We start from the raw sequence: 55,239 nt of genomic DNA on the forward strand, positions 1-55,239 counted from the left end.
GTTGCCGCCGCGCGCCACCCGCACGCATCGCGGCGGCTGTGCGCCTCCATAACAACAGGAGAAACACGTGTCCGTCGAAGTTGACCGTCAAGTTCCCGATTTCACCGCACCGGCCACGGGCGGCGACATTTCGCTGTCCGACCTGAAGGGCAAGAAGCTCGTGCTGTACTTCTATCCGAAGGACAACACGCCGGGCTGCACGACCGAAGGGCTGCAGTTCCGCGATCTCTATCCGAAGTTCAAGAAAGCCGGTGCGGAAGTCATCGGCGTGTCGCGCGACAGCCTGCGCTCGCATGACAATTTCAAGGCAAAGCTCGAACTGCCGTTCCCGCTGATTTCCGATGCCGACGAAGCGCTGTGCGCGCTGTTCGATGTCATCAAGATGAAGAAAATGTATGGCAAGGAAGTACGCGGAATCGAGCGTTCCACGTTCCTGATCGACGCCGACGGCGTGCTTCGCCAGGCATGGCGCGGCATCAAGGTACCGGGTCATGTGGACGACGTGCTAAGTGCTGTACAAGCGCTTTGAGGCGCGTTATATTGGGCCGCAATGAATGCCAGTTCGCCCCATATTTCTCGTAGCTGCGCCGGTGCTCGTTGCGATGCTTGCCGGCACCTGACGCGCATTACGACGGTATCAGCCGAGCCGCATGCCTCTTTCGACGAGGCAGCGGCTTTTTTTATGGATCGCGCGCCGGCCCCCGGTCCGGCCCTCACCGCGTCAAGGAGCTGACCGACACCTAGGCGAACCGGCTAGACGAACTTCCTGTGCGCCACCGCGCGCAAACTGCATGCGTCTACGTCACGCAGGATGCGATCAGCGGCGCACGCCATGCGACACGATTCCTCCCGAGGGACACCATGCCTTTGCCTACTCCCCCCAGCAAGCTCGGCAGCCTGCTGCCGCCCGACGAATACAAGGCGAAAGCGCGGCCCGCGAAAGCCGCGAAGAAATCCGCCGAAGGGGACGCATCCACAGCCGGTGACTTTGGTCCGGCTAGCGTGGCCCAACCGATGACCGAAGCCGCAAACACGGCCGCGCCGCTGCGCGCCGTCGCGTCTTCGGCGCAAGATGCCGCGAGCGCACCCGCACGCGGCCGCAAGACCAAACAGACGGCTGCCCTGCTGCAGCCGATGCCGGCGCCCGCCGAACCCGCGGCACCGGTCGTTGCACGCAACGACAAACCGGCTGCCGACAAACCGGCCGCCGCCCCCGCGCGCGATACCGGCGCCGCGACGAAGTCGCGCAGCCGCAAGCCCGCCGAAGCCGAACTGCAGAAACTGTTCGTGCTCGACACCAACGTGCTGATGCACGACCCGAGCAGCCTCTTCCGCTTCGAGGAACACGACGTCTATCTGCCGATGATGACGCTCGAGGAACTCGACAACCACAAGAAGGGGATGTCCGAAGTCGCGCGCAACGCACGCCAGGTCAGCCGCACGCTCGACGCGCTCGTCGCCGATGCCGGCCCGATCACGGCCGGCATCCCGCTGTCGCGCCTCGGCAGCCGCGAGGCGCTCGGCCGCCTGTACTTCCAGACGAAGCTTGCGGACATCGCGCCCGTCGAAGGCTTGCCCGAAGGCAAGGCCGACAACCAGATCCTCGGCGTCGTGCGCGCGCTGCAGCGCGACCGGCCCGATCGCCAGGTCGTGCTGGTGTCGAAAGACATCAACATGCGGATCAAGGCGCACGCGCTCAGCCTGCCCGCGGAAGACTACTTCAACGACCAGGTGCTCGAGGATAAAGACCTCCTGTACAACGGCGTGCGCGAACTGCCGCAGGACTTCTGGACCAAGCATGCGAAGGGCATGGAGAGCTGGCAGGACACGAAGACGGGCACCACGTACTACCGCGTGACGGGCCCGCTCGTCGCGTCGATGCTCGTCAACGAGTTCGTCTATCTCGAGCCGCAGAACGGCGAGCCGACGTTCCATGCGATCGTCCGCGAACTGAACGGCAAGACGGCGCTGCTGCAGACGCTGCGCGACTACAGCCACCACAAGAACAACGTGTGGGGCATCACCGCGCGCAACCGCGAGCAGAACTTCGCGCTGAACCTGCTGATGAACCCCGAGATCGACTTCGTCACGCTGCTCGGCCAGGCCGGCACCGGCAAGACGCTCGTCGCGCTCGCGGCCGGCCTCGCGCAGGTGCTCGACGACAAGCGCTACAACGAGATCATCGTGACGCGCGCGACCGTGCCCGTCGGCGAGGACATCGGTTTCCTGCCGGGCACCGAGGAAGAGAAGATGCAGCCGTGGATGGGCGCATTCGACGACAACCTCGAAGTGCTGCAGAAGACCGACGACGCTGCCGGCGAATGGGGGCGCGCGGCGACGCAGGAACTGATCCGTTCGCGCCTGAAGGTCAAGAGCATGAACTTCATGCGCGGCCGCACGTTCGTCGACAAGTACCTGATCATCGACGAAGCGCAGAACCTGACGCCGAAGCAGATGAAGACGCTCGTCACGCGCGCGGGCCCCGGCACGAAGATCGTGTGCCTCGGCAACATCGCGCAGATCGATACGCCTTACCTGACCGAAGGCAGCTCGGGCCTCACGTACGTGGTCGACCGCTTCAAGGGCTGGGGCCACAGCGGCCACGTGACGCTCGCGCGCGGCGAACGCTCGCGGCTCGCCGACTACGCGTCGGACATCCTGTAATCACGCGTTGTGCCGGCCCGTCGGCCGGCACCCGACGCCTCGCGGCGCTCCGTTTCCGGAGCGCCGTTTTTATTTGGGGTCGAAATCACAAGTAATACATCGTCACGCAACACCCCGGTTTACGCGCGAAACTTCAAGTAAATTCTCAAGAATGGTTGCTTAAGCCCCGCCGGAGCGTCTACCATCGGGTCTGTCTGTTGTCATACGATTCGCGAGCGTGTCGCGCTCGCCCGCCTTGCCATGCTTCGAATCTGGGTTCCCGTTGCTGTCGTTTCACTGCTTGCGGCCTGCTCCAGCGTGCCGCCGCAGTCGGCATCGCGTCCCGCCTCGGGCATGAAGATCACGACGCCGCGCGCATTCCCCGCCCCCGCCAATTTCCCGAAGTTCGTCGATCACAGCGTCGGCCAGGAAGAAATCTCGATCCAGGCGATGAGCCTCGTCGGCGTCCCGTATCGCTGGGGCGGCAACACGCCGACGAGCGGCTTCGACTGCAGCGGGCTCGTGCGCTACGTGATCGGCCGCGCGGCCGACGTGAACCTGCCGCGCACGACCGCCGACATGAGCGGCCGCGGCGTGTCGATCGATCCCGACCAGGTCGCACCAGGCGACCTGATCTTCTTCAATACGACCGGACGGCCGCATTCGCACGTCGGCATCTATGTCGGCAAGCTGCGCTTCGTCAACGCGCCGTCGACGGGCGGTACCGTACGGCTCGACTACTTGACGAACCCGTACTGGGCCAAGCGATTCGACGGCATTCGCCGGGTCGCGCCGCCGCGCGGGGCGCCTACGCCGTTCGATGCGCCGACCTACGAGGCGAAGCGTGACGAGCCGCGCAGCGCGCCGGCGGTCGCACCTGCCCCGGTGGTCGTGACTGCCGCCGCGCCGCGGCAACCGGCCTATGCACCGCCGCAACCTGCCGCGGCCCAGGCACCCGCACCGGTCATGCCGGCCACGCAGGTCGCGTCGACCACCGCGGCCGCCCCTGCAGCCGCGTCGGCCGACCCGTATGAACCGCCGCCGCCGCGCATGCAGGCCGCTCAACAGCAGGCAACGTCCGTGAATGACGGCACGGGCACCGCCGCCGTGGCGGCGAATACCGCGCCGGCCGGCCCAGCCGAGGTCGGCACACGGATTCCGACGACGGCCCTGACGGCGGCCCAGGCTGCCGCCTTCGATGCGGAGCCGCCGCCCGCCGTCGCAGCGACGTCACCGCGCAACGCCGAACCCGCCCCTGTCCAGGTATTGCGCGCGTCGACGCAATCCGCCCCCGCCAGCCCGCGCACTGCCACCGCAGACGATCCGATTGCACGGTTCGCGAACGGAAGTTACTGACCCGCTTCGCCAGCCACGCCGGCCACCTCGGCCCGCATCCGTCGCTCATCGTCCGCCACGAACACCCCGTTCCAAAAGAAAATGCGCCGCAGCCTTTCGGCTTGCGGCGCATTTCATGTCGATCCGTCCGCGTCGGTGATCAGAAGATCTGGTGGCCAAGCCACCATCCGCCCGCCGCGAACAGTGCGGACGCGGGCAGTGTCAGCACCCATGCCCACACGATGTTGCCGGCGACGCCCCAGCGCACGGCCGACAACTTCTGCGTCGCGCCGACACCGACGATCGCGCCGGTGATCGTGTGCGTGGTCGACACCGGAATGCCGAGGAACGATGCGAGGAACAGCGTCATCGCACCGCCGGTTTCCGCACAGAAACCGCCGACCGGCTTGAGCTTCGTGATCTTCTGGCCCATCGTGCGCACGATGCGCCAGCCGCCGAACAGCGTGCCGAGGCCCATCGACAGGTAGCACGCGCCGATCACCCACGCGGGCGGCGCATCGGCGGTCGCCGACGCATAGCCCGTCGCGATCAGCAGCATCCAGATGATGCCGATCGTCTTCTGCGCGTCGTTGCCGCCGTGGCCGAGGCTGTACAGCCCGGCCGACAGCAGTTGCAGCCGGCGGAAGCGCCGGTCGACCTTGCTGGGCGCGGTACGGAAATACAGCCACGACACGCCGAGCATGAACAGCGAGCCGAGGATGAAACCGAGCAGCGGCGAAATGAAGATGAACGCGATGGTCTTCAGCAGCCCGTCGATGTTCAGCGAACTCCAGCCGGACTTCGCGAGCGCCGCGCCGACCAGGCCGCCGATCAGCGCATGCGACGAGCTCGACGGAATCCCGTAGTACCACGTGATCACGTTCCAGCCGATCGCACCGATCAGCGCACCGAACACGACGTAGTGGTCGACGATCTCGGGATCGATCGTGCCTTTACCGACGGTCTGCGCGACTTTCAGGTGGAAGATGAAATACGCGATGACGTTGAACGCCGCCGCGAACACGACGGCCTGCTGGGGTTTCAGCACCCCGGTGGACACGACGGTGGCGATCGAGTTCGCCGCGTCGTGAAAGCCGTTCATGAAGTCGAATACGAGCGCGACGAGCACCAGCGTCGCGACCATCCATAGGGCGAGTTGTATCGAATGCATCGTGGTCCGCTCAGGCGTTTTCCAGCACGATGCCTTCGATGATGTTCGCGACGTCCTCGCACTTGTCGGTGATCTCTTCGAGCAGCTCGTAGATCGCCTTCAGCTTGATGAGCGTCTTCACGTCGTCTTCCTCGCGGAACAGCTTCGACATTGCCGCGCGCAGCACCCGATCGGCCTCCGACTCCCAGCGGTCGATTTCCTCGCACGCCTTGAGGATCTGCGCCGACTGCTTCATGTCGGACAGCATGCCGACGGCCTGCTGCACGTGCTGCGCCGACTGCGTGACGATGTGCGCGAGCTGGCTCGCTTCCGACGTAACGGCACGCACGTCGTACAGCGACACAGCCGTCGCGACGTCCTCCATCAGGTCGAGGATGTCGTCCATCGTCGTGATCAGCTTGTGGATCTCGTCGCGATCGAGCGGCGTGATGAAGGTCTTGTGCAGCAGATCGATCGTTTCGTGCGTGAGCTTGTCTGCGGCCTTTTCGGCCGTCTGCACGTTTTGCTTGTGAATCTCGGCATCGGCGAGATTGTCGATCAGCAGTTCGAGCTCGCGGCCACCGGAAACGATGTACTTCGCGTGCGCATTGAAAAGTTCAAAGAACTTGCCCTCGGTGGGCATGAATCGACCGAACATGGGATTCCTGAGAGATTGTCAAACTACTGTCACGAAAACGGGCGACATTGTACCGTTTTCGGTCGCGACGCGACGCGCGCACATGCGCGCGCCGGGATTGGATACAACGCTTGGCGATTTAGGACTTTACAAACCGGCGTTACTCGCCGTAGAAGGTCTGCGCCCCTGCAAAGTTGTCGAACTTCGTGTATTGCCCCAGGAACGTGAGTCGAACGGGGCCGATCGGACCGTTACGCTGCTTGCCGATGATGATCTCGGCCGTGCCCTTGTCGGGGCTGTCCGGGTTGTAAACTTCGTCACGGTAAATGAACAGGATCACGTCCGCATCCTGTTCGATTGCGCCAGATTCACGCAAGTCCGACATAACCGGGCGCTTGTTCGGGCGTTGTTCGAGGCCGCGGTTCAGCTGCGACAGCGCGATCACCGGCACGTCGAGTTCCTTCGCGAGGCTCTTCAGCGATCGCGAGATTTCCGAAATTTCGGTCGCGCGGTTCTCGCCCTGCGACGAACCCGACATCAGCTGCAGGTAGTCGACGATGATCAGGCCGAGCTTGCCGCATTGCCGCGCAAGACGCCGCGCCCGCGAGCGCAATTCCATCGGGTTCAGGCCGCCCGTTTCGTCGATGAAAAGCTGCGCCTCGCTCATCTTCTGCACCGCGTGCGTCAGCTTCGGCCAATCTTCGTCCGTCAGGCGGCCCGTCCGCATCCGGTGCTGGTCGAGCCGGCCGATCGAGCCGAGCATACGCATCACGAGCTGGGTGCCCGGCATTTCCATCGAGAACACCGCCACCGGCAGCCCGTACTCGACCGCGACGTATTCGCCGATGTTCATCGAGAAGGCCGTCTTACCCATCGATGGGCGCCCCGCGACGATGATCAGTTCGCCGCCATGCATCCCGGACGTCATCCGGTCGAGGTCGACGAAGCCCGTCGGCGTGCCCGTGACGTCGCTCGGGTTCGCGGTGTGGTACAGCGTGTCGATGCGCTCGACGACCTGGGTCAGCAGCGGGCCGATCTCGAGGAAGCCCTGGTTGCCACGCGCGCCATCTTCGGCGATCGAGAACACCTTCGACTCGGCTTCGTCGAGCAGCTGGCGGACTTCCTTGCCCTGCGGGTTGAACGCATCGGCCGAGATTTCGTCGGCGACCGACACGAGCCGGCGCAGCACCGCGCGGTCGCGCACGATTTCCGCATAGCGGCGGATGTTCGCGGCGCTCGGCGTGTTCTGTGCGAGGGCGTTCAGGTACGCGAGCCCGCCGACGTCATCGGCCTTGCCGGACGTGGTCAGCGCTTCGTACACGGTCACGACGTCGGCCGGGCGTGTCGACGCGATCAGGCGGCCGATGTGCTCGTAGATGATCCGGTGGTCGTAGCGGTAGAAATCGCCCTGCGACAGGAAGTCGGCAATCCGGTCCCAGGCCGCGTTGTCGAGCAACAGGCCCCCGAGCACCGATTGTTCGGCTTCGACCGAGTGCGGCGGGACTTTCAGCGATTCGATTTGAGGATCTTGCGGCGCGTTCATGGGTTGGGATTATCGCGAATAACCTACGACGACGCCAGCGAGAGGCAGTCGCCGGCGAGCGGGCAATAAAAAAGGCAGGCCCCGGTTTCCCGGGCGCCTGCCCTTGTCCGGACGGCGGAAGCCGCCCGGAAAGCTTGCGTACGCTTACGCGTGGTCGCCGATCACGTTGATCGTGACGTCGACGACGACGTCCGTGTGCAGCGCGACCTGGACGCTGTGCTCGCCGATCATCTTCAGCGGGCCTTCCGGCATGCGAACTTGCAGCTTCTCGACTTCGAAACCTGCCTTCTTCAGCAGTTCCGCGACGTCGCCGTTCGTGACCGAGCCGAACAGACGGCCGTCAACGCCCGACTTCTGCGTGATTTCGAACGACTGGCCGTTCAGCTTCTCGCCGACTGCCTGCGATGCTGCCAGCTTTTCAGCGGCGATCTTTTCGAGTTCAGCGCGGCGAACTTCGAATTCAGCGATCGCTTCCTTCGTTGCACGGCGAGCCTTGCGGTTCGGGATCAGGAAGTTGCGAGCGTAACCGTCCTTGACCTTGACGATATCGCCGAGGTTGCCCAGATTGGCGACTTTTTCCAACAGAATGATTTGCATTCGAATTCTCCTTATTGCGTCGCCTGATTACGCCTTGTGCTGATCGGTGTACGGCAGCAGCGCGAGGAAACGCGCACGCTTGATTGCCGTGTCCAGCTGACGCTGATAGTGCGCCTTCGTACCCGTCAGACGAGCCGGCGTGATCTTGCCGTTTTCGCCGATGAAGTCCTTCAGCGTTTCCGTGTCCTTGTAGTCGATCTGCTCGACGCCGGCTGCCGTGAAGCGGCAGAACTTCTTGCGCTTGAAGAGCGGGTTTTGTTGCTGACGACGCTTGTCGAATTTCTTACCAGTGGGGCGGGCCATGTTCAGTCCTTTCCAATGTCCTGCAATGCTGTGATGTGAAACACCAAGGTTCTCGCGTTGCGGCTTTTCTTTGCCAGGAAGCCCGTGAACAGCGTCTCGACGCCCATTTCACGGCTTTCCAGCTTGCCGCTCGCCTCACCGGCCGCCACCGCCTCGATCGTCATTTCGACCTGACGGGGAATGCCTGCTTCGACGACTTCCGTGCGGTGATGCAACGTGGCGCTTGCGATCGGAACACCTGCCGGCGTATATCGCACCGGTGCACGTTCGACGACGCTTGCCGTCAATTGCAACCTGTTCACGTGAGTGGCGCGCTCCTTGATGGCTTAAATAACGACGAACTTAAGCCTGCGCTTCGGTCGGCTGAGCTGCAGCCGCCTTCTTGGCTTCTTCGCGCTGAACTTCCTTCATCATCGGCGACGGGCCGGTTTCGGCCTTCTTCATCTTGACGATGAGGTGACGCAGCACGGCGTCGTTGAACTTGAACGCGTGTTCGAGTTCGTCGAGCGTCGTCTGGTCGCACTCGATGTTCATGCAGACGTAGTGAGCCTTCGCGAGTTTCTCGATCATGTAGGCCAGCTGGCGACGGCCCCAGTCTTCGACACGGTGGATCTGGCCGCCGTGCGACGTGATCGTGGTCTTGTAACGCTCGATCATCGCGGGCACTTGCTCGCTCTGATCGGGGTGCACGATGAATACGATTTCGTAATGACGCATACACACTCCTTATGGATTAAAGCCACCCGGGCGTCTGAACCGGTGTGGCAAGTGAGAAGCCGAAGATTCTAACCCGGATACGGGGCATACGCAAGGTCGATCGATGATTTCCCGCCGGATTCGGCCGTGTTTTCAACGACTTGAGCCGTGTGCGGCGCCGAAACGGCCAGCGGGCGGTCGTTTCACGTTCGGGGTCGGATCGTTTGCCGGTGCGATCCGCGCCGGCTGCCCGCCCTCCGGCGGGCCCGACGCAGGCGCCCTTGCCCGCGCCTCGCCCCCTTCAGCGATGCGGGCGGCCCCGCCGCTATTCGCTGCGCGCCCCCGCGAGCCGCGCGTCGAGCGCGGTCCTGAACGCGGTCAGTGCCGGCGCTTCGGCGTCGGTCACGGCCCACCACGTCATCCCCGCAGCGTCCCAGCGGTCGAGCGCGTAGCCCTGCGACACGGTCGCGTACGGCGCCTGCGCGTTGCCTTCGCCGGCCGGCCGCACATAGACGTCGATCACGTGCTGCCGATAGCGGTACACGAGCACCGCGACGCGGCGATGCCCGACGTAATCGAGCCGGCCGCCGACCAGCGCGAAGCCGCTCGCGGCGAGATCCTCGACCGGCGGCGCATAGTCGAGCCGGCCGTTGAACCACGGCTTCACCGTGTGCCGGTCGGTCGAAATCACGTCGATGTCGCGCGCCGACAGGCCCGCCCGCACGTGGCTCGCCACGAGTTCGTCGACCGTGCGATCGGTTTCGGCGTGGTGTGCAGTGAGCGCCATCCCGGCCGCCGCGGCCAGCGCGACCATCAGCGCCACGCCCCAGCCGAGCCCCGGCAGCGCCGCCACGCGCGGCCCCGGGCCGGCGGGTGCCGGCCGCGTCGACATGCCGCGCCCGCCCGGCCAGGCGAACCAGCGGCGGCCGCGCGGCTGCGGCTGCGGCTGCGGCTGCGGCTGCGGCTGCGGCTGCGGTCGGGCTTCGGGCCGGGGTGCCGGTTCCGGGCGGGACAGCACCCCGACAGCCGCCTCGTCCGCCACCGGCAGGCTTGCCAGAATGCGCGCCCGCAGTTCGTCCGGCGCCCGATGGTAGTCGGCCTGCCGCACGGCCCGCCCCAGCGCGACGATTCGCGCGCGCTCGCGGCGGCACGCTTCGCACCCTTCGACATGCTGCTGGACCCGCAACGCATCGGGCGCCGACAGCTCGCGGTCGACGTCCGCGTCCAGCAACGCTCGCACTTCGTTACAGTCCATCGATCGCCTCCGATGCGGTTCCGCCAGCCGGCGTACGGCCCGGCCTGCCTTCGGCCGCCGATGCCGGCGCGCCGCCCAGCAACGCGGCGAGCTTGCGCCGGCCACGCGCCAGCCGCGACATCACCGTGCCGACCGGCACGTCCGCGATCGCCGCAATCTCGCGGTAGCTCAGGTCCTCCATCTCGCGCAGCACCAGCACCTCGCGATATTCAGGCGGCAGCTTCGCGAGCGCCTCGTTCACGAGCCGCACGTTCTCGCCACGCAGCAGGTGCGCAAGCGGATCGTCGGTGGCCGGTTGCCAGTCGTCGGGTACGTCGGTGTCGTCGAGCGTGTCGGGCAGCGCGACCTCGTGCGCATGCGTGCGGCGACGCCATTCCGTGTACCAGGTGTGGCGCACGATCGTCAGCAGCCACGGCCGCGCGTTGTCGCCGCGGCACGAATCGACGAAGCGCAGCGCGCGCATGCACGCATCCTGGACGACGTCGTCCGCATCGCCGGCGCTGCCGCTCAGCCAGCGCGCGAGGTTGTACGCGGCGTCGAGATGCGGCAGCACGAGCGCGCGAAACCGCTCGCCGCGCGCAACCGCGTCGTCCGCCGACCGCTCATCGACCGCCTGTCCGGCTTGCCCCACATGGCCTCCCTGGTCCCGGCGGCCGACGCCGCGCCCGTTCCGCGCACGGCGCCCGGACAGACCGGCAACGTGCGCGCTCGATGACCTTACCGCCGTTGCGTCGAGTTTATTCCCGCGCCGTGCGCCGGACGCGTAAAAAATCGTCGGGCGATCCGGTGGCCGGGCCGTCCGCGCCGGTTACGGCGTGGTGCTCCAGTAACCGGGGCTGGCGTAAGCGGCACGCAGGTAGTCGATGAAGTAGCGCACGCGCGCCGGCACGTAGCGCTGCTGCGGGTAGACCGCGAGGATGTCGTAGTCGGGCAGCGCATACTCGTCGAGTACGGTCTCGAGTTCGCCCGTCTCGAGCTGCGCGGCGATTTCCCACGTCGAGCGCCAGCCGAGCCCGAGGCCTTCGGCCACCCAGCGGTGCAGCAGCTCGCCGTCGTTGCAGTCGAGATTGCCCGCCACGCGCATCGTCGCGATCTTGCCGTGGCGCTGGAAATACCAGCCGCGGTTCTGCCCGCCCTGCAGGTTGAACGCGAGGCAGTTGTGCTTGAGCAGGTCGTCGAGCGACTTCGGCCGGCCATGCCGGCGGAAATACTCGGGCGTGCCGCACACGACGCGCCGGTTCGACGCGAGCTTCACCGCGACGAAGTTCGGATCGACGGCGCCGCCGATCCGGATCGACAGGTCATAGCCCTCGCGCACCAGATCGACGACGCGGTCGGTCAGGTTGAACGACAGCTGCATCTCGGGCTTGTCGACCAGAAAACCGGGTGCGTGCGGCGCGACGTGCTTGCGCCCGAACGCGGCGGGCGCGGACACGATCAGGTGCCCGCTGACCGCGCGCCGTCCGGCGGCCAGCTCGTTCTCGGCCTGGTCCCATTCGGACAGGAGGCCGCGGCAGCGCTCGAGGAACGCGGCGCCCTCCTCGCTGACCACCAGCCGCCGCGTCGAGCGGTACATCAGCTTCACGCCGAGACGCTTTTCGAGCGCGTCGATGCGCCGCCCGAGCACGACCGGCGACACCCCCTCCTCGAGCGCCGCCGCCGCGAGGCTGCCGGCATCGGCCACCCGCACGAACGTCTCGATCTGCTTGAAGCGATCCATCTCCCGTCTCCGTTCCGACACCGGCGGAAAGCCCCGTCCGGCCGTCATTCCATACTTTTAGTTTCGAAAAAAGCGACTCCGGCTGATCTTATCAAACCTTTCCTGCGTCCCTAAAGTGTTCCCAACAGACCGATTCGCAAGATCCATCACATTCAAGGAGACATTCATGGCCAAGATGAGAGCCGTCGACGCAGCTGTGCTCGTGCTCGAGAAGGAAGGCATCCAGACCGCGTTCGGCGTGCCGGGCGCAGCGATCAACCCGTTCTATTCCGCGATGCGCAAGTCAGGCGGCATCAGCCACGTGCTGGCCCGCCACGTCGAAGGCGCGTCGCACATGGCCGAAGGTTTCACGCGTGCGGCCCCGGGCAACATCGGCGTGTGCATCGGCACGTCGGGCCCCGCCGGCACCGACATGATCACCGGCCTCTACTCCGCATCGGCGGACTCGATTCCGATCCTCGCGATCACGGGCCAGGCGCCGCGCGCCCGCCTCTACAAGGAAGACTTCCAGGCCGTCGACATCGAATCGATCGCGAAGCCCGTCACGAAGTGGGCCGTCACCGTGCGCGAGCCCGCGCTCGTGCCGCGCGTGTTCCAGCAGGCTTTCCACCTGATGCGCTCGGGCCGTCCGGGCCCGGTGCTGGTCGACCTGCCGATCGACGTGCAGCTCGCCGAAATCGAATTCGACATCGACACGTATGAACCGCTGCCGGTCTACAAGCCCGCGGCTACCCGCGCGCAGATCGAGAAGGCGCTCACGATGCTCAACGACGCGGACAAGCCGCTGATCGTGTCGGGCGGCGGCGTGCTCAACGCGGCGGCGGAAGACCTGCTCGTGCAGTTCGCCGAAACGATCGGCGTGCCGGTGATCCCGACGCTGATGTCGTGGGGCGCGATTCCGGACGACCACCCGCTGATGGCCGGCATGGTCGGCCTGCAGACGTCGCACCGCTACGGTAACGCCACGATGCTCGCGTCCGACTTCGTGCTCGGCATCGGCAACCGCTGGGCGAACCGCCACACGGGCAGCGTCGAGGTCTATACGAAGGGCCGCAAGTTCGTGCACGTCGACATCGAGCCGACGCAGATCGGCCGCGTGTTCGGCCCGGATCTCGGCATCGTGTCCGACGCGAAGGCGGCACTGGAACTGTTCGTCGCCGTCGCACAGGAATGGAAGGCGGCCGGCAAGCTGAAGGACCGCAGCGCATGGGTCGCCGACTGCCAGGCACGCAAGCGCACGCTGCAACGCAAGACGCACTTCGACAACGTGCCGGTCAAGCCGCAGCGCGTGTACGAAGAGATGAACAAGGTGTTCGGCCGCGATACCTGCTACGTCAGCACGATCGGCCTGTCGCAGATCGCCGCCGCGCAGTTCCTGCACGTGTTCAAGGCACGCAACTGGATCAACTGCGGCCAGGCCGGCCCGCTCGGCTGGACGATCCCCGCCGCGCTCGGCGTGCGTGCAGCAGACCCGAGCCGCCCGATCGTCGCGCTGTCCGGCGACTACGACTTCCAGTTCATGATCGAGGAACTGGCAGCCGGCGCGCAATTCAAGCTGCCGTACGTGCACGTCGTCGTGAACAACTCGTATCTCGGGCTGATCCGCCAGGCACAGCGCGCGTTCGACATGGACTACTGCGTGCAGCTCGCGTTCGACAACGTCAATGCGCCGGAACTGAACGGCTATGGCGTCGACCACGTGGCGGTCGCGGAAGGCCTCGGCTGCAAGGCGCTGCGCGTGTTCAAGCCGGAAGAGATCGAGCCGGCGCTGCGCCAGGCGCAAACGCTCGCGGAAGAGTTCAGCGTGCCGGTGGTCGTGGAAGTGATCCTCGAGCGCGTGACGAACATCTCGATGGGCACCGAAATCGACGCGATCAACGAATTCGAGGATCTCGCCGAAAAGGCCGAGCACGCCCCGACCGCGATCTCGATGCTCGACTGAAGCGCACGACATTTTTGACTGACTGACCGACCGAAGAGGCTTAGCTCATGCCGAAGTTTGCTGCAAACCTGACCATGCTGTTCAACGAAGTGCCGTTCCTCGACCGCTTCAAGGCGGCCGCCGATGCGGGCTTCGACGCCGTCGAGTTCCTGTTCCCGTATCCGTACGCGAAAGAGGAACTCGCCGAGCGGCTCGAGACGCATCGCCTGCGCCTCGTGCTGCACAACCTGCCGGCCGGCAACTGGGACCAGGGCGAGCGCGGCATCGCGTGCCTGCCCGATCGCGTCGGCGAATTCCAGGAAGGGGTCGGCCGTGCGATCGAGTACGCGAAAGCGCTGAAGGTGCCGCAGCTGAACTGCCTCGTCGGCATCCCGTCGGCGAGCACCGCGCGCGACAAGACGTTCGTCACGATCGTCGACAACCTGCGCTTTGCGGCCGATGCGCTCAAGCGCGAAGGCATCCGCCTGCTCGTCGAGCCGTGCAACAGCTTCGACATCCCGGGCTTCGCGCTGAACCGCTCGTCGGAAGGGCTCGACGTGATCCGCGCGGTCGGCTCGGACAACCTGTTCCTGCAGTACGACATCTATCACATGCAGCGCATGGAAGGCGAACTGGCCGCGACGATCGAACGCAACCTCGCCTCGATCGGCCACGTCCAGCTCGCGGACAACCCGGGCCGCAACGAGCCGGGCACGGGCGAGATCAACTACGCGTTCCTGTTCGCGCTGCTCGACCGGCTCGGCTACGCCGGCTACGTCGGCTGCGAATACAAGCCCCGCACCACCACGACGGAAGGCCTCGGCTGGCTGCAAAGCGTCGCCGGCTGCGCAGCCGGTTCGGCGCGCCGCGCCGCCTGAGCACCGCCCTTCCCGCATACGCCCCTATAGGAGACTTTCACATGGCAACCATCGGTTTCATCGGCCTCGGCATCATGGGCGCGCACATGGCGCGCAACCTGCTCAAGGGCGACCACCAGCTCGTCGTGAACGGCGCATTCCCGATCCCGGACGACCTGCGCGCCAGCGCGAAGGTCGTCGCGAACTCGACCGAAGTCGCACAGAACGCGGACATCATCATCGCGATGGTGCCGGATACGCCGGACGTGCGTAACGTGCTGTTCGCCGACGACGGCGTCGCGAAGGGTCTCTCGGCCGGCAAGCTCGTGATCGACATGAGCTCGATCTCGCCGCTCGACACGCAGGAATTCGCGAAGCAGATCAACGCGCTCGGTTGCGACTACCTCGACGCGCCGGTGTCCGGCGGCGAAGTCGGCGCACGCGAAGCGACGCTGACGATCATGGTCGGCGGCCCGGAACAGGCATTCGAGCGCGCGAAGCCGCTGTTCGAGAAGATGGGCAAGAACATCACGCTCGTCGGCGACAACGGCGCGGGCCAGACCTGCAAGGTCGCGAACCAGATCATCGTCGCGCTGAACATCGAAGCGGTCGGCGAAGCGCTGCTGTTCGCCGCCCGCTCGGGCGCGGATCCTGAGCGCGTGCGCCAGGCGCTGATGGGCGGCTTCGCCGCATCGCGCATCCTCGAAGTGCACGGCGCGCGGATGACGAAGCGCACGTTCGATCCGGGCTTCCGCATCGAGCTGCACCAGAAGGACCTGAACCTCGCGCTCGACGGCGCACGCAAGCTCGGCCTCGCATTGCCGCACACGGCCAGCGCGCAGCAGCTGTTCAGCGTGTGTGCAGCGCACGGCGGCAAGGCATGGGACCACTCGGCACTCGTGCGTGCGCTCGAGATCATGTCGAACTTCGAGATCGAGAAGACGGCAGGCTGAACGCGGGCCGCCTCGCCCGGCCGCCTTCTGTAGACGCAGCAACGCGTGGTCCGTCGCGATGACGGACACGCGAATGACACACGTGACCGGCACGGCCGGTCGCATCGATGCGCGACGCACTCGCGCATCACGGTGGGGCGCCCCGCCCTGCACTGCCGTCGGCATGCGGGACGGGGCGAAAAACGCCGCTCTGGGCTGAGAGCGGCGTGGTGGGGTCCGCAGCGGCACCCGGCGGCGCCGGGGAAGCCTTGGTCGGTCAGACGTCGTCGTCGGGTGTCCGCCTGTCGGATTTCGCGTATTACATTTCTTTACGTTCAAGCGTGCGATTTTTCATGCAATCGTCGCGCTGAACGCCTACACTTTCGCCACGCCTTTCGAGAAAACCGCCGCGCTTGCGTTCACCTCCGGTGACCGCGCCCAGCGCGGTGTTTTTTTCGCCACTTCACGGCGCGTTTTCTTTTCAACCACCTAAGGAGTGCAACGATGGGTCTTCTTTCGTTTATCAAAGAGGCGGGTGAAAAACTGCTGGGTCATGCCGACGCACAAGCAGCGGAAGATCCGAATGCCGCAAACCAGACTGCGGCCGATGCCATCAAGAACTACATCAACACGCAGGGTCTCGATACGTCGAACCTGACCGTGGCGTTCGACGGCGCGTCGCGCACCGTGACGCTGACGGGCAGCGTCGCCGACCTCGACACGAAGGCCAAGGTCAAGGTCGCGGCCGGCAACGTGCAGGGCGTCGCAGGTGTCAACGACGACGATCTGCAACCGGACGATCCGGAAGTGCAGTACCACGACGTGAAGTCGGGCGACACGCTGTCGGCGATCGCCAAGGAAGTCTATGGCGACGCGAACAAGTACCCGGTGATCTTCGAGGCGAACAAGCCGATGCTGTCGAGCCCGGACCGGATCTACCCGGGCCAGAAGCTCGTGATTCCGCCGCAGTCCTGAGCATTCCTGCCGGACTGACGGACGCAAAAAAGGCAGGCCGATGGCCTGCCTTTTTTCATGGTGACGCGCGCGGCCCGAGCCGCGCGTCTCGGTCAGCCGGTCACAGCGTATCGAACCGGCGTTGCAGTTCGTCGCGGCCGTGAATGCCGTTCGCGAGCGCGAGCATCAGCAGCACGCGTGCCTTGAACGGGTTCAGCGACCCTGCGCTCACGAAGCCGAGCGCATCGTCGTTCGCGGCGCCGTTGCGCATCACGTGCCCCGACCCGACGCGCGACGCGCGCACCACCGCAACGCCCGCGTTCACCGCATCGGCCAGCGCTGCCTGCAGCGTCGCATGGATCGACCCGTTGCCCGTGCCCGCGACGACGAGACCACGCACGCCGGCGGCGACAAGCGCGTCCACTGTCGTACGCGTCACGCCCGCATAGCTGGCGACGACTTCGACGGGCGGCCAGGTTGCGGCGATCGCCAGCTGCGTGTCGCGCGAACGCGTGACGCGGCGTGCGAATTCGACCCGGCCGTCCTGCACCCAGCCGAGTGCACCGAGTTCCGGCGACTGGAACGCGTCGACTGCATAGGTGCTCGTCTTCACGACATCGCGCGCGCCGTGGATCCGGTTGTTGAACGCGACCAGCACGCCCTGCCCGCGCGCGGACGGATGCGCGGCCACCGTCACCGCGTTCAGCAGGTTCAGCGGGCCGTCGGACGACAGCGCGGTCGCCGGGCGCATCGCGGCCGTCAGCACGACCGGCTTGTCGCCGGTGACGACCAGGTGCAGCGCATACGCGGTTTCCTCGAGCGTGTCGGTGCCGTGGGTGATCACGATGCCGTCGATCGCCGGATCGGCCATCAGCGCGTCGATCCGTGCGGCGAGCGTGTTCCACAGCGGCAGCGCGAGATCCTTGCTGTCGATGCTGGCGATCTGCTCGGCGTCGATGCGCGCGACGGACGCGAGCGCCGGCACCGCGTCGACCAGGAAATTGACGCCGAGCGCACCGGCCTGATAGCCGGCCGTGCTGGCCGCGTCAGGCGCGGCGCCGGCGATCGTGCCGCCGGTGGCGAGCACGGCGATGCGCGGCAGGGCCGCCGCGGACGAAGGGGATACGGAATTCGGAGTATTCATGGCCGCGATTGTAAAGGCTTGCGGCCGGGATCCGGCAGGTTCCGGCGCGATGGTCGAGGCCGGCCGGCGCACCTCATGGTTTGTCCCGATCGTCCGGCCGGGCGCGCCGTCAACGGCCGTGGTATCCGCAACGTTATAGGAAGTGCCGTTTTGGTGTTTTCACATTGATTTGCCATAATCGGTGCGCGCGGCGCGATGCGGCCCTATCCCCATCGCGCGGTGCTTCGTGACGGCGTCGATAACACGCAATTCACCCCATGGGAGTGTCGAAATGAAAATTCAATCGCTCGTAGCCGCAGTGCTTCTCGGCGGCATGCTGGCTTCCCCCGCGTTCGCGGCGAACAGCCAGCAGGACAAGATGAAGGCCTGTAACACGCAGGCAGCCGGCAAGACGGGCGACGAACGCAAGGCGTTCATGAAGGACTGCCTGTCGGCGAAGCCCGCGAAAGCAATGTCGCAGCAGGAAAAGATGAAGGCGTGCAACACGCAGGCCACCGGCAAGAAGGGCGACGACCGCAAGGCGTTCATGAAGAGCTGCCTGAGCAGCCAGCCGGCCGCCTGAGTCCCGGCGCTCCCGTCTCGAATGCCGCGCACCGCTTCGGCGGGCGCGGCATTTTTGTTTTCGTTGCACGCGCATCGACGCACCCCGCCCCCGCGCTTTTGTCACGCGTCCCGCCCCGCTTTCCCGGCCCGCCGGACCGGCACCGCCACGTGGTGCGGCAATTCGCCGCGTTTTCTTCTATGATGGCTGCAACGCGGCCCATCCAAGTACAAGAAGCGCCATCGGGCCGCCCTCGAGACAGACGCGTACGCGCGTCAAACGGAGGCATGGATGGCATGGAGACAACACCGCTGGTTCCGCCGCTGGCTGATCGTGATCGTATTCTGGGCCGTGCCCGTTGCGATCGTCGCCGTGCGCGAGATCCGCGAGGAAATGGCGTACAACAAGGCGGACCTGCAGCTCGCGCTGACCACCTGGCAGCTCACCGACGCGCAGCAGGCAGCCGGCGCCGCCGCGAAGTGCCACGGGGATCCTGACGAGGCGCGCGCGGCCGGCTGCCCGGCCGACGTGCTCGCCGCCAATGCGCCGCGCCAGCAGGCGGCCCGCGACGAATACGTGGTGCGCCGCAGCACGCTCGCGAGCTACCTGTGGCATGCGTTCGTCGGCTACTGGGTCGTGCCGGCCGCGTTCCTGTTCGCCTGCGGCGTCGTGATCGCGCTGATCCGCCGCGCGCTGCGCCGTCCCCCGATCAAGCCGCCTGTTCCGCCCGTCACGCACTGATGCGCGCGGCAGGCGCCGCCGTCCGATCGACCGCCGTGTTTCCCGCATGCCGACCCGACCTCGGCGCGCGGGCGCCGCTTCGTCCGTTGGCGCGCCGCGACATCCCCGCGCGATTTGACGCTTTTTCACGTCGCAACGAAAAGAGGCTGTAATCCGCTGTGATATAACTGCCGACGTGATCCGCTCCCTGAGCGAGACTCACTCCGAACATCATCCGATGGAGAAGAACGATGCAAAAACGGAATCTTGTGCTGAAAGCCGCCGCTGCGCTCATCGTCGGTAGCCTCGCGCTCACCGGTTGCACCACCACCCCGGACAAGCCGGACAACGCCGCAACCAACGCGTCGAAGCGCCAGGCAATCGACTCGAGCGTCGACGCCACGTTGTCGCGCATGTACTCCACGGTCAAGGGTTCGCGTGAACTCGTCGCGAAGTCGCGCGGCGTGCTCGTCTTCCCGGACGTGATCCAGGCCGGCTTCATCGTTGGCGGCCAGTCAGGCAACGGCGCACTGCGCGTCGGCGGCAGCACGGTCGGCTACTACAACACGTCGTCGCTGTCGGTCGGCCTGCAGGCCGGTGCGCAGTCGAAGGCGATCGTGTTCCTGTTCATGACGCAGGAAGCGCTCGACGAATTCCGCGGCTCGGACGGCTGGGCAGCCGGCGCCGGCGCGTCGGTCGCGCTCGTGAAGATGGGCGCGAACGGCGCGGTCGACACGACCACGGCCACCGCGCCGGTCCAGGTCATCGTGCTGACGAACGCGGGCCTGATGGGCGACGTGTCGATCAACGGCACCAAGGTCTCGAAGCTGAAGATCTGACGCTGACGCACTGCCCGTGCGCACTACGCGCGGGCCATGCGCAAACGGCGATGTCCTTGCGGGCATCGCCGTTTTTTTATCCGCGCGCGCCGTGCGCCATGCGCGTCAGGTCGTCGAGTCGATCACCTTGAAGCGCGAGCGCTTCTGCGCGCGGATCACCGACTGGTAGACGTCGACATACTGCTGCGCCATGCGGCGCGACGTGAAGCGCGCCTCGAAGCGCTGCCGCACACGCGCACGCGGCAGCAGGTGCAGCCGGTTCACGGCGGCCACCGCGCTGATTTCATCCTCGACGATGAAACCCGACACGCCCTCGTCCACCACTTCAGGCACCGCGCCGCGATTGAACGCGATCACCGGCGTGCCGCACGACATCGCCTCGATCATCACGAGGCCGAACGGCTCCGGCCAGTCGATCGGAAACAGCAGCGCATGCGCGCCCGACAGGAATTCGGCCTTCTGGTGATCGGCGATCTCGCCGATGTATTCGACGTGCGGCAGCGCGAAGAGCGGCTTGATCTCGCGCTCGAAGTATTCCTGGTCGGCCGAATCGATCTTCGCGGCGATCTTGATCGGCAGCCCGCACTGACGGGCGATGCGGATCGCCGTGTCGACCCGCTTTTCCGGCGAGATGCGGCCGAGGAACGCGAGATAGCGCGGCTCGACGGGCTGCGGCATGTACAGCGTATCGGGCAGCCCGTGATAGACGGTCGTCAGCCATTTCGCCTGCGGCAGCGGCTGGCGCTGCGCGTTCGAAATCGAGATCACCGGCGCCGTGTTGAACGTGTCGAACACCGGCTGCTGCTCGGGCAGGTCGAGCCGGCCGTGCAGCGTCGTCACGTAAGGCGTTTCCTGCCGGTTGAAGACCGAGAACGAGTAGTAGTCCATGTGGAAATGGAGCACGTCGAAATCCTTCGCGCGGCGCGCGACCGTCTCCATCAGCAGCATGTGCGGCGCGACCCGGTCGCGGATCGACGAATCGAGCCGCAGCGCGCGCGGCCAGACCGGCTCGAGCTTCGCCCGCGTCGTCGAATCGCCGCTGGCGAACAGCGTCACATCATGGCCGAGCTCGACGAGCGCCTCGGTGATGTAGGACACGACGCGCTCCGTGCCGCCGTACAGCTTCGGCGGCACCGATTCGGTCAGCGGCGCGATCTGGGCAATTCTCATGGTCCACGTCTCCTGTGTCCTGTCCGTTGCGGCACGGCCGGCGGACGTATGCGCTTGCGCAACCCGCTCGCCCCCATACGGCACCGGCCGGCACGGCGCCAGCCAGATATCTCATTATTATTCGCGATCCCGCTGCCCGGGACCGCCCGCCTTGCATTTTATGGGTGTTGTTACAGGCAGGATACATTCCGCCCGCCGGGTCGATCCGGCCCCAACGCGGCCATCACGCCCGCACGCAGGCCGCCCCGCTCGTCAGCGCGACGGCCACTTCCATGCCGGCAGGTCGCGGGTGTCGGCATCGACGAGCCCCGTCGCGCCGAGCTGCTTGTCGAGCACCAGCGATTCGCAGCCGGCCTCGCGCTCGAGCGTCGCGATGAGCCGCGCCGCGTGCGACACGACGAGCACCTGCGAGCGCTGTGCCGCCTGCGCGATCAAGCGGCCGAGCGCCGGCAGCAGATCGGGGTGCAGGCTCGTCTCCGGTTCGTTCAGCACCATCAGCGCCGGCGGCCGCGGTGTCAGCAGCGCGGCCGCGAGCAGCAGGTAGCGCAGCGTGCCGTCCGACAGCTCGGCCGCCGCGAGCGGCCGCAACAGCCCCGGCTGGCGCATCAGCACGTCGAAGCGGCCACGGCCGCCCGGATTGTCGATCTCGACCGACGCGCCGGGAAACGCGTCGTCGAGCGCCGCATCGAGTGCCGCGCCGTCGCCGATTTCGCGGATCGTCTGCAGCGCGGCGGCCAGGTCGGCGCCGTCGTCCGCGAGCACCGGCGTATGGGTGCCGATATGCGACTGCCGCGCCGGCGCCTGCGCATCGGTCCGGAAATGGTCGTAGAACCGCCACGAGCGGATCCGCTCGCGCACCGCGATCATCTCGGGCGCGCCGGTCGGATCGGCGAACTCGGTCATCATGCTGTCGAAGCTGGCCACCGGCTGCGGAATCGTCTGCCAGTCGCCCGATGCGGTGCGCGCGCGGATCTGCGCGCCCTGCCGGTCGACCAGCAACGTCGACGGGCGCAACAGCGCGCCGCCCCAGATGCACTCTCGCTTGACCACCGGATCGAGCGAGAACTGCGAGCTGCTCGGGATCGGCATGCCGAGATCGATCGAATAGCCGAAATCGTCGCAGGCGAAGCCGAGCTTCAGGCTCACGGGCCCCTTGCGTACCGTGCCGGTGACCGGTGCATCGCCATCCAGCATCGCCCGCGAGAAGCGCTCGGGGCCTGCCCACAGCGTCGACGGCAAGCCGCCTTCGCGGGCCAGCGACGGGATCACGCGCCCCTGTGCGGTGTCGGCAAGCAGCCGCAGTGCGCGGTACACGCTCGACTTGCCGCTGCCGTTCGGGCCCGTGACGACGTTGAGCGCCGCGAGCGGCACGATCAGCTCGCGCAGCGAGCGGTAATTGGCGATGGCGAGCGTGTTCAGCGCGGTCATGACGATGGAGGGTGAGCGGGCCGCGTTCAGCGGCCTTCGGCAGCCTGCGGATCGGCCGCGGTGTTGGCCGCCGTGCTGGCGGCAGGCGGCCGCGCGTGCGGCCGTTCGGGGTTCGGCTCATCCGGCGCCGATTCGTGCGGATACAGCTCCATCCGGCTGCGCGGCAGGCATTGCGGATAGCGGTCCTGCAGGTATGCGATCAAGCCTTCGCGCACGCGGCAGCGCAGATCCCAGCACGACGACGAATCGGCCGCGCTGACGAGCGCACGCAACTGCATCGCACGCTCTGTCGCGTCGGTCACCTGCAGCACCTGCACGCGGCCGTCCCACTCGGGCGCCGCATGAACGAGCCGCGCGAGCTCCTCGCGCAGCGGCGCGAGCGGCGTGCGGTAATCGACCGACAGGTAGACGGTGCCGATGATTTCCGAGCTGCTGCGCGTCCAGTTCGTGAACGGGTTCTCGATGATCCACTGCAGCGGCACGACGAGGCGCCGCTGGTCCCACAGCCGCACCGACACGAACGACCCGGTGATTTCCTCGATGCGCCCCCACTCGCCCTGGATCACGACCACGTCGTCGAGCCGGATCGGCTGCGTGAGCGCGATCTGCAGCCCGGCGATCAGGTTGCCGAGCACCGGCCGCGCGGCGATACCGGCGACCAGGCCCGCGACGCCGGCCGACGCCAGCAGGCTCGCGCCGACCTGGCGCACGTTCGGGAACGTCATCAGCGCGGCGCCGGTACCGATGATCACGATCAGCACCATCACGGTCCGCACGAGCACCCTGGCCTGCGTATGGATGCGCCGGGCCTGAAGGTTGTCGGCCGTATCGATCGGATGCGCCTGGATGATGGCGTCGCCGACGCCGGCGGCGAGCCGCACCAGCAGCCACGTGAGCGACACGATGGAGCCAACCGCCGCCGCGGTGCGCATGCCGCGCACGAACGACATGCCGTCGTCCGCCTGGACCCACAGGAATTCGAGCGCCAGCAGCGCGAGCACGACGAGCGACGGCCGGTCGATGTAGCGCAGGATCGCGCTCATCAACGGATACGGCTGCGCGATGCGCTTGACGATGCGTGCGCCGAGACGGTGCACGATCGTGACGACCAGTATGACGATGACCGACACGCCCAGCGTGCCGAGCCACGAATGGAGCGGCGCATCGGTGATGCGCTGCAGTTCCTCGATTGAAATCATCGGCGCCCGTGGGTGATGAGGCGCGCACGCCTCGTCCTGGATGCGTCGGCGACGTCCGGGCCATGCGCAGGCCCCGGACACGGCGTCAGATCAGTTGCCGCTCCTGCAGGGAAACGCCTTGCCGAGACCAAGCGACACCGCGGTGCTCGCGTTGTAGTCGGCCAGCTTCGGATTTTCCGCGATGTACTTGCGCACCGCGTCGGTCATCTGCTGCGCCCGGATGTCGGGCGGCAGGCAGAAATACTGGCCGACCCGCGGCCCGGTCGTGCCGCCGATCGCGTCGATCGTGTTGTAGACGCCGTCGGCAGCGCCTTCGATGTAGGCCGCGCACGACGCCCGCGACTTGACGTCCGTCTTCGCGCACAGCCGGTCGAGATCCGCGCCCGTGAAAGCCGCCGCCGACAACGGCACGGCAAACGCCGCGGCACAAAACATTGCGCGCAACATGGTGTTCCTTATGTCAATGCGGCCCGAGACCGCCTGCTGCCTTGGCCGGCGCGGCGCCGGGACGCCCTGCTCCGGCCGGAATCCGGCCGGGCGGGCACCGTCTGCCGCACCGAAAACCGTCATTTTGCACTCTTTTGTGCATCTGCCGGCGCCGATCCACCCACGCGCTCGGTCCGCTTGCTCAGGATGTCGATCGCGTCCGGCGCCTTGTAGTGCTTCGCGAATTCGAGCGCGGTGATGCCGAGCTGGTTCTTCACCTGCGGGTCGGCGCCCTGGTCGAGCAGCAGGTTGACCGTCGACGCATGGTTGCCGCGTGCCGCCATCATCAGCGGCGTCGTGCCGTTCGGCGACGCGGTATCGATATACGCGTCGTGGTCGAGCAGCAGCTTCACCACGGCGTCCTGGCCGTTGGTGGCCGCGTAGTGCAGCGGCGCCCAGCCCTTCTTGCTGACTTCCGCACCCTTGTCGATCAGCAGCTTGGCGAGGCCGACATCGCCGTTCAGCGACGCGAGCATCAGCGCGTTTTCGCCGGCCTTGTCTTCCTTCTCGAGATCGACGTTCGGCGTCGTGGCAAGCGCCGCCGCGACCTTGTCGGACTTCTCGCGCGCGGCGATCACGATCAGCGGGTCGCCGTTCGGCGCAATCGTGTTCGGGTCGAGCTTGCCGCTCTTGAGCTGCTTGCCGATGTCGGCGATGTCGTCGAACTTGACGGCCTTGACGATCGCATCGAGCGATTCGGCATGCGCGCCGGCTGCCGCGAACAGGCCGCTCGCGACGAGCGCGGCGGCAACGAGTGCACGTTTCGGCAGAGGGTTGATCGGCTTCGTCATTGTTGTGGGCTCCTTCCCTGGGTTGTCGGCTGCGCGCACGTCGTTAGCGGGCGATCTTGAACAGCCGGAAAAAGTTCTGCGTCGTCGCGTCGGCCAGCGCCTCGACGGCGATGCCGCGCTCGGATGCGATAAAGCGTCCGACATGGCTGACGTACGCAGGTTCATTCGGCTTGCCGCGATACGGCACCGGCGCGAGGTACGGCGAGTCGGTCTCGATCAGCAGCCGGTCGAGCGGCACGCGCCGCGCGACGTCCTGCACGTCGGTCGCGTTCTTGAACGTGACGATGCCCGACAGCGAGATGTGGAAGTTCTGCGCGAGCGCCTGCTCGGCCACCGGCCACGGCTCGGTGAAGCAGTGCATCACGCCGCCCGGCACGTCCGCGCGCTCCTCGGCCATGATCCGCAGCGTGTCCTCCGACGACGAGCGCGTGTGGATGATCAGCGGCTTCATCGTCGCGGTCGCCGCGCGGATATGCGTGCGAAAGCGTTCGCGCTGCCATTCCATGTCGGCGATCGAGCGGCCTTCGAGACGGTAGTAGTCGAGGCCCGTTTCGCCGATCGCGACGACCTTCGGGTGCGCAGCCAGCTCGATGAGCTCCGCGAGCGTCGGCTCGCGCATGTCCTCGTGATCGGGATGCACGCCGACCGACGCATAGACGTTGTCGTGCGCGTCCGCAATCGCCAGGACCTCCGGCAGCGTCTCGAAATCAACGGATACGCACAGCGCGTGCGTGACGTCGTGCTCGCGCATGTTCTCGAGAACGGCCGGCAGGCGGTCGGCCAGGCCCTTGAAATTGATATGGCAGTGAGAGTCGACGAACATCGTGTTTCCTAATACGTAAGGCGGGCGCTCATGCGCGCGCCGGCATGCGGCAACGGGCGGCGTTCGCGGGCCGGCCGGCCACGGTCGCGTCGCGGCGTGGGCCGGTCATCGTTTCGCAACCCGCAAGAAACAATGCCGGATCACGCGAACATTTCCCGGTATCCAAGAAACAATTCCTCGAATACGAGCCGCGCGTTGAGCGGATGGTTCTCGACCGTCCGCTGCCGCGTCACGGCCTTCATGAAGCGGGCGAACGCGTTCGCATCGACCGCCTCCGCGCAACGCGCGAGCGCCGCCGCGTGCGTCGGGAAGTAGCGCGGCGCGCCCGCCATCCGCTGGGCGAGCAGATCGTACAGCCAGCGCTGCAGCCAGCCGAGCACCAGCGGCACCGGCAGCTTCTGCAGCGTCTCGCCGCACGCGAACGGATCGCAGGCCGCACCGGCCGCGAGCTGCCCGAGCGTGTAGTCGCGCAGCGGGCGGTTCTCGTCGCTCGCGAGCGCCAGCGCGGCGAGCGGCGCGCCGCCGGCCTCGGCAAGCAGCGCGGGCGCATGCTCGACGCCCTGCGCGGCCAGCCAGGCCGCGGCCGCGTCGGGCGCCGGCACGGCCATCGGCCACTGCCGGCAGCGGCTGATGATCGTCGGCAGCAGGCGGTCGATGCGCGCCGACACGAGCAGGAACACGACGCCGGACGGCGGTTCCTCCAGCGTTTTCAGCAACGCGTTCGACGCGGCGACGTTGAGCGCCTCGGCCGGATACAGCACGACGACGCGCGCGCCGCCGCGGTGCGAACCGACCCCGCAGAAGTCGAGCAGCGCACGCACCTGCTCGATCTTGATTTCCTTGCTCGGCGCCCGCGTCTTCTTGCCGCCTTCGTCCGCGTCGGCCGCCTTCGCGTCGTCCGCGGCGCCCGGCGCCTCGCCCGCCAGCGCCTCGGGCAGCACGATCCGGTAGTCCGGATGGTTGCCCTGCGAGAACCAGGTGCAGGCCGCGCAGGTGCCGCACGGCTCGCCGTTCGGCTGCGGCGATTCGCACAGGAAGCCCTGCGCGAGATGCTGCGCGAACTGCAGCTTGCCGATCCCGGCCTGGCCATGCAGCAGCAGCGCGTGCGGCCATTGTGCACGCAGCTGCTGCAGGCGGTTCCAGTCGTCGGTCTGCCACGGATAGATCATGTGGTGCGTTCCTTGCGAATTACAGCGCGGCGAGCACGCGTTCGAGCTGCTGGCGGATTTCGGGGATCGTCTGCGTCGCGTCGACGATCGCGAAGCGGTGCGGCGCCTCTTCCGCACGCCGCAGGTATTCGCCGCGCGTGCGCGCGAAGAACGCGTCGGACTCGCTTTCGAACTTGTCGGGCATGCGCGCGGCGCCGCGGCGCTCGCTCGCGACCTGCGGCGCGACATCGAACAGCACCGTCAGGTCGGGCTGGAAGCCGCCCTGCACCCAGCGCTCGAGCGTCTCGAGCTTGTCGCGCGGCAGCCCGCGGCCGCCGCCCTGGTACGCGAACGTCGCATCGGTGAAGCGATCGGACACGACCCAGTCGCCGCGCGCGAGCGCCGGCTCGATCACGAGCGCGAGATGCTCGCGGCGCGCGGCGAACATCAGCAGCGCTTCCGTCTCGAGATCCATCGGCTGGTTCAGCAGGATCTCGCGCAGTTTCTCGCCGAGCTGCGTGCCGCCCGGCTCGCGGGTGACGACGACCTGCCGGCCGGCCGCAGCCAGCTTGCCCTGGAGGCGTTCGCAGAACCATTGCAGGTGGGTGGTCTTCCCCGCCCCGTCGATCCCTTCGAACGTGATGAATTTACCGCTCGCCATTATTGACCTCGTATGTACTTGTCCACGGCCTTGTTGTGGTCGCCGAGCGTGTCCGAGAACACGCTCGTGCCATCGCCTTTCGCGACGAAATAGAGCGCGCTCGTCTGTGCCGGATTGATCGCCGCCTGCAGCGCGGCCACCCCCGGCAACGCGATCGGCGTCGGCGGCAGCCCGCGTCGGGTGTAGGTATTGTAAGGAGTGTCGGCCTGCAGGTCGCGCTTGCGCAGACGGCCGTCGTACGCGTCGCCGAGCCCGTAGATCACCGACGGATCGGTCTGCAGCGGCATGCCGATGCGCAGCCGGTTCGCGAATACGGCCGCGACGAACGCGCGATCGGCCGCGTGGCCCGTTTCCTTTTCGACGATCGACGCGATCGTCAGCGCTTCGTAAGGCGTCTTGTACGGCAGGCCTGGCACGCGTGCCGCCCAGGCCTCGTCCAGACGCGTCTGCATCAGATGGTACGCGCGCCGGTAGATGTTCAGGTCGCTCGTGCCCTTGTCGAACAGATAGGTGTCGGGGAAGAACAGCCCCTCGCCGCTGCCGCGTTGCACCGCGTTATCCGACGCGCCGATCGCGCGCAGCAGCTCGGCATCGCTCATGCCTGCCGTCGCGTGCGCGAGATCGGGGTTCGTGTCGAGTTCCGCGCGCATCCGCTTGAAGGTCCAGCCTTCGATGATCGTCGCGACATACTCGTTCACGTCGCCGCGCGCGATCTTCTGCAGGACCTCGTAAGGCGTGATGCCGGTCTTGAATTCGTAGTTGCCGGACTTGAGCCGGCTCGACAGCCCGAGCACGCGCGTCATCGCGACGAAACCGAGCGGCTCGACCGGCACGCCGCCGCGCTTGAGCTGCAGCGCGACGCTCTTCACGGTGCTGCGCGGCTTGATCGTGACGTCGAGCGATGCCGAACCCAGCAGCAGCGGCCGGGTTGCCCAGTAATACCCGCCGCCCGCGCCGGCAGCGGCCACAACGACGGCCAGCGCCACGATCGTCGCGGCGCATTTCTTCAGTAGGGACATGGAAACGTGACTCAGGTAAGACCCATATAATACTTGCTCGCCTTCGTCAAAGTCAGGGTTGACTGTTCCCTCATTCCATGAGCACATCGTTCGTTTCACCGGCTGCCCAGGCCGCACCTGCCTCGCTCCCCGTTTTCCCCCGCCCGTCCGCCGCCGATTTCGACGCGCCGGGCGCCTGCATGCCGCTGCCGCAGTTCGGCGTGATCGACGTGGCCGGCGACGACGCCGCAACGTTCCTGCACAGCCAGCTCACCAACGACATCGAACATCTCGACGCCGCGACTGCGCGGCTGTCCGGCTATTGCTCGCCGAAGGGCCGTCTCCTCGGCTCGTTCCTCACGTGGCGCGCCGGCCACGGCGTGCGCCTGCTGGTGTCGAAGGACGTGCAGCCCGCCGTGCAGAAGCGGCTGTCGATGTTCGTGCTGCGCGCGAAAGCGAAGCTGACCGATGCAAGCGACGCGCTCGCGGTGGTCGGGTTCGCAGGTGACGTGCGCGACGCGCTGTCGGGCATCTTCGACGCGCTGCCGGACGGCGTGCACGTGAAGGTCGACGGCCCGGCCGGCACGCTGATCCGCGTGCCCGATGCGGCAGGCCGCAAGCGCTACCTGTGGATCGGCCCGCGCGCGGAAGTCGACGCACGCATCGCCGCGCTCGGCGATACGCTGCCGGTCGTGTCGCCGGCCGTATGGGACTGGCTCGACATCCGCGCGGGCGAACCGCGCATCACGCAGCCTGCCGTCGAACAGTTCGTGCCGCAGATGGTCAACTTCGACGTGATCGACGCCGTTAACTTTCGCAAGGGGTGCTACCCGGGCCAGGAAATCGTCGCGCGCAGCCAGTACCGCGGCACGATCAAGCGCCGCACCGCCCTCGCGCACATCGCCGGCGAGACCGATACCGTGCATGCCGGCGTCGAGCTGTTCCACAGCGACGATCCCGGCCAGCCGTGCGGGATGATCGTCAACGCGGCGGCCGCGCCCGCGGGCGGTGTCGACGCGCTCGTCGAGATCAAGCTCGCCGCGCTCGACAACGGCACGGTGCACCTCGGTTCGGCCGACGGTCCGGCGCTCGCGTTCGATACGCTGCCGTACGCGTGGCCGACGGAAGCGTGACGCACTGACAACCCGTTCGCGCGCCGGCTCGCGAGTCGCAGCCGGTGCCCGATGTTTCCTGCGAGAGATTCACCCGATGTGTCTGATTGCCTTCGACTGGCAGCCCGATGCCGCCGCCGGTCCCGTCTTTACCCTCACCGCCAACCGCGACGAGTTCTTTCGTCGGACCAGCGCGCCGCTCTCGTGGTGGGAAGATGTACCGGGCGTGCTGGCCGGCCGCGATCTCGAAGCGGGCGGCACATGGCTCGGCGTATCGCGGGACGGCCGTTTCGCCGCGCTGACGAACTACCGTGCGCCGTTCGACATCCGCGCGGGTGCCCCCACCCGCGGCAAGCTCGTGTCCGATTTCCTCGGCGGCCCGTCCGTTGCGCCGCTCGACTACCTCGGGCAGCTGGCCGAGCATGCGGCCGTCTACAACGGCTTCAACCTGCTCGTCGGCGACTGGCGGCGGCGTGAACTCGCGTGGTTCTGCAATCGCGCACCCGAAGGCGAAAGCAGTGTCGCCGCACCGGTCGCGATCGCGCCCGGCGTGCATGCACTGTCGAATGCGCGGCTCGATACGCCCTGGCCGAAAGTGGTACGCAAGCGCGCGGAACTCGGCACGCTGCTCACCGACAATCCGACCCCGTCGCTCGACGAACTGATTGCGCTGATGCGCGACCCGCATGTCGCGGACGACGACGCGCTGCCGCACACGGGCATTCCGATCGAGCGCGAGCGTGCGCTGTCGGCCGCGTTCATCGAGACCCCCGAATACGGCACGCGCGGCACGACTGCGCTGCGCGTCACGATGAAGGAAGGCGTGCGGCTGACGGTCGAGATCAAGGAACGTTGCGACGACGACGGCTCGCACCGCACCGTCCGCCCGGGCACGTTCGAGCGCGCGTTCACGTTCGACCTCGACGCGACCCCGCCGCGCTGAGCACGCGAGCGGGCGCCGCGCTACGGCGCGCGCGCCATCTCGACGTGCGGCACGCCGGCTTCGACGAACGGTTCACCGACTGCCGCGAAGCCGTGCCGCAGGTAGAACGACACGGCCGAATCCTGCGCATAGAGCCGCACGACGATTTCACCACGCCGCCGCGCCGCATCCAGCAGCGCGTTCAGCACGGCCGACCCGACGCCCTGCCCGCGCGCGTCGGCCAGCACCGCGACGCGGCCGATCGTGCCTGACGGCAGCAGCCGCCCGGTCGCGACCGCACGGCGGACGCCCGTCGACGCATCGATCCGGTATGCCACCGCATGCAGCGACAGCAGATCGTCGTCGTCGAGCTCCCATTCCGGCGGAATCTGCTGCTCGCGCACGAACACCGCGTCGCGGATCCGCGCGGCGTCGCCGCCCAGTGCCGTCCAGTCACCCGTTTCCACCACGCCGTCCGTCATCGCTGCTCTCCACGCGGCGCGCTCGCCGTCAAGCGCCCGTCGTCAAACGTCGTCGAATGCGGCTTTCAGCGCCGCGACCGCGTCGGCATGCGCGGCCCGTACCTCGGGCACGTAGCCGCCCATCTTGAAGAACTCGTGGATCATCCCCGCGTAGCAGACCAGCGTGACCGCGTTGCCCGCCGCACGCAACTTCTCCGCATAGGCGGCGCCCTCGTCGCTCAGCGGATCGTATTCGGCCGTCGCGATCCACGCCGGCGCGACGCCCGCGAACGACGGCGCGTCGCGCGTGCCGTCGAGCGGCGCAAAACGCCAGTCGTCTCGGTCCGCCCGATCGCGCACGTATTGTGTGAAGAACCACTGGATCGTGTCCTGCGTCAGCAGGTAGCCGTTCGCGAGCCGTGCGTGCGATTCGGTGTCCTGGAAGCCCGTCACGCCCGGGTAGATCAGCATCTGCAGCGCCAGGCGAATGCCTGCGTCGCGCGCGAGCACCGCGCAGACAGTCGCGAGCGTGCCGCCCGCGCTGTCGCCACCGACCGCCAGCCGTTCGGCATCGATGCCGAACGTGGCGGCTTCGCGATGCAGCCATTGCAATGCGTCGTCGGCGTCATTCACGGCGGTCGGGAACCGGTGTTCGGGCGCGAGCCGGTAGCCGACCGACAGCACCGCACACTGCGCATCGTGCGCGAACATCCGGCACAGCGCATCGTGCGTATCGACGCTGCCGACCGTGAAGCCGCCGCCGTGGTAATAGACCAGCGCGGGCAGCGGCTCCGCCAGGCTCGGCGCGACCGGCAGGTACAGCCGTGCACCGATCGTGCGGCCGTCGCGCGTCGGCACGACGCATTCCTCGACCGAATGCATCGGCGCCGATGCGACGTCGAGGATCGGCGCGCTCTTCTCGTACGCGGCGCGCGCCTGCTGTGGCGTCTGGTGATGGTAGGACGGACGTTTCGCACGCTCGATCATGTCGAGCACCTGGGCGATCTTCGGATTCAGCGGCATCGGTTGAGGACGGCGCCTGCGCGACGCCGTGAACGGACAAGCGTGCATGATGCCATGCGCGCGTCGTGCGAGCGTGGCGCGCCGTGCGTTTCGAAATTCCGGTGCGCCAATGCGCTCCATAAAACAAAACAGCCCTGCCTGTGAAGAGGCAGGGCCGTGCGTCCGGGCGCTTACGCGTCGCTCGGGCCGGGCTGGGCGTCCGGCGCCGTGCGCGAGCGTTGCCGCTTGATGTCGCGGCCCACCGCGAGCCGCCGCATGTACTTGAACGTACCGAGCGCCTTCGCGACGAAATTGCCGTCACTGTCGCGCACTTCGCCTTCGCAGTAGGCCATCGTCGTCGAGCGATGCATCACGCGTCCGTAAGCGCGCAACTCGCCGCGCCCCGGCTGCATGAAGTTCACCTTCATCTCGACCGTGACGACGCCGATACCGTCGTCGGTCAGGCTGCGCGCCGCCATCGCAAGCGCGATGTCCGCGAGCGTCATCGTCACACCACCGTGCGCGATGCTCCACGTGTTCATGTGCCGCTCTTCGAGCGGCAGCACAATCTCGCTTGCGCCGTCCTTCGCGGACACGAGCTGCACACCGAGCATGTCGACGAACGGGCTTTCGATCGACGGGCCGTCCGTCGGGGTTGCCGCGTCGCTCATCGTGCGCTGTCGACGATGTAGTCGACGCACTCGCGCGACTCGGCCACCGCGACGACGAATTTCTTCACTTCCTGGTGAACCGGGTGCACCTGGTAGGCGTCGAGCGCGGCCTTGTCCGTGAAATCGGACACGAGCACGATGTCGGCGGTGGCGTCGAGGCCCGGCGTCGCCACGCCGACGTCGATCTGCAGCGTGCCCGGCACGAGGTCGCGGCAGCCTTCGAGCTTTTCCTTCAGCTTCAGCGCGTTCTGGGCGCGCGTCGCGCCTTCGGCCGATTCCTTCAACTTCCACATGACGATATGTCGGATCACTTCGGTTGCTCCTGTTCGTTCTGGTTCGGCGACTTGCCTGTCACCCTTGCCAATCGGGCATCTTACGCCCTTTCGCCGTTGGCTCGCGTTCGCTGGAAATTGCGTCCGGTCGAGAAAGATGCGGGTAATGAAGCGGGTATCGTTTCGATCACCCGACGACGATACCGGCTTTGTCACCGTGCCACTTGACGACAACAAGATCCGACAAGCAAAGGCAGACGACAAGCCTACCAAACTTGCCGACATCAATGGACAGGATCTGTTGGTGTATCCATCCGACTCCAGGCTCAGGCGATACACGTACAGAATGGACGGGAAGGAGAATCTCTTTGCTATCGGCGAATGTCGCAGCATCAGCCTTCAAGACGCGCGTGCTGAATGCGACGATGCCCGCGAGTTCGTCAAGAAGGGACTGCACCCGTCCCATATGCGACAGGACGTCCTGTCGGCGCGGATCAATGCAGGCAAAGCACGTTTTCGAGCAATCAGCGACGAGTGGCTGGAGAAGAAGTGAACGACGTGGACTGAGCGACTCTTTGGCGAGATGCTGCGCATGCTCGAAACCGATGCGTACCTGTACATCGGGAACCGCCCCGTGCGCTCGGTCACCGCAAACGATGTGCTCGCTTTGATGTCGCGGCGAAGAGCGTGGCCCCCCTTCCCTAGCGAATTTGGCGACCGATGCCCACGTACCCGGCGCTACGACCGTCAACGATCTGAACCCTCACGCCGAGCGACCGAATCTGCACCGCAATCATCACCGTCATATAGAATGGTGCGCTTTGCCCGTACTCCTATGTGGTTCAAGAACCTTCAGCTTCATCGTCTTCCGGCACCTTGGGCCGTTACCCCCGATCAGATGGAAAAATGGCTGGCGCCCCACGCGTTTCAGCCGGGCAACAGCGTCGAGATGCAGAGCCAAGGATGGGCGTCGCCGCGTGACGACGGCGCGCTCGTATATTCGATCAACCGGCAGATGTTGCTGACGTTTCGTGCCGAGAAGAAGCTGCTCCCGGCGTCGGTCGTCAATCAGGTGACCAAGGACCGCGCGCTCGAAGTCGAGGAGCAGCAGGGCTTCAAGGTAGGGCGAAAACAGATGCGCGAACTCAAGGAGCAGGTGACCGACGAACTGCTCCCGCGCGCATTCACCATTCGCCGCGATACCCGCGTGTGGATCGATACGGTGAACGGCTGGCTCGTCATCGATGCGGCGTCACAGGCGCTTGCCGACGACGTTCGCGGCCTGCTCGTCAAATCGATCGATCAGTTGCCGCTCGCCGGTGTTCAAGTGGTGCGTTCGCCGGTCGCCGCGATGACGGATTGGCTGTTGTCCGGCGAGGCGCCGGGCGGATTCACCGTGGACCAGGACGCCGAGTTGCGCTCGAGCGGCGAAGGCGGCGCCACGGTGCGATACGTCGGCCACGCGCTGGAAGCGAACGACATGCGCCGGCACATCGAGGCCGGCAAACAATGCATGCGCCTTGCGATGACCTGGGACAACCGGATCTCCTTCGTGCTGACGCCGTCGCTGACGATCAAGCGCGTTACGCCGCTCGACGTGATCAAGGAAGCGGCGGATCCGACCGCGCAGAACGACGCTGAACGCTTCGACTCGGATGTCACGCTGATGACCGGTGAATTGGGGCGGATGTTCACCAGTCTCATCGATATCCTGGGCGGCGAGCAGCGCGACTCGGTTCCTCAGGCGGCAGCAGCCTGAACGCCGTCGGCGGCCGAGAAACCTCGCCCCGCCCGCGACGGCGAGGTTTCGAGCCCGCGCGACAGAAAGTGCTGTCCGCGCGTACCACTCCCCGTCAGGCCCTGTCGAAGGCGTCGAGCGTGCGCGCGGAATAGACCAGCGTGGCGCCGGCATTCAGATGGATCGCGACGCCGAGCGCTTCCGACAGTTCGTCGACCGTCGCACCTGCCTTCTTCGCTTCGCTTGCGTGGAATGCAATGCAACCGTCACAACGCGTGGTCACGGCAACAGCAAGGGAGATCAGTTCCCTTGTCTTTGCATCCAGGAAATTGGTCTTCTCACCAGCCTGACCAAGCGACACAATGCCTTTCATCGTGTCCGGGGCGAGCGTCGAGAATTCCCTGAATCGCCGCACAAGTTGCTCACGATACTCGTTCCAATCGACCATCATTTTTCTCCGTTACACAGACACTTGGATGGATTGAGCAATGGACGCGACGGCGTCGCGATAATCGACGATCGCATCGCGCATCCTTTCGAGCGCGCGTTGCACCTGGACGCGCGGGCACGCGAGATTGAGCCGTACGCGGCAACGACCGTTTTCGACAAACATCTCGCCACCCTCGAGAATGACCCCGGCCTTTTCCAGAAAGAATCTGGTCAGATTCACTGACTCGTCGAAGTAGGCATGCAGGTCTATCCACGCCAGGTACGTTGCATCAGGCACACGGAATCCGGCCTCGGGCAGATGCTCGTTCAGAAATTGTCGTGTCCATGCAAAGTTACCGTCCAGGTACGAGCACAACGCCTCCAGCCACGGTGCGCCATCTCTGTACGCACCCGTCGCGGCTGCCAGACTGAGCGGATTCACAAACGGGTAATGCCGCCGCTTCCATGCGTCGCGCAATTCCGGATCGGGGATGATCACCGTCGCAATCATCATCCCGGCCAGGTTGAAGGTCTTGCTGACGGCCATGCACGTGATGATGTCCCTGCTTTTAGGAAACAGCTTGGCCAACGGCGTGTGACTGCGACCGGCTCTGAGCAGATCGCAATGGATCTCGTCGGAAACGATCTTGACGCCGTTCGCGATACAAAGCTCACCCATGCGACGCAGTTCGTCGTCGGTCCAGATGCGGCCGGTCGGGTTGTGCGGATGACAAAGGAAAAACAGCTTGACCGCCGGATCGCTGACCTTTGACGCGAAGTCGTCGAAGTCAATTGCGTATTCGCCGTCGTCGGACACGAGCAAGCATGACGTCACGAACTCACGATCGCGTTGAACCGTCGCATGCTTGAAGTAGCCATAGGCCGGCGCCAGGGTGAGTACCTTGTCGCCGGGTTGGCATATGTACTCGACCAGACCGAAGAGTGCCGGTATGACGCCCAGCGACACCTGCATCTCATCGCGCGTGAAGCGCCAGTCGTACCGCTCGACACACCAGGCATGGAAAACCTGATAGAGCTGATCGTCGAAGTTCATCGTGTAGCCGAAGACCGGATGCCTCAAGCGTTCAGCGATCGCGTCGAGCGCTGCATCCGGTGCAGCAAACTGCATGTCGGCGACCCACATCGAGATCAATTCTTCCGTCGGTCTGCCAAGCGACGGGCGGGCACCATCGGCCCCGAAGAGGTAGTTTTCGAAGCCCTCTTCCGCCAAGGCATTGGTGCCACGGCGGGAAATCAAGCGGTCAAAGTCGTATCCCATGTGTGTTCACTCGTTAAATGAAAATGGCACGCAACCGACATCCGTCGTGTTGCCCCGAAGTCAGTTGAGATGCGACCGTTGCCGCGCGTACGTGAAATACACCACGAGCCCGATCGCGAGCCAGACCAGAAACGCGATCCACGTCGTGGCTTGCAGGAAGGCCGTCAGCGTGATGCAGAATGCAATCGCGAGGATCGGGACGAGCGGCACAGCCGGGCAGCGAAATGCGCGCGGGAGATCGGGCCGGGTCTTGCGCAGAATGATGACGGCGACGGAAATCAGGCTGAACGCCGCCAGCGTTCCGATGTTGATCAGTTCGGTCAACACGTTGAGCGGTACGACCGCTGCGACCAGGCCGAACAGAATTCCGACGATCCAGGTCGCGAAGAACGGCGTGCCGAGATTGGCATGAACGCTCGACAGTCGCTTCGGCAGCAGGCCATCGCGAGACATCGCAAACACGATGCGCGTCTGGCCGTAGGTCATCACGAGAATGACGGTGGTCATGCCGAGAATCGCGCCGAGATCGACGAATCCGGCGACCCAATTCTCTCCCGCGTATTGGAGCGCAAGCGACACAGGGTGGTCGACACCCAGGAACTTTTGGTATGGAACGATGCCGGTCATGATTGCGGACACGACCACGTACAACACCGCACACACCGCCAGCGATCCGATGATGCCGATCGGCAGATCCCGCGCAGGTCGCTTCACTTCCTCGGCGGCGGACGTCACCGCGTCGAAACCGATGAACGCGAAAAACACCAGTGCCGCAGCGCTGAATACGCCCGAGTAACCGAAGGGCGTAAACGGATGCCAGTTCACCGGTTGAACGTGACGTGCGCCGACGACGATGAACAACAGGACGACACCGACCTTCAACCCCACCATCACGTTGTTGATCCGGGCCGATTCCCGCATCCCGAGCGACAACATGGCGGTCAACACCAGCATGATCAGGAATGCCGGAAGGTTGAACCACGTCTGGACGCCGGGAATGGCGCCGGGAGCGGCCGAGAGCGCGGCCGGCAGATGCAGCCCGAATCCGCCGATGAGCGACTGAAAGTACCCTGACCAGCCCACCGACACCGCAGAACTCGCCAGGCCGTACTCGAGCATCAGGTCCCAGCCGATCATCCATGCCACCAACTCGCCCATCGTGGCATAGCTGTAGGTATAGATCGAACCCGCCACCGGCACCGACGACGCGAATTCCGCGTAGCACATCGCCGCGAATCCGCACGCGAGCGCCGCGATCACGAACGAGATGGTCAACGCCGGGCCGGCGGTCAGCGCCCCGGTGCCGGTCAGCACGAAGATGCCGGTACCCACAATCGCGCCGATCCCCATCAGGATGAGATCGAATGGCCCCAACACCTTTTTCAGGCCATGTGGCGCGTGACTGGCTGCGACCATCGCCGCAAGATCCTTGGTTCTGAACAAACTCAACTGACTCCTCCATTTCTTTTATGTGGGCGGCCTGACCCGTCTTGAGGCTCGGCCATTCGAACTTGGCGGACGTCGTTCAGAGGCGCCGATGGCACCCTGCCCGCCCGCTCCCGTTCGGTTAATGATCGTCGATGGAACGGTTAATAGGATTTCTCGAACGCAAGCCGTTTGTCGGATCGAGAAAATATAATTAACCGGCTTGGGTTCGATACTGGCCGGTCCTAAGGACGGCATGCTGGGGGCTTTTTTACGTGCCAGCGTGCGCGGGCCAGGATGCACACAGCGACCGAGGGGAACACGAGATGACGGATCTGGACGACACCGACCGGAAGATTCTGGAATTGCTGCAGGCCGACGGCCGACTCGCAAACGCGGAAATTGCGGAACGGGTTGGATTGTCAGCGCCCGCTTGCTGGAAGAGGCTCAAGCGGCTGGAGACGCGGGTGATCCAGGGCTATCACGCAACCTTGAATCAGCAGGAGCTCGGGCTGGGACTGTTTGCCTTCATCAACATCATGCTCGACAGTCACTCCGAGAAGGCGATGCGTACGTTCGAAGCTGGAGTGATGGCCCTTCCCAACGTGGTGGCCTGCCACAACGTGTCGGGCAAATACGACTATCTGCTACAGGTGGTCGTCCGCGACATGGAGTCCTTTCATCAACTCGCGATGCACCGTATCCGCACCCTAGGCAACATCAAGGAGATGTACACCGGCTTTTCGCTCAAGGAGATCAAGCGCTCAACGAGCCTTCCTCTTTGACGCCTGGATCGCCCTGGTCGTGGCCATATGTCGGATCACTTCGTTTGCGCCTGTTCGTGTTGATCCGCCGTTCCGGCTGAAACACTTGCCGGTCACGCATGTTCCACCGCCCCGCCATTCGCTCGCGCCCCGGACAGCGCAGCCGCGTGCTGAAAGGCAGGGATCGAGCGGGCATCAGCCGCGACTCACTTGATCAGGCGCAGCACATCGCGAAAACGCGGATGACGGCTGGAGCCCAGCCATTCGAACGCGATCATCTCGACCGTCGCGATTTGCGCCCCCGCCGCCCCGAGCCGAGCGATCCCCGCGTCCCGGTCGATCGTCTTGCGCGACCCCACGGCATCGCTGACCACCGTGACTTTGCGGCCGCTGCGCAACAGCCCGAACGCCGTTTGCAACACGCACACGTGCGCCTCGCAACCGGCGACGATGACGCTATTGCGCCCGGCCGGCAATGCATCGACCAGGCCTTCCGCGCACGCGTCGAAATGATCCTTGACGACGGTGTTCGAGCACAGCTCCTTGATCTCCGGTACGTTCCGGCCCAGCTGGACGGGGCTCTGCTCGGTACCCATCACCGGCACGCCGACTATCTGCGCGATACGGGCAAGTCGGACAGCCTGCGCGACGACGGATACCCCTTCGTGGATGGCTGGCATCAGCCGCGCCTGAAAATCTACCAATACGACCACTGAATCGTCGGACACGTGCAGCACGGCGCATTCTCCGGAGTGAAGGTGACGTCACCCGCCATCGACCATCGATGAAGGGTCGCTCTGTCGCAAAATCGTCAGTCCCGCAAAAGACGGATATCGAATCGCATCAGTGGCCGACTGCGTCGATTCGATAAACGATGGCGGGCCCCCAGCCTACCAAACTTGCCGACGTCGTTGGCGCGATCGCATGGCGTCCGGTTCCCCGGATCATCCGCCGGTCCGGTCGCTGGAACGCCGGTTGCTCATCGCTCCGCATTGCCGAATCCATCGCATTCCGCGCCTTCCGTTTGCACCGCCCAAGACACGGCAACAGGCGAACCGTCACGATTCAATTCCGGCTCGTAATCAATCGCCAATACGGATATTGATTGCCAATCCATTTTCACCAAAATCGATAATCAGCGCACCTCCATGTCCTCATGAATTCGCATATTTTACCGACCCGACAGGCAATAATTGCGACCTCATTTCAGAGCATTATTCGAAAACCCTGAAATCATTATTGACTTCGACTTTATCCGAACTTTAGAATCCCCTACGACGGCTTACATTTCGTTTTTCGCGCCGCACACACCAGCGCCGGTACTGTACCGAAACGCCAGCAGAGAAGTTTTCCGTGCCCAGCCGGGGCATCGCCTCCTTTTGTTTTCAATTCCGGCATTAACCGCCAACCGGTTATTTCTCATTCAGTTCGCCTCAGAATCACGTCCTGATTAATTCCATCATTTCCAGGAATTATGCAATTCCGGACGCAGCAGACCGAGCACCCGCTCATTCGATAATTCCCATAAAAATCGCCAGTCATCAGGAGGGACATCAACATGCATTGCCTTGTGAAGTCGCTGTGTCTCGGATTCATCTGCGCCAGCCTGCTCGCGGCCTGCAACGACGACGACGTCAAATCGAGCAATCCGCCGTCGAACACCGCCGCGCTGTCGTTCCGGATGGACACCGGCGGCCAGATCAACGCGTTCTACCGGCAGGACAACGTCGCCGCGCACCTGCTGGTACGCTCGTCGACGAAACCCCGCCTGCTCGTGGTCTTCCCCGCCGGCAACAGCGGCACGGGGCTGTGGTTCGACGACACCGCGCAGCCGGTGAACTGGAGCCTCGACACGCCGCCGTCCGCGCTGTCGGCACCCGACACGCACGGCCGCCCGCTGTACGGCATCGGTGCCGACGTGTCGGTGGACACCGACACGCTGACGATCCGCCAGGGCGTGCTCAGCAACGTGCGCTTCCTGCGCGACTTCAACGGCGGTGCAACGATTCCGCAGCAGATCCTCACCGCGCCGACGGTCCAGGGCAGCGCCGCGCAATGGCAACGCGACCGGATCGACGGCGCGCCCGGCTACTCACTGCGCATCACGCTGCGCGACGGCGGCAGCATCGCGCCGGCAGCGGGCGGCAAGCTCGTCCTGAGCGCCCCGGCGGGCTCGCACACGCTGCGGCTGCATGTCGATGCGCTGTCGGGCGAGACGCCGTTGTCGCCGATCACGCGCGCCGACCTGCTCGCGCCATCGGTGAACCCTGACCCGGTAAGCCAGAACGTGCTCGAGTTCCTGAGCTTCCACGACAAGCTGCTGGCCGGCTCGTGGCAGTACGACACCTACTTCGGCCGCGACACGCTGATCTCGGTGCGCATGCTGATGCCCGTACTCGAACCCGCGGCGATCGAGGCCGGCCTGTCGTCGGTGCTGGGCCGGCTGTCGACCGATGGCAAGGTCGCGCACGAGGAAGGCATCGGCGAATTCGCGCTCGTCGACAACCAGAAGAACGGGCGGCCGAACGATCCGACGCCGACCTACGACTACAAGATGATCGACAGCGACTACCTGCTCGCGCCGATCGCGGCCGCGTGGCTGATCGACGATACGCGCGGCCAGGCCCGCGCGGCCGCCTATCTCGCGCAGCGCGGCAGCGACGGGCAGACCCATGGCAGCCGTCTGGTCGTCAACCTGCTGCATGTCGCGACGACCGCGCAGCCGTTCGCGCAGCAGCCGACAGTCGCGAACCTGATCCACCTGCGGCCCGGCGAGATCGTCGGCAACTGGCGCGACAGCACCGACGGGCTCGGCGGCGGCGTCTACCCGTATGACGTGAATGCCGTGCTCGTGCCGGCCGCGCTTCGCGCAGCGAACGCGTTCCTCACGCGCGGGCTGCTCGACCCTTACCTGGATGCCGGACAACGCGCGACGCTCGCCAACACGGCGAACCAGGCAGCCACCTGGGAAACCCAGGCGCCGCCGCTGTTCCAGGTCAGCGTGCCGGCCGCGCAGGCAGCCACCGACGTGTCGGCCTATGCGCCGTCCGCGGGCGTGCCGGCCGGCGCTGCACCGGGCACACCGCTGTCGTTCTACGCGCTGTCGCTCGATCAGCAGGGCAACCCGATTCCGGTGATGAATTCGGACGGCGGCTTCGCGCTGCTGTTCGGCACGCCGCCGGACGATACGCTTCAGCGGATCGTCACCGACGTCACGCGGCCGTTCCCGACCGGGCTCGTGACCGATGCCGGCATGCTGATCGCGAACCCCGCGTATGCAAGCCAGGCGCTGTGGCCGAAGTTCACCAGTTCCGCGTATCACGGCACGGTGATCTGGTCCTGGCAGCAGGCGATGTGGGTGGCCGGGCTCGATCATCAGCTCGCGCGCCAGGACCTGTCGGCCGCGACGCGCGCGCTGCTCACGCAGGCGCGGCAGACGATCTGGCAGGTGATCTCGAACGGACGCGACATGCGGACGTCGGAAATGTGGACGTGGTCCTACGTGAACGGCAAGTACCAGACCGATGCGTTCGGCACGCGCAGCGCGGATGCGACCGAGGCGAACGCCGCACAACTGTGGAGCACCACGTATCTCGCGATCCGCGATCCGCAGCAGCGCACGGGCAAGTACTGGTGGCAGGCGTCGCAGCAGATGCAGGATGCTCAGCCGAAGAAGAGCGCGGCGGCTCTGGCAACGCGGTAGCGGATCGCCAGTCGCGTGCTGACCGGGTATGCAAAAGCCCCGAGGGCGCTACCGCCTCCGGGGCTTCCTTAGAGATCGAGGCGCTCGACACAGCCTCTGTGCCCGCGTTGCCGAATGTCCCGCGTCCGGTCACCGGCGCCCGCTTGCCGCGCAAACCCGCATCACCGCGCGACGACCCGGTTCCGCCCTTCCCGCTTCGCCTGGTACAACCGTTCGTCGACCACGCGCAGCAACGCATCGACCGTGCTGCCGTCGGCCCCGTATTGCGCGACGCCGACGCTGACCGTCACCTGCACGCGCTTGAAATCGAGCCCGAACGGCGAGCTCGCGATCGACGAACGCACACGCTCGGCCGTCATCCGCGCGCCTTCGAGCGGCATATCCGGCAACAGCGCCATGAACTCCTCGCCGCCGACCCGCGCGAGCCCGCCGGCCGGCCGGATCGCATCGAGGCACTGGCGCACGACGCCGCGCAGCACCTCGTCGCCGATCTGGTGCCCGTATGCATCGTTGATGTTCTTGAAATTGTCGAGATCGAGTGCGAGCAGGCAGAACGGCGTGCCGTCGCGCTCGGCCCGCACCATCTCGCGCTCGACCTGCGCGATGAACTGCCGGCGGTTCGACGCGCCCGTCATCGGATCGGTCGCGGCCATGTATTCGAGCTTCTGGTTCGTGCGCCGCAGTTCCTGCAGCGCGCTCTCGGTACGCGCCATCGATTCCGACAGCCGGCTCATCAGGTCTTCCTGACTGTAGATCGCCGAGAACGAGCGGGTCGTCTGCAACGCCTGCACGACGCCGTAGCTGAGCAGGAAGAAGCCGCCCGCGAAAATCGCGTGCGCGAGCCACCACATGTGATTCCACGGCTTGCCGAGGATGAACGCGAGCGACGACAGCGCGAACGCCATGATCGACACGCCGTAGATCACCATCAGCGGCGAGCGGATCCGCCGCGCGAGCAGCACGGCGACGTTCAGCAGCGAGAACACGAGCGCGCCGCCTTCCATCGACAGCCGCGTGCCCAGCGCGCCCGCAATCGGCGAATACGCGATGTACGCCACGGCCACGTTGACGATCACGAAGAACGCGATCCACGGCAGCCACGTGCGCACGCTCGTGCGTTTCTCGAAGCGATCAGGCGGACGCGAATACGACATCAGGCCCGTGAGCAGCAGGATCGACATCACGAGCCGCGACGCGGGCCCGTACAGCAGGAACAGCCAGATGTTGTGATGCGCCATCCCGGTGAACGCACCGTGCAACGCATAGATCATCGCGAAGCCAAGAAAGCCAAGTGTCAGCCAGCGCAGCAGCGGCTCGCCGGACGACCGGTAGCACACCCACGTCACGTAGGTGACGAACGCGCCTTCGAGGGTCGCGGCAGCAATCGCGATTTCATGGAATGCGTGGCTCTCGAACACGACGTGCGGGTCGCTGAAGAACCACAGATAGGCGATCAGATAGGCGGGCAGCAACGCGAATCCGACCAGCAGGCATTTCGCGTAGAGCCTCGCGGCCGCGCTGACGACGCGCGGCGGTTCCCCGGCTGCATAGGTCGTACTCATTCGGTCCCCGGTCGGTCTGCTGCGTTGGTTCGAACCTTCGCGGCACGGATCGCATAACGCACGATCCGGCCCATCGTGCCGAAAGGCAAATGTCAGAGCAAGTATAGGTGGGGCAATTCGTTTGACAAGTAAGGGGAAACGGCATCGCCGAGCGCACGCCTTTTGCTTCCCGATTGTTTCGAATGGCGACTCGATCGCGCCGATTCGCGTCGCGGCCGCCCGCTTCGCCGAAGCGAAACCGCGGCCGCCTCCTGCCAAAGATCAGAGGATTTCGAACAGGCCGGCCGCGCCCTGCCCGCCGCCGATGCACATCGTGACGACCGCGTACTTCACGCCGCGCCGCTTGCCTTCGATCAGCGCATGGCCCGTCAGGCGCGCGCCCGACACGCCGTACGGATGGCCGACCGCGATCGCGCCGCCGTTGACGTTCAGGCGGTCCTCAGGAATCCCGAGCGTGTCGCGGCAATACAGCACCTGCACCGCGAACGCTTCGTTCAGCTCCCACAGACCGATATCGTCGACCTTCAGCCCCGCCTGCTTCAGCAGCTTGGGCACCGCGAACACGGGGCCGATGCCCATCTCGTCCGGCTCGCAACCGGCCACTGCGAAACCGCGGAACACGCCGAGCGGCTGCAGCCCTTCGCGCTGCGCGACGTCGGCGCTCATCACGACGCAGGCCGACGCGCCGTCCGAGAACTGGCTCGCGTTGCCGGCGGTGATCACGCCGCCCGGCACGGCCGACCGGATCTTCGACACGCCTTCCAGCGTCGTGTCGGGGCGGATCCCTTCGTCGGCCGAGACCGTCACTTCCTTCGTGAACAGGCGGCCCGTCGCCTTGTCGGCGATGCCCGCGAGCACGGTGATCGGCGCGATCTCGTCGCGAAAACGCCCGGCTTCCTGCGCGGCCGCGGCCCGCAGTTGCGACTGCACGCCGTACTCGTCCTGCCGCTCCTTCGAGATGCCGTAGCGCTTCGCGACGTTCTCGGCCGTCTGCAGCATGTTCCAGTAGATCTCGGGCTTGTGCTGGGCCAGCCAGCCTTCCTGGATCATGTGGTGGTTCATCTCGTTCTGCACGCACGAGATCGATTCGACGCCGCCCGCTACATACACTTCGCCTTCGCCCGCGATGATCCGCTGCGCGGCCAGCGCGATGGTCTGCAGCCCCGACGAGCAGAAACGGTTCACCGTCATCCCCGGCACGGTCACGGGCAGCCCCGCGCGCAGTGCGATCTGCCGCGCGATGTTCGCGCCGGTCGCGCCTTCGGGGTTCGCGCAACCCATGATCACGTCCTCGACGCGTGCGGGGTCGAGCTTCGCGCGTTCGAGCGCGGCCGCGACCGCGTGGCCGCCGAGCGTCGCGCCGTGCGTCATGTTGAAAGCACCGCGCCAGGATTTCGCCAGCGGCGTGCGGGCGGTCGATACGATTACGGCTTCGGTCATGCGAGTCTCCTTCGGTCCTGCTTCATGTCCTGAATCGGATGGGGAATGCGCTACGCCGCCGGGCGCGCGCCCGCGGACGTCACATGCGCGACGCCCGCTGCCTGCATCTGCTGCCATGCGTGGGCGAGCGACCCGTTCAGGTCGATCGCACGGCACGCATCGTTGATCACCGCGGCTTCGAAACCGGCCGCACGCGCATCGAGCGCCGACCACGCGACGCAATAGTCGGTCGCGAGCCCGCAGCACCACACGCGCTTCGCACCGAGCTCGCGCAGATAACCCGCGAGCCCGGTGCGCGTCGTGCGGTCGGCTTCGACGAACGCGGAATAGCTGTCGACCTGCGCGTCGCCGCCCTTGCGGATCACGAGCCGCGCATGCGGGATGTCGAGATCGCGGTGCAGCGCCGCGCCTTCGGTGTCCTGCACGCAGTGCACGGGCCACAGCACCTGCTCGCCGTACGGCAGCGCGAGCGTGGAGAACGGTTCGCGGCCCGGATGGTTCGCCGCGAACGACACGTGCTCGCGCGGGTGCCAGTCCTGCGTCAGCACGACCTGGTCGAAGCGTTGCGCGAGCGCGTTGATCACCGGCACGACCGCGTCGCCGTCGGGCACCGCGAGCGCGCCGCCCGGCATGAAGTCGTATTGCACGTCGATCACGAGCAGTACGTCGTCGGTGCGTTTCATTGCGTTTCTCCGGGTATGCGTCGCGCCGCGATCCGGCGCGTCAGCCGTTGAACCCGCGGCCGGCCTTCGCGAGCTCCGCGATCGACGGCGCGAGCTGCCATGCGTCGCCGTTCGGCGCGGCCGCGTAGCGGCGAATCGCGCGCTCGACGTTGTAGAGGCCGACCACGTCCGCGTACAGCATCGGGCCACCGCGCCACAGCGGGAAGCCGTAGCCGGTCAGGTAGACCATGTCGATATCGGACGCCTTCGACGCGATCTTCTCCTCGAGAATCTTCGCGCCTTCGTTGACGAGCGCGAACACGAGCCGCTCGACGATCTCGTCGTCGCCGATCTTGCGCCGCTCGACGCCGCGCTCCTTCGAATACGCGACGACCATCTCGTCGACGAGCGAAGACGGCTTCGCCTTGCGCTCGCCCGGCACGTAGTCGTACCAGCCGGCGCCCGTCTTCTGGCCGAAGCGGCCCTGCTCACACAGGCGGTCGGCGATCTTCGAGTACTGGAGATCGGGCTGCTCGACGTAGCGGCGCTTGCGGATCGCCCAGCCGATGTCGTTGCCGGCGAGGTCGCTCATCCGGAACGGCCCCATCGCGAAACCGAATTTCTCGATCGCACGATCGACCTGTGCGGGCAGCGCGCCTTCCTCGAGCATGAAGAGCGCCTGGCGGATGTACTGCTCGATCATCCGGTTGCCGATGAAGCCATCGCACACGCCCGACACGACCGCCGTCTTGCGGATCTTCTTCGCGACGGCCATCACGGTGGCGAGCACGTCCTTCGCGGTCTGCGCGCCGCGCACGACCTCGAGCAGCTTCATCACGTTCGCCGGGCTGAAGAAGTGCATGCCGACGACGTCCTGCGGGCGCTTCGTGAACGCCGCGATCTTGTCGACGTCGAGCGTCGACGTGTTCGACGCGAGGATCGCGCCCGCCTTCGCAACTTCGTCGAGCTTCGTGAACACCTGCTCCTTCACGCCGAGTTCCTCGAACACGGCCTCGACGATCAGGTCGGCGTCCTTCAGGTCGTCGTAGGACAGCGTCGGCGTGATCAGCGCCATGCGCGCGTCGAGCTTTTCCTGCGTGAGCTTGCCCTTCTTCACCTGCGCGTCGTAGTTCTTGCGGATCGTCGCGATGCCGCGCTCGAGCGCGTCCTGTTTCGTCTCGAGCAGCGTGACGGGCAGGCCTGCGTTGATGAAGTTCATCGCGATCCCGCCGCCCATCGTGCCCGCACCGATCACGCCGACGCGGCGAATCTCGCGCAGCGGCGTATCGGCCGGCACATCGGGAATCTTGCTCGCCGCGCGCTCACCGAAGAACGCGTGCCGCAGCGCGCGGCTTTCCGGCGTCATCATCAGCGCGACGAAACCGTCGCGCTCGGCCACGCTGCCCTTGTCGAAACCATGCAGCACGCCGGCCTCGATCGCGTCGATGCACTTGTGCGGCGCGGGGAAGTTCGGTGCGGCGGCCTTCGCCGAATTGCGCGCGAACTGGATGAAGCCCGCGGCGTTCGGGTGAACGATCTTGCGATCGCGCACGCGCGGATGCGGCCCCTTCTGGGCACCGACCTTGCGCGCGAACGCGACGGCCGCGTCGAGCAGGTCGCCATCGGCCATTTCGTCGAACAGCCCGCTCTTCGCCAGCTGCTCCGACGGCACGGGCGCGCCCGACACGATCATGTTCAGCGCGGTTTCGAGCCCTACCGCGCGCGGCAAGCGCTGCGTGCCGCCCGCGCCCGGCAGCAGGCCGAGCTTCACTTCGGGCAGCGCGACCTGCGCGCCGGGTGCCGCGACACGGTAGTGCGCGCCGAGCGCGAGCTCGAGGCCGCCACCCATCACGACGCTGTGCAGCGCCGCGACGACGGGTTTCGCGCTCGCCTCCACCGCACGAATCACGGTGTGCAGCGTCGGCTCCTGCAGCGCCTTCGGCGTATTGAATTCGGTAATGTCGGCGCCGCCCGAGAATGCGCGTCCCGCGCCGGTCAGCACGATGGCCGTGACCGACGGGTCCTGCGCAGCGCGATCGAGCGCGTCCATGACGCCCTGACGGGTCGACAGGCCTAGCCCGTTGACGGGCGGATTGTTGAGCGTAAGGACGGCCACGCCGTCGCGAGTCGAGTAATCCACTGCCATCTGCCTGCCTCCATGCATCGCGCGCCGGGGTGGCTGCGCTTCATTGTGCGCGGTCGAACAGCCGCATGTCCGAATGAACTGAGGCAGCATACAACGAAAAAGCACGGTCGTTCAATTTGAATTTTATTCCCGATCCGGGGACGGATCGGGCGACCGCTGCGCGAGCCGCTTCTGGCCCGGGCGCCGGCGTTACGGCTCGCAGACCGCCGTCGGCAACACGTAATCGCGGAACGTCTCGCGCAGCTTCAGCTTCTGCAGCTTGCCGGTGGCGGTATGCGGCAGCGATTCGACGAACACGACGTCGTCGGGAATCCACCATTTCGCGACCTTGCCTTCGTAGAACGCGAGCAGCGCGTCACGGCTCAGGTTCGCCCCTTCGCGCGGCACCACGACGAGCAGCGGGCGCTCGGTCCATTTCGGATGCGCACAGGCGATGCACGCGGCCTCGGCCACGCCCGGGTGCGCGATCGCGACGTTCTCGATGTCGATCGAACTGATCCACTCGCCGCCCGACTTGATCACGTCCTTGCTGCGGTCGGTGATCTGCAGGAAGCCGTCGGGGTCGATCGTCGCGACGTCGCCGGTCGGGAACCAGCCGTCCGACAGCGGCGACGACTCGCCGCGAAAGTAGTGGTCGATCACCCACGGGCCGCGCACCTGCAGCTCGCCGAACGCGACGCCGTCCCACGGCAGCTCGTGGCCGTCCTCGCCGACGATGCGCATGTCGACACCGCAGATCACGCGGCCCTGCTTCTCGAGCAGCTTGCGCTGCGCGTCGAGCGGCCGCTGCGATTGCGCCCAGTTGAGCTTCGCGAGCGTGCCGAGCGGCGACAGTTCGGTCATCCCCCATGCGTGGATCACGCGCACGCCGTATTCGTCCTCGAAGGTGCGCAGCATCGCGGGCGGGCACGCGGAGCCGCCGATCACCGTGCGGTTCAGCGTCGAGAAGCGCACGCCGGCTTCGCGCATGTAATTGAGCAGCCCGAGCCACACGGTCGGCACGCCCGCGGAGAACGTCACGCGCTCCGCTTCCATCAGCTCGTACAGCGATTTCCCGTCGAGATCCTTGCCGGGCAGCACGAGCTTGCCGCCCGTGAGCGGCACCGCGTACGGCAGCCCCCATGCGTTGACGTGGAACATCGGCACGACGGGCAGCACGGCGTCCATCGCGGACAGGTTCATCGCGTCGGGCAGCGCGGCGCCGTACGCGTGCAGCACGGTCGAGCGGTTCGAATACAGCACGCCCTTCGGGTTGCCGGTCGTGCCCGACGTGTAGCAGAGCCCCGACGCCTGCTGCTCGTCGAGGCGCGGCCAGTCGTAGCGGCCGTCCTCCGCTTCGACGAGGGTTTCATAGCAGAGGAACGGCGTCGTGCCGGACGGCAGGTGCGCGGCGTCCGTCATCGCGACCCAGCCCTTCACGTGCGGGCATTGCGGCGCGATGGCGTCGACGAGCGGGGCGAAATTGATGTCGAAGAAGACGTAGCGGTCGTCCGCGTGATTGACGATGTACGCGATCTGCTCGGGGAACAGGCGCGGGTTGATCGTGTGGCACACGGCGCCCATGCCGCCGATCCCGTAATACGCTTCCAGATGCCGGTAGCCGTTCCACGCCAGCGTGCCGACGCGATCGCCGGTCTCGACACCGAGCCGCGCGAGGGCCTGCGCCAGCTGCTTCGCGCGGCGTTCGCAATCGCGGTACGTGTAGCGATGCAGATCGCCTTCCACGCGCCTCGACACGATCTCCGTATCGCCGGCATGCCGTGCGGCATGAGAAATCAGCGAGGACACCAGCAACGGCATGTCCATCATCTGGCCCAGCAACGGTTTACCCATCGTCTTGTTCTCCGTGAGGATGCGAATCGGTGCTCTGCGACGCGCCCGTCAGCGGCCCCGGACGGGCGTGGCGCACGGTGCGCGCGCCACCATGCGGGCGGCGCGGCGCCGCCTTACAATATCGGCTTACCCAGAGGCGCTCAACATGTCGTTTTCCCGAAGCGAAGCCGATCCGGCTGACACTCTCCCCGACCTCGCCGCCACGCTCGGCGCACCCGCCGAAGGTGCGTTCGTCACGCTCGGCGACGCGTTTCATACGCGGCTGCCGGCCGCGCCGCTAGCCGCGCCGTACGTCGTCGGCTTTTCCGATGAAGTCGCGCAATTGCTCGACCTGCCGCCGTCGATCGCCGCGCAGCCCGGCTTCGCCGAGCTGTTCGCCGGCAATCCGACGCGCGACTGGCCCGCGCACGCGATGCCGTACGCATCGGTGTATTCCGGCCACCAGTTCGGCGTGTGGGCCGGCCAGCTCGGCGACGGCCGCGCGCTGACGATCGGCGAGCGCACCGGCACGGATGGCCGCCGCTACGAGCTGCAGTTGAAAGGCAGCGGCCGCACGCCGTACTCGCGGATGGGCGACGGCCGCGCGGTGCTGCGCTCGTCGATCCGCGAATTCCTGTGCTCGGAAGCGATGCATCACCTCGGCATCCCGACCACGCGCGCGCTGACGGTGATCGGCTCCGACCAGCCGGTGGTGCGCGAGGAGATCGAGACCTCGGCCGTCGTCACGCGCGTGTCGGAGAGCTTCGTGCGCTTCGGCCACTTCGAGCACTTCTTCTCGAACGATCGCCCCGACCTGCTGCGCCAGCTCGCCGATCACGTGATCGACCGCTTCTACCCGGATTGCCGCGGCGCCGACGATCCGTACCTCGCGCTGCTCGAGGCCGCGACGCTGCGCACGGCCGACCTCGTCGCGCAATGGCAAGCCGTCGGCTTCTGCCACGGCGTGATGAACACCGACAACATGTCGATCCTCGGCGTGACGATCGACTACGGCCCGTTCGGCTTCGTCGACGCGTTCGACGCGAACCACATCTGCAATCACTCGGATACGAGCGGGCGCTATGCGTACCGGATGCAGCCGCGCATCGCGCACTGGAACTGCTATTGCCTCGCGCAGGCGCTGCTGCCGCTGATCGGGCTGCAGCACGGCATCGCCGACGACGACGCGCGCGCCGAGCGTGCGGTGGAAGACGCGCAGGCCGCGCTCGCGAAGTTCCCGGAACGTTTCGGCCCCGCGCTCGAACGCGCGATGCGCGCGAAGCTCGGCCTCGAGCTCGAACGCGAGAACGATGCCGAGCTCGCCAACAAGCTGCTCGAAACGATGCATGCGAGCCACGCGGATTTCACGCTGACGTTCCGCCGGCTCGCACAGATCTCGAAGCACGACGCGAGCCGCGACGCGCCGGTGCGCGACCTGTTCATCGACCGCGACGCATTCGATGCGTGGGCGAACCTCTATCGCGCGCGGCTGTCCGAGGAAACGCGCGACGACGCCGCACGCGCGGCCGCGATGAATCGTGCGAACCCGAAATACGTGTTGCGCAACCATCTGGCCGAAGTCGCGATCCGGCGCGCGAAGGAAAAGGATTTTTCGGAAGTCGAGCGACTCGCGCAGATCCTGCGCCGGCCGTTCGACGAACAACCGGAGCATGAAGCGTACGCGGCGTTGCCGCCCGACTGGGCCGGGTCGCTCGAAGTGAGCTGCTCGTCCTGAGCCCCAACCCGCGCGTATCGACCGACCGATCAGGAGAACCCCACATGTCCCACGATTCCGACGACAAGACCTTCCCGTACCAGAAGGACGACGCCGAACTGCGCCGCCGGCTCACGCCGATGCAGTACGAAGTCACGCAGCACGCGGCCACCGAGCGTGCGTTCACCGGCGAATACACCGACACCGAAGACACCGGCATCTACCACTGCGTCGTCTGCAGCACGCCGCTGTTCGAATCCGGCGCCAAATTCCATTCGGGCTGCGGCTGGCCAAGCTACTTCAAGCCGCTCAACGGCGAGGTGATCGACGAAAAGGTCGACTACTCGCACGGGATGGTGCGCGTCGAGGTGCGCTGCAACCACTGCGGCGCGCATCTCGGCCACGTCTTCGAGGACGGCCCGCGCGACCAGACCGGTTTGCGCTACTGCATCAATTCGGCTGCGTTAAACTTCGAGTCCCGACCCGAAAACGAATGAGCGGCGCCGGGCGGATCCGCGGGGCGCCCCACGCCGCCGCCCGATCCGCTCCAGCGGTGCCTGGCGGGTCCCTACAACGGTGAAAGGCCGCGCAAGCGGCCTTTCACGCAGCTGCGAGCGCCATGAAATTCCTGTTCGATCTGTTTCCGATCATCCTGTTTTTTGTCGCCTTCAAGGTCTGGGGCATCTTTACCGCCACCGCCGTCGCGATCGTCGCGACGCTGGCCCAGGTCGCATGGGTCGCCTTCCGGCACCGGAAGGTCGACACGATGCTGTGGGTCAGCCTCGGCGTGATCGTCGTCTTCGGTGGCGCCACCCTCGTCCTGCATGACGAGAAATTCATTCAATGGAAACCGACTGTGCTGTACTGGCTGTTTGCGATCGGGCTGCTCGCCGCGCGCTATGCGTTCGGCAACAACCTGATCGAGAAGATGATGGGCAAGCAGCTCACGCTGCCGCACCCCGTGTGGGACAAGCTGAACGTCGCCTGGGCGCTGTTCTTCGCGGTGCTCGGCGTCGCGAACCTGTACGTGGTGCACAACTTCACCGAATCGCAATGGGTGAACTTCAAGCTGTTCGGCACGACCGGCGCGATGGTCGTGTTCATCATCCTGCAGAGCCTGTGGCTCACGAAATACCTGAAGGACGAGTGACATGACGGACGCCTTTCTCCACGCGTCGCCCGACGAACGCATCGCGCTGATCGAAGCGCGCCTCAACGCGGCGCTCGCCCCGCTGTCGCTCACCGTGCGCGACGACAGCGCGCAGCACGCGGGCCATGCCGGCGCGTCCGCCGGCGGCCACTTCACGGTCACGATCGTGTCGGCCGCCTTCGCGGGCAAGCCGCGCGTCGCGCGGCACCGGCTGGTGTATGATGCGCTCGCTGATGCGATGCAGCGCGGCATTCACGCGCTCGCGATCGTGGCTTACACGCCCGAAGAATTCAACGAATCTTCAATCTAGTCTCATTAGGAATTCCCGATGATCCTGAAATCCCCCCGCCTGTGGGTCGCGGCGGCTGCTTTCGCAGCGGCACCGGCATTTGCCCAGAACATCGCTGTCGTCAACGGCACGCCGATTCCGAAGTCGCGCGCCGACGCCATGGTGGCTCAGCTCGTCCAGCAAGGCCAGGCCGACAGCCCGCAACTGCAGCAGGCCGTGCGCCAGGAACTCGTGAACCGCGAAATCCTGATGCAGGAAGCAATCCGCGAAGGCATCCCGAACCGTCCCGACGTGAAGGCGCAAGTCGCCGTCGCGCAGCAGACCGTCGTGCTGCGTTCGATGATCGAGAGCTTCCTGAAGAAGAACCAGCCGACCGACGCCGAAGTGAAGGCGCGCTACGACGACCTCGTCAAGAGCGCCGGCGGCAACCGCGAATACCACCTGCACCACATCCTCGTCGACAACGAACAGCAGGCGAAGGACCTGATCGCGAAGATCAAGGCCGGCGCGAAGTTCGAGGATCTCGCGAAGCAATACTCGAAGGATCCGGGTTCGGGCAAGAACGGCGGCGATCTCGACTGGTCCGATCCGAAGGCGTACGTGCCGGAATTCGCGGCAGCTGCGCAGAAGCTGCAGAAAGGCCAGATGACCGACACGCCGGTGAGGACGCAGTACGGCTGGCACATCATCCGCGTCGACGACATCCGCGACGTCGCCCCGCCGCCGCTCGAGCAGGTGAAGGCGCAGATCGCGCAGCAGCTCGTGCAGCAGAAGCTGCAGGCGTTCGAGGAAGGTCTGCGCCAGCAGGCGACCGTCAAGTAACGCCGGCACGCGCCGCACGCGCATCGAAAAGCCGCTCTTCGGAGCGGTTTTTTTATGGTCCGCGCACTGACTGCCGGTGCATCACGCTGCGCCGCGCTCCACCTCCACCAAAAGAAAAGCCGCTCCGAAGAGCGGCCTTTCGCGTGCACCAGATCGACTCGCGCTACGCGGGATAGAACACGTCGTGATAACGAACGTCGCCCGACGGCCGTGGCGCCGAATCGTCGAGCGACAGCGCCAGGAAATACTCGGGCGGCACGCCCGGGAACACGATGTCGCCGGATGGCGCAAAGCCGAACCGCGTGTAATAAGCAGGTTCGCCGAGCAGGACGCAGCCGCGCGCGCCAAGCCGGCGCAACGCGTCGAGCCCCGTGCGCACCAGCCCCGCGCCGATACTTTGCCGCTGGCAGTCGGGCAGCACCGCGAGCGGCGCCAACCCGTACCAGCCGTCGAACGGTTCGCCGCCGATCGACACCGGCGAGAACGCAACGTGCCCGATCAGGCGGCCGTCGCGCTCCGCGACGAGCGATACGCTCAGCGCACCGTCCACCCGCAGCGTGTCGACGATCCGCCGTTCGAACTGCCCGCCTTCCGGTTCGCCCGCGAACGCGGCAACGATCACGCGACCGATCGCGTCGGCCTCGCTCGCGCGCGCGTCGCGCAGCGTGACGACCTCGACCGGCGCGTTCGGGTCGAACATCATCCCGATCAGCCGATCCAGCGGCGCGCGTTGCGGAACACGCGCATCCACGGGCTCGCTTCACCCCAGCTTTCCGGGTGCCAGCTCATCGCGACGGTACGATGCACACGCTCCATGTGCGGCATCAGCACCGAGAAGCGGCCGTCGGCCGTCGTGACCGACGTGATGCCGGCCGGCGAGCCGTTCGGGTTGAACGGATAGCCCTCGGTCGCTTCGCCGCGGTGGTCGACGAAGCGCATCGCGACCGCGACGCGATCGATGTCGCCCTGCTGCGAGAAGTCCGCATAGCCTTCGCCGTGCGCGACTGCGACCGGAATCCGCGAACCTTCCATGCCCGCGAAGAAGATCGACGGCGACTTCTCCACTTCGACGAACGAGAAGCGCGCCTCGAACTGCTCGGACTTGTTGCGCGTGAACTTCGGCCACGCTTCCGCGCCCGGGATCATCGACGCGAGGCTCGACAGCATCTGGCAGCCGTTGCAGATGCCGAGCGCGAACGTGTCGGGACGCGCGAAGAAGGCCGAGAACATGTCGGCGAGGTTCGCGTTGAAGCGGACCGTCTTCGCCCAGCCTTCGCCCGCGCCCAGCACGTCGCCGTACGAGAAGCCGCCGCATGCGACCGCACCCGCGAAATCGGCGAGCGTTGCACGGCCGGCGAGCAGGTCGCTCATGT

56 protein-coding genes and 1 pseudogene (1 of these 57 running past the window's edge) are annotated in these 55,239 nt (G+C 66.1%); 21 read left to right on the forward strand and 36 right to left on the reverse strand.

Annotated features, from left to right (window positions below):
* The first annotated feature begins 67 nt into the window (after positions 1-67).
* Positions 68-529 carry a peroxiredoxin gene (locus ACN8ZM_RS10020; protein WP_006756046.1) on the forward strand — a complete coding sequence of 154 codons (462 nt, stop codon included), beginning with the start codon at positions 68-70 and terminating at the stop codon, positions 527-529.
* Positions 530-721: 192 nt separating this feature from the next.
* Here the strand turns inward: ACN8ZM_RS10020 and ACN8ZM_RS10025 are convergent.
* A pseudogene (locus tag ACN8ZM_RS10025) lies at positions 722-966 on the reverse strand (hypothetical protein); the annotation flags it as partial.
* Here ACN8ZM_RS10025 and ACN8ZM_RS10030 point away from each other — a divergent pair.
* Together ACN8ZM_RS10030 and ACN8ZM_RS10035 are read left to right on the forward strand one after the other, a co-directional pair.
* Entirely contained in the window at positions 862-2,664 is a 1,803-nt protein-coding gene (locus ACN8ZM_RS10030; protein ID WP_089425590.1) for a PhoH family protein, read from the forward strand. The pseudogene ACN8ZM_RS10025 and the gene ACN8ZM_RS10030 overlap by 105 nt on opposite strands.
* 240 nt (positions 2,665-2,904) lie before the next feature.
* Positions 2,905-3,999, forward strand: coding sequence for a C40 family peptidase (locus ACN8ZM_RS10035; protein WP_420209910.1), 1,095 nt, complete (start codon positions 2,905-2,907; stop codon positions 3,997-3,999).
* 139 nt (positions 4,000-4,138) lie between these two features.
* Here ACN8ZM_RS10035 and ACN8ZM_RS10040 read toward each other — a convergent pair whose 3' ends face one another.
* The 10 genes from ACN8ZM_RS10040 to ACN8ZM_RS10085 form a co-directional block, all read right to left on the reverse strand.
* The gene (locus tag ACN8ZM_RS10040) at positions 4,139-5,149 is read right to left on the reverse strand and encodes an inorganic phosphate transporter (protein ID WP_043188176.1); all 1,011 of its coding nucleotides are present in this window, start codon (positions 5,147-5,149) and stop codon (positions 4,139-4,141) included.
* Between the two features lie 10 nt (positions 5,150-5,159).
* Positions 5,160-5,786: a DUF47 domain-containing protein gene (locus ACN8ZM_RS10045; RefSeq protein ID WP_043188175.1), complete on the reverse strand. Its 627-nt coding sequence runs from the start codon at positions 5,784-5,786 to the stop codon at positions 5,160-5,162.
* A 139-nt stretch (positions 5,787-5,925) separates the two neighbouring features.
* Complete coding sequence (locus tag ACN8ZM_RS10050) at positions 5,926-7,308, reverse strand: replicative DNA helicase (RefSeq protein ID WP_011352313.1); 1,383 nt, start codon at positions 7,306-7,308, stop codon at positions 5,926-5,928.
* Between the two features lie 144 nt (positions 7,309-7,452).
* Complete coding sequence (gene rplI, locus ACN8ZM_RS10055) at positions 7,453-7,905, reverse strand: 50S ribosomal protein L9 (RefSeq protein WP_039366989.1); 453 nt, start codon at positions 7,903-7,905, stop codon at positions 7,453-7,455.
* 27 nt (positions 7,906-7,932) lie between these two features.
* Positions 7,933-8,208, reverse strand: coding sequence for a 30S ribosomal protein S18 (rpsR, locus tag ACN8ZM_RS10060; RefSeq protein ID WP_004193360.1), 276 nt, complete (start codon positions 8,206-8,208; stop codon positions 7,933-7,935).
* A gap of 2 nt (positions 8,209-8,210) precedes the next feature.
* A complete protein-coding gene (gene priB / locus ACN8ZM_RS10065) occupies positions 8,211-8,510 on the reverse strand; it encodes a primosomal replication protein N (RefSeq protein ID WP_006486250.1) in 300 nt (99 codons plus the stop codon).
* A 40-nt stretch (positions 8,511-8,550) separates the two neighbouring features.
* Positions 8,551-8,925: a 30S ribosomal protein S6 gene (gene rpsF, locus ACN8ZM_RS10070; RefSeq protein WP_006402295.1), complete on the reverse strand. Its 375-nt coding sequence runs from the start codon at positions 8,923-8,925 to the stop codon at positions 8,551-8,553.
* Positions 8,926-9,229: 304 nt separating this feature from the next.
* A complete protein-coding gene (locus tag ACN8ZM_RS10075; RefSeq protein ID WP_420209911.1) occupies positions 9,230-10,159 on the reverse strand; it encodes an anti-sigma factor family protein in 930 nt (309 codons plus the stop codon).
* Positions 10,149-10,790, reverse strand: coding sequence for an RNA polymerase sigma factor (locus ACN8ZM_RS10080; RefSeq protein ID WP_205823339.1), 642 nt, complete (start codon positions 10,788-10,790; stop codon positions 10,149-10,151). The genes ACN8ZM_RS10075 and ACN8ZM_RS10080 overlap by 11 nt, the downstream gene beginning before the upstream one ends.
* Before the next feature lie 177 nt (positions 10,791-10,967).
* Complete coding sequence (locus ACN8ZM_RS10085; RefSeq protein ID WP_043188170.1) at positions 10,968-11,879, reverse strand: LysR family transcriptional regulator; 912 nt, start codon at positions 11,877-11,879, stop codon at positions 10,968-10,970.
* A 166-nt stretch (positions 11,880-12,045) separates the two neighbouring features.
* Between ACN8ZM_RS10085 and gcl the strand changes: the two genes are divergently transcribed.
* From gcl to lysM, 4 genes are all read left to right on the forward strand, one after another.
* Complete coding sequence (gene gcl, locus ACN8ZM_RS10090) at positions 12,046-13,821, forward strand: glyoxylate carboligase (protein WP_174914744.1); 1,776 nt, start codon at positions 12,046-12,048, stop codon at positions 13,819-13,821.
* Positions 13,822-13,868: 47 nt separating this feature from the next.
* The gene (gene hyi, locus ACN8ZM_RS10095; protein WP_043188167.1) at positions 13,869-14,678 is read left to right on the forward strand and encodes a hydroxypyruvate isomerase; all 810 of its coding nucleotides are present in this window, start codon (positions 13,869-13,871) and stop codon (positions 14,676-14,678) included.
* Between the two features lie 41 nt (positions 14,679-14,719).
* On the forward strand, positions 14,720-15,610 hold the full coding sequence (locus ACN8ZM_RS10100; protein WP_205823338.1) for a 2-hydroxy-3-oxopropionate reductase: 891 nt from the start codon (positions 14,720-14,722) through the stop codon (positions 15,608-15,610).
* Positions 15,611-16,093: 483 nt separating this feature from the next.
* A complete protein-coding gene (gene lysM, locus ACN8ZM_RS10105; RefSeq protein WP_043188163.1) occupies positions 16,094-16,564 on the forward strand; it encodes a peptidoglycan-binding protein LysM in 471 nt (156 codons plus the stop codon).
* A 100-nt stretch (positions 16,565-16,664) separates the two neighbouring features.
* Here the strand turns inward: lysM and ACN8ZM_RS10110 are convergent, their stop codons facing one another.
* A complete protein-coding gene (locus ACN8ZM_RS10110; protein ID WP_420209912.1) occupies positions 16,665-17,687 on the reverse strand; it encodes an asparaginase in 1,023 nt (340 codons plus the stop codon).
* Between the two features lie 271 nt (positions 17,688-17,958).
* Here ACN8ZM_RS10110 and ACN8ZM_RS10115 point away from each other — a divergent pair, with 271 nt between their 5' ends.
* The 3 genes from ACN8ZM_RS10115 to ACN8ZM_RS10125 all read left to right on the forward strand — a co-directional run bounded on the left by ACN8ZM_RS10115 (position 17,959) and on the right by ACN8ZM_RS10125 (position 19,787).
* Complete coding sequence (locus tag ACN8ZM_RS10115; protein ID WP_043188161.1) at positions 17,959-18,249, forward strand: PsiF family protein; 291 nt, start codon at positions 17,959-17,961, stop codon at positions 18,247-18,249.
* 270 nt (positions 18,250-18,519) lie between these two features.
* Positions 18,520-18,969, forward strand: coding sequence for a membrane protein (locus tag ACN8ZM_RS10120; protein WP_039367018.1), 450 nt, complete (start codon positions 18,520-18,522; stop codon positions 18,967-18,969).
* Positions 18,970-19,199: 230 nt separating this feature from the next.
* On the forward strand, positions 19,200-19,787 hold the full coding sequence (locus ACN8ZM_RS10125; protein WP_043188158.1) for a BPSL1445 family SYLF domain-containing lipoprotein: 588 nt from the start codon (positions 19,200-19,202) through the stop codon (positions 19,785-19,787).
* Between the two features lie 105 nt (positions 19,788-19,892).
* Here ACN8ZM_RS10125 and ACN8ZM_RS10130 read toward each other — a convergent pair whose 3' ends face one another.
* The 9 genes from ACN8ZM_RS10130 to mltG form a co-directional block, all read right to left on the reverse strand.
* Complete coding sequence (locus tag ACN8ZM_RS10130) at positions 19,893-20,957, reverse strand: glycosyltransferase family 4 protein (RefSeq protein ID WP_043188157.1); 1,065 nt, start codon at positions 20,955-20,957, stop codon at positions 19,893-19,895.
* Positions 20,958-21,209: 252 nt separating this feature from the next.
* Entirely contained in the window at positions 21,210-22,385 is a 1,176-nt protein-coding gene (locus tag ACN8ZM_RS10135) for an AAA family ATPase (RefSeq protein WP_122945603.1), read from the reverse strand.
* 26 nt (positions 22,386-22,411) lie between these two features.
* Positions 22,412-23,584, reverse strand: a complete 1,173-nt coding sequence (locus tag ACN8ZM_RS10140; RefSeq protein WP_043188155.1) for a mechanosensitive ion channel family protein — start codon at positions 23,582-23,584, stop codon at positions 22,412-22,414.
* A gap of 90 nt (positions 23,585-23,674) precedes the next feature.
* Positions 23,675-24,031, reverse strand: a complete 357-nt coding sequence (locus ACN8ZM_RS10145) for a Rap1a/Tai family immunity protein (RefSeq protein WP_006485939.1) — start codon at positions 24,029-24,031, stop codon at positions 23,675-23,677.
* A gap of 119 nt (positions 24,032-24,150) precedes the next feature.
* Positions 24,151-24,861: an ankyrin repeat domain-containing protein gene (locus tag ACN8ZM_RS10150; protein ID WP_043188152.1), complete on the reverse strand. Its 711-nt coding sequence runs from the start codon at positions 24,859-24,861 to the stop codon at positions 24,151-24,153.
* 43 nt (positions 24,862-24,904) lie between these two features.
* Positions 24,905-25,684 (reverse strand): TatD family hydrolase, encoded by a 780-nt coding sequence (locus ACN8ZM_RS10155; RefSeq protein WP_089450741.1) that lies wholly within the window; start codon positions 25,682-25,684, stop codon positions 24,905-24,907.
* Between the two features lie 140 nt (positions 25,685-25,824).
* On the reverse strand, positions 25,825-26,853 hold the full coding sequence (locus ACN8ZM_RS10160; protein WP_420209913.1) for a DNA polymerase III subunit delta': 1,029 nt from the start codon (positions 26,851-26,853) through the stop codon (positions 25,825-25,827).
* Positions 26,854-26,872: 19 nt separating this feature from the next.
* The gene (gene tmk / locus ACN8ZM_RS10165; RefSeq protein ID WP_043188143.1) at positions 26,873-27,493 is read right to left on the reverse strand and encodes a dTMP kinase; all 621 of its coding nucleotides are present in this window, start codon (positions 27,491-27,493) and stop codon (positions 26,873-26,875) included.
* A complete protein-coding gene (gene mltG / locus ACN8ZM_RS10170) occupies positions 27,493-28,512 on the reverse strand; it encodes an endolytic transglycosylase MltG (protein WP_043188141.1) in 1,020 nt (339 codons plus the stop codon). The genes tmk and mltG overlap by 1 nt, the downstream gene beginning before the upstream one ends.
* A gap of 77 nt (positions 28,513-28,589) precedes the next feature.
* Between mltG and ACN8ZM_RS10175 the strand changes: the two genes are divergently transcribed.
* Both ACN8ZM_RS10175 and ACN8ZM_RS10180 read left to right on the forward strand, forming a co-directional pair.
* Positions 28,590-29,624, forward strand: coding sequence for a YgfZ/GcvT domain-containing protein (locus tag ACN8ZM_RS10175; RefSeq protein WP_043188138.1), 1,035 nt, complete (start codon positions 28,590-28,592; stop codon positions 29,622-29,624).
* A gap of 76 nt (positions 29,625-29,700) precedes the next feature.
* Positions 29,701-30,546, forward strand: a complete 846-nt coding sequence (locus ACN8ZM_RS10180; RefSeq protein WP_043188136.1) for an NRDE family protein — start codon at positions 29,701-29,703, stop codon at positions 30,544-30,546.
* 20 nt (positions 30,547-30,566) lie between these two features.
* Here ACN8ZM_RS10180 and ACN8ZM_RS10185 read toward each other — a convergent pair whose 3' ends face one another.
* The 4 genes from ACN8ZM_RS10185 to ACN8ZM_RS10200 all read right to left on the reverse strand — a co-directional run bounded on the left by ACN8ZM_RS10185 (position 30,567) and on the right by ACN8ZM_RS10200 (position 32,970).
* The gene (locus tag ACN8ZM_RS10185; RefSeq protein ID WP_043188134.1) at positions 30,567-31,007 is read right to left on the reverse strand and encodes a GNAT family N-acetyltransferase; all 441 of its coding nucleotides are present in this window, start codon (positions 31,005-31,007) and stop codon (positions 30,567-30,569) included.
* A gap of 42 nt (positions 31,008-31,049) precedes the next feature.
* Entirely contained in the window at positions 31,050-32,009 is a 960-nt protein-coding gene (locus tag ACN8ZM_RS10190; RefSeq protein WP_420209914.1) for an alpha/beta hydrolase, read from the reverse strand.
* 170 nt (positions 32,010-32,179) lie between these two features.
* Positions 32,180-32,659, reverse strand: coding sequence for a PaaI family thioesterase (locus ACN8ZM_RS10195; RefSeq protein ID WP_046545900.1), 480 nt, complete (start codon positions 32,657-32,659; stop codon positions 32,180-32,182).
* Complete coding sequence (locus tag ACN8ZM_RS10200; protein ID WP_043188125.1) at positions 32,656-32,970, reverse strand: Dabb family protein; 315 nt, start codon at positions 32,968-32,970, stop codon at positions 32,656-32,658. Before ACN8ZM_RS10200 ends, ACN8ZM_RS10195 begins: the two co-directional genes overlap by 4 nt.
* A gap of 127 nt (positions 32,971-33,097) precedes the next feature.
* Here ACN8ZM_RS10200 and ACN8ZM_RS10205 point away from each other — a divergent pair, with 127 nt between their 5' ends.
* Together ACN8ZM_RS10205 and ACN8ZM_RS10210 are read left to right on the forward strand one after the other, a co-directional pair.
* A complete protein-coding gene (locus ACN8ZM_RS10205; protein ID WP_420209915.1) occupies positions 33,098-33,484 on the forward strand; it encodes an Arm DNA-binding domain-containing protein in 387 nt (128 codons plus the stop codon).
* A 282-nt stretch (positions 33,485-33,766) separates the two neighbouring features.
* The gene (locus ACN8ZM_RS10210) at positions 33,767-34,690 is read left to right on the forward strand and encodes a recombination-associated protein RdgC (RefSeq protein ID WP_420209916.1); all 924 of its coding nucleotides are present in this window, start codon (positions 33,767-33,769) and stop codon (positions 34,688-34,690) included.
* A gap of 94 nt (positions 34,691-34,784) precedes the next feature.
* On the opposite strand, the gene ACN8ZM_RS10215 is transcribed toward ACN8ZM_RS10210, so the two are convergent.
* Genes ACN8ZM_RS10215 through ACN8ZM_RS10225 form a run of 3 tightly spaced genes read right to left on the reverse strand, consistent with a single transcriptional unit; the run spans position 34,785 to position 37,826 of the window.
* Positions 34,785-35,117, reverse strand: a complete 333-nt coding sequence (locus tag ACN8ZM_RS10215; RefSeq protein ID WP_043188413.1) for a carboxymuconolactone decarboxylase family protein — start codon at positions 35,115-35,117, stop codon at positions 34,785-34,787.
* 12 nt (positions 35,118-35,129) lie between these two features.
* Positions 35,130-36,377 (reverse strand): MalY/PatB family protein, encoded by a 1,248-nt coding sequence (locus tag ACN8ZM_RS10220; protein WP_420209917.1) that lies wholly within the window; start codon positions 36,375-36,377, stop codon positions 35,130-35,132.
* Between the two features lie 60 nt (positions 36,378-36,437).
* The gene (locus ACN8ZM_RS10225; protein WP_277405108.1) at positions 36,438-37,826 is read right to left on the reverse strand and encodes an amino acid permease; all 1,389 of its coding nucleotides are present in this window, start codon (positions 37,824-37,826) and stop codon (positions 36,438-36,440) included.
* A gap of 302 nt (positions 37,827-38,128) precedes the next feature.
* Between ACN8ZM_RS10225 and ACN8ZM_RS10230 the strand changes: the two genes are divergently transcribed.
* Positions 38,129-38,587: an Lrp/AsnC family transcriptional regulator gene (locus ACN8ZM_RS10230; protein ID WP_043188112.1), complete on the forward strand. Its 459-nt coding sequence runs from the start codon at positions 38,129-38,131 to the stop codon at positions 38,585-38,587.
* Positions 38,588-38,772: 185 nt separating this feature from the next.
* Here the strand turns inward: ACN8ZM_RS10230 and ACN8ZM_RS10235 are convergent, their stop codons facing one another.
* Positions 38,773-39,303: an isochorismatase family protein gene (locus ACN8ZM_RS10235; protein ID WP_420209918.1), complete on the reverse strand. Its 531-nt coding sequence runs from the start codon at positions 39,301-39,303 to the stop codon at positions 38,773-38,775.
* 821 nt (positions 39,304-40,124) lie between these two features.
* On the opposite strand from ACN8ZM_RS10235, the gene ACN8ZM_RS10240 reads away from it, so the two are divergent.
* On the forward strand, positions 40,125-42,269 hold the full coding sequence (locus ACN8ZM_RS10240; RefSeq protein WP_420209919.1) for a hypothetical protein: 2,145 nt from the start codon (positions 40,125-40,127) through the stop codon (positions 42,267-42,269).
* Between the two features lie 161 nt (positions 42,270-42,430).
* Here the strand turns inward: ACN8ZM_RS10240 and ACN8ZM_RS10245 are convergent, their stop codons facing one another.
* The 5 genes from ACN8ZM_RS10245 to ACN8ZM_RS10265 all read right to left on the reverse strand — a co-directional run bounded on the left by ACN8ZM_RS10245 (position 42,431) and on the right by ACN8ZM_RS10265 (position 49,912).
* On the reverse strand, positions 42,431-43,831 hold the full coding sequence (locus ACN8ZM_RS10245) for a sensor domain-containing diguanylate cyclase (RefSeq protein WP_043188106.1): 1,401 nt from the start codon (positions 43,829-43,831) through the stop codon (positions 42,431-42,433).
* 261 nt (positions 43,832-44,092) lie between these two features.
* The gene (locus tag ACN8ZM_RS10250) at positions 44,093-45,271 is read right to left on the reverse strand and encodes an acetyl-CoA C-acyltransferase (protein WP_043188105.1); all 1,179 of its coding nucleotides are present in this window, start codon (positions 45,269-45,271) and stop codon (positions 44,093-44,095) included.
* 50 nt (positions 45,272-45,321) lie between these two features.
* Complete coding sequence (pncA, locus tag ACN8ZM_RS10255) at positions 45,322-45,954, reverse strand: bifunctional nicotinamidase/pyrazinamidase (RefSeq protein WP_089445808.1); 633 nt, start codon at positions 45,952-45,954, stop codon at positions 45,322-45,324.
* Between the two features lie 40 nt (positions 45,955-45,994).
* On the reverse strand, positions 45,995-48,079 hold the full coding sequence (locus ACN8ZM_RS10260) for a 3-hydroxyacyl-CoA dehydrogenase NAD-binding domain-containing protein (protein WP_043188098.1): 2,085 nt from the start codon (positions 48,077-48,079) through the stop codon (positions 45,995-45,997).
* 189 nt (positions 48,080-48,268) lie between these two features.
* Positions 48,269-49,912 carry a 3-(methylthio)propionyl-CoA ligase gene (locus ACN8ZM_RS10265; protein ID WP_205823326.1) on the reverse strand — a complete coding sequence of 548 codons (1,644 nt, stop codon included), beginning with the start codon at positions 49,910-49,912 and terminating at the stop codon, positions 48,269-48,271.
* A gap of 145 nt (positions 49,913-50,057) precedes the next feature.
* Here ACN8ZM_RS10265 and ACN8ZM_RS10270 point away from each other — a divergent pair, with 145 nt between their 5' ends.
* From ACN8ZM_RS10270 to ACN8ZM_RS10290, 5 genes are all read left to right on the forward strand, one after another.
* Entirely contained in the window at positions 50,058-51,626 is a 1,569-nt protein-coding gene (locus ACN8ZM_RS10270) for a protein adenylyltransferase SelO (protein WP_420209920.1), read from the forward strand.
* A 44-nt stretch (positions 51,627-51,670) separates the two neighbouring features.
* A complete protein-coding gene (msrB, locus tag ACN8ZM_RS10275; RefSeq protein WP_301811161.1) occupies positions 51,671-52,102 on the forward strand; it encodes a peptide-methionine (R)-S-oxide reductase MsrB in 432 nt (143 codons plus the stop codon).
* Positions 52,103-52,224: 122 nt separating this feature from the next.
* Entirely contained in the window at positions 52,225-52,755 is a 531-nt protein-coding gene (locus ACN8ZM_RS10280; protein ID WP_043188089.1) for a septation protein A, read from the forward strand.
* 1 nt (position 52,756) lies between these two features.
* Positions 52,757-53,065: a BolA family protein gene (locus ACN8ZM_RS10285; RefSeq protein WP_043188087.1), complete on the forward strand. Its 309-nt coding sequence runs from the start codon at positions 52,757-52,759 to the stop codon at positions 53,063-53,065.
* A gap of 18 nt (positions 53,066-53,083) precedes the next feature.
* The gene (locus tag ACN8ZM_RS10290) at positions 53,084-53,866 is read left to right on the forward strand and encodes a peptidylprolyl isomerase (protein WP_043188085.1); all 783 of its coding nucleotides are present in this window, start codon (positions 53,084-53,086) and stop codon (positions 53,864-53,866) included.
* A gap of 163 nt (positions 53,867-54,029) precedes the next feature.
* Here the strand turns inward: ACN8ZM_RS10290 and ACN8ZM_RS10295 are convergent, their stop codons facing one another.
* Positions 54,030-54,569, reverse strand: coding sequence for a GNAT family N-acetyltransferase (locus ACN8ZM_RS10295; RefSeq protein ID WP_420210993.1), 540 nt, complete (start codon positions 54,567-54,569; stop codon positions 54,030-54,032).
* Positions 54,570-54,574: 5 nt separating this feature from the next.
* Positions 54,575-55,239 carry the final stretch of a phosphoribosylformylglycinamidine synthase gene (purL, locus tag ACN8ZM_RS10300; protein ID WP_420209921.1) on the reverse strand. Its footprint extends 3,400 nt past the window's final position, so 665 of the gene's 4,065 nt are visible here — the last part of the coding sequence; its start codon lies beyond the right edge, outside the window — the gene reads right to left on this strand; its stop codon occupies positions 54,575-54,577.

This window comes from Burkholderia aenigmatica, from assembly GCF_048627025.1.
GTDB lineage: Bacteria > Pseudomonadota > Gammaproteobacteria > Burkholderiales > Burkholderiaceae > Burkholderia > Burkholderia aenigmatica.

What these genes read in the sequence shown, in the direction of transcription:
- ACN8ZM_RS10260 (WP_043188098.1), bottom strand. Translation starts at nt 48,079, where the DNA reads ATGGCAGTGGATTACTCGACTCGCGACGGCGTGGCCGTCCTTACGCTC.
- ACN8ZM_RS10115 (WP_043188161.1), top strand. Translation starts at nt 17,959, where the DNA reads ATGAAAATTCAATCGCTCGTAGCCGCAGTGCTTCTCGGCGGCATGCTG.
- ACN8ZM_RS10100 (WP_205823338.1), top strand. Translation starts at nt 14,720, where the DNA reads ATGGCAACCATCGGTTTCATCGGCCTCGGCATCATGGGCGCGCACATG.
- ACN8ZM_RS10045 (WP_043188175.1), bottom strand. Translation starts at nt 5,786, where the DNA reads ATGTTCGGTCGATTCATGCCCACCGAGGGCAAGTTCTTTGAACTTTTC.
- ACN8ZM_RS10085 (WP_043188170.1), bottom strand. Translation starts at nt 11,879, where the DNA reads ATGGATCGCTTCAAGCAGATCGAGACGTTCGTGCGGGTGGCCGATGCC.
- rplI (WP_039366989.1), bottom strand. Translation starts at nt 7,905, where the DNA reads ATGCAAATCATTCTGTTGGAAAAAGTCGCCAATCTGGGCAACCTCGGC.
- mltG (WP_043188141.1), bottom strand. Translation starts at nt 28,512, where the DNA reads ATGTCCCTACTGAAGAAATGCGCCGCGACGATCGTGGCGCTGGCCGTC.
- ACN8ZM_RS10140 (WP_043188155.1), bottom strand. Translation starts at nt 23,584, where the DNA reads ATGATTTCAATCGAGGAACTGCAGCGCATCACCGATGCGCCGCTCCAT.
- ACN8ZM_RS10075 (WP_420209911.1), bottom strand. Translation starts at nt 10,159, where the DNA reads ATGGACTGTAACGAAGTGCGAGCGTTGCTGGACGCGGACGTCGACCGC.
- ACN8ZM_RS10240 (WP_420209919.1), top strand. Translation starts at nt 40,125, where the DNA reads ATGCATTGCCTTGTGAAGTCGCTGTGTCTCGGATTCATCTGCGCCAGC.
- ACN8ZM_RS10295 (WP_420210993.1), bottom strand. Translation starts at nt 54,569, where the DNA reads ATGATGTTCGACCCGAACGCGCCGGTCGAGGTCGTCACGCTGCGCGAC.
- ACN8ZM_RS10220 (WP_420209917.1), bottom strand. Translation starts at nt 36,377, where the DNA reads ATGGGATACGACTTTGACCGCTTGATTTCCCGCCGTGGCACCAATGCC.
- msrB (WP_301811161.1), top strand. Translation starts at nt 51,671, where the DNA reads ATGTCCCACGATTCCGACGACAAGACCTTCCCGTACCAGAAGGACGAC.
- ACN8ZM_RS10280 (WP_043188089.1), top strand. Translation starts at nt 52,225, where the DNA reads ATGAAATTCCTGTTCGATCTGTTTCCGATCATCCTGTTTTTTGTCGCC.
- ACN8ZM_RS10175 (WP_043188138.1), top strand. Translation starts at nt 28,590, where the DNA reads ATGAGCACATCGTTCGTTTCACCGGCTGCCCAGGCCGCACCTGCCTCG.
- ACN8ZM_RS10155 (WP_089450741.1), bottom strand. Translation starts at nt 25,684, where the DNA reads ATGTTCGTCGACTCTCACTGCCATATCAATTTCAAGGGCCTGGCCGAC.
- ACN8ZM_RS10150 (WP_043188152.1), bottom strand. Translation starts at nt 24,861, where the DNA reads ATGACGAAGCCGATCAACCCTCTGCCGAAACGTGCACTCGTTGCCGCC.
- ACN8ZM_RS10215 (WP_043188413.1), bottom strand. Translation starts at nt 35,117, where the DNA reads ATGGTCGATTGGAACGAGTATCGTGAGCAACTTGTGCGGCGATTCAGG.
- ACN8ZM_RS10135 (WP_122945603.1), bottom strand. Translation starts at nt 22,385, where the DNA reads ATGACCGCGCTGAACACGCTCGCCATCGCCAATTACCGCTCGCTGCGC.
- ACN8ZM_RS10190 (WP_420209914.1), bottom strand. Translation starts at nt 32,009, where the DNA reads ATGCCGCTGAATCCGAAGATCGCCCAGGTGCTCGACATGATCGAGCGT.
- ACN8ZM_RS10245 (WP_043188106.1), bottom strand. Translation starts at nt 43,831, where the DNA reads ATGAGTACGACCTATGCAGCCGGGGAACCGCCGCGCGTCGTCAGCGCG.
- ACN8ZM_RS10285 (WP_043188087.1), top strand. Translation starts at nt 52,757, where the DNA reads ATGACGGACGCCTTTCTCCACGCGTCGCCCGACGAACGCATCGCGCTG.
- ACN8ZM_RS10210 (WP_420209916.1), top strand. Translation starts at nt 33,767, where the DNA reads ATGTGGTTCAAGAACCTTCAGCTTCATCGTCTTCCGGCACCTTGGGCC.
- pncA (WP_089445808.1), bottom strand. Translation starts at nt 45,954, where the DNA reads ATGAAACGCACCGACGACGTACTGCTCGTGATCGACGTGCAATACGAC.
- ACN8ZM_RS10145 (WP_006485939.1), bottom strand. Translation starts at nt 24,031, where the DNA reads ATGTTGCGCGCAATGTTTTGTGCCGCGGCGTTTGCCGTGCCGTTGTCG.
- ACN8ZM_RS10180 (WP_043188136.1), top strand. Translation starts at nt 29,701, where the DNA reads ATGTGTCTGATTGCCTTCGACTGGCAGCCCGATGCCGCCGCCGGTCCC.
- tmk (WP_043188143.1), bottom strand. Translation starts at nt 27,493, where the DNA reads ATGGCGAGCGGTAAATTCATCACGTTCGAAGGGATCGACGGGGCGGGG.
- gcl (WP_174914744.1), top strand. Translation starts at nt 12,046, where the DNA reads ATGGCCAAGATGAGAGCCGTCGACGCAGCTGTGCTCGTGCTCGAGAAG.
- ACN8ZM_RS10110 (WP_420209912.1), bottom strand. Translation starts at nt 17,687, where the DNA reads ATGAATACTCCGAATTCCGTATCCCCTTCGTCCGCGGCGGCCCTGCCG.
- ACN8ZM_RS10040 (WP_043188176.1), bottom strand. Translation starts at nt 5,149, where the DNA reads ATGCATTCGATACAACTCGCCCTATGGATGGTCGCGACGCTGGTGCTC.
- ACN8ZM_RS10125 (WP_043188158.1), top strand. Translation starts at nt 19,200, where the DNA reads ATGCAAAAACGGAATCTTGTGCTGAAAGCCGCCGCTGCGCTCATCGTC.
- ACN8ZM_RS10290 (WP_043188085.1), top strand. Translation starts at nt 53,084, where the DNA reads ATGATCCTGAAATCCCCCCGCCTGTGGGTCGCGGCGGCTGCTTTCGCA.
- ACN8ZM_RS10130 (WP_043188157.1), bottom strand. Translation starts at nt 20,957, where the DNA reads ATGAGAATTGCCCAGATCGCGCCGCTGACCGAATCGGTGCCGCCGAAG.
- ACN8ZM_RS10265 (WP_205823326.1), bottom strand. Translation starts at nt 49,912, where the DNA reads ATGGGTAAACCGTTGCTGGGCCAGATGATGGACATGCCGTTGCTGGTG.
- hyi (WP_043188167.1), top strand. Translation starts at nt 13,869, where the DNA reads ATGCCGAAGTTTGCTGCAAACCTGACCATGCTGTTCAACGAAGTGCCG.
- ACN8ZM_RS10035 (WP_420209910.1), top strand. Translation starts at nt 2,905, where the DNA reads ATGCTTCGAATCTGGGTTCCCGTTGCTGTCGTTTCACTGCTTGCGGCC.
- ACN8ZM_RS10030 (WP_089425590.1), top strand. Translation starts at nt 862, where the DNA reads ATGCCTTTGCCTACTCCCCCCAGCAAGCTCGGCAGCCTGCTGCCGCCC.
- ACN8ZM_RS10185 (WP_043188134.1), bottom strand. Translation starts at nt 31,007, where the DNA reads ATGACGGACGGCGTGGTGGAAACGGGTGACTGGACGGCACTGGGCGGC.
- ACN8ZM_RS10160 (WP_420209913.1), bottom strand. Translation starts at nt 26,853, where the DNA reads ATGATCTATCCGTGGCAGACCGACGACTGGAACCGCCTGCAGCAGCTG.
- ACN8ZM_RS10230 (WP_043188112.1), top strand. Translation starts at nt 38,129, where the DNA reads ATGACGGATCTGGACGACACCGACCGGAAGATTCTGGAATTGCTGCAG.
- rpsF (WP_006402295.1), bottom strand. Translation starts at nt 8,925, where the DNA reads ATGCGTCATTACGAAATCGTATTCATCGTGCACCCCGATCAGAGCGAG.
- ACN8ZM_RS10250 (WP_043188105.1), bottom strand. Translation starts at nt 45,271, where the DNA reads ATGACCGAAGCCGTAATCGTATCGACCGCCCGCACGCCGCTGGCGAAA.
- ACN8ZM_RS10270 (WP_420209920.1), top strand. Translation starts at nt 50,058, where the DNA reads ATGTCGTTTTCCCGAAGCGAAGCCGATCCGGCTGACACTCTCCCCGAC.
- ACN8ZM_RS10050 (WP_011352313.1), bottom strand. Translation starts at nt 7,308, where the DNA reads ATGAACGCGCCGCAAGATCCTCAAATCGAATCGCTGAAAGTCCCGCCG.
- ACN8ZM_RS10120 (WP_039367018.1), top strand. Translation starts at nt 18,520, where the DNA reads ATGGCATGGAGACAACACCGCTGGTTCCGCCGCTGGCTGATCGTGATC.
- rpsR (WP_004193360.1), bottom strand. Translation starts at nt 8,208, where the DNA reads ATGGCCCGCCCCACTGGTAAGAAATTCGACAAGCGTCGTCAGCAACAA.
- ACN8ZM_RS10195 (WP_046545900.1), bottom strand. Translation starts at nt 32,659, where the DNA reads ATGAGCGACGCGGCAACCCCGACGGACGGCCCGTCGATCGAAAGCCCG.
- ACN8ZM_RS10205 (WP_420209915.1), top strand. Translation starts at nt 33,098, where the DNA reads ATGAAGCGGGTATCGTTTCGATCACCCGACGACGATACCGGCTTTGTC.
- lysM (WP_043188163.1), top strand. Translation starts at nt 16,094, where the DNA reads ATGGGTCTTCTTTCGTTTATCAAAGAGGCGGGTGAAAAACTGCTGGGT.